Below are 56234 nucleotides of genomic sequence, written 5' to 3'. Positions count from 1 at the left end.
CTCAGAGCGTCGCCTTGTCGATCACGATGGTCAGGATCAGGCCCAGCAGGCCGAAGGCGATGCCGTAACCGGCGGCGTATTGCGCGATGTCGGCGCGGTTGCCGTTGCGTTTCCTGGCGGTGCGGCCCCCGAGGACCGCACCCAGCAGGGCCGAGACGATGACGATCATAGGCGGCCGAGACTCCGTTTCAGCGGGTTGAGCGACGAGACTTCGCGCAGCTTTGCGCGCACCGCCCAGTCGGGACCGAACCCGTACCGCGCCCAACCCAGACTGTCCAGACGCACTTCGCGGCCTTCGGAGACGCGGCCCGAGAGCTCCAGCGCCTCGGCGCGCAGCAGCATCAGCGTCGCCAGCAGCGCGGCGTTCTCGTAGCGCGCGGCGGTGTCGATGTGCCGCCCCAGCAGCAGCAGCGCTTCGTCGGGTTGGTTGCGGCTGATCGCGAAGGCGGCCAGCTGCGAGGCGGCATAGGCGCGGTGAAGCTCTGACTGCGGTCCGGTCGCGAAGTAGCTGTCGGCGCGGGCGAAGTGGTCTTGCGCGCGGGCGGGGTCGGTGCCCTGCAGCACCCGGCCGAGGGCGTAGTGCGAGAAGCCGCGGCGGTGGTCGGTCCAGCCCATGGCGCTGGCGACCTTGAGCGCCTCCTGGGCGGCGGCGCGGCGTTCGGACGCGCTGAAACCCGGCCCGAGCGCGGTCTGGATGGCTTCGATCCAGACTCGTGGCGTGCGTGCCAGGCGCTGGGCGGGCAGGCCCTGTCCGGCGGGATTGACCCGTGCGAGGACGCCGGGCAGGCGGTCGGCCACCTGCGCCCGGGTCATGCCCGACCGCAGCGCCGGGTCGTAATAGGCGCGCAGGATCATCATGTCATAGCCGGTCAGCACTGTGTGCACGTTGTCGTCGTTGAAGACCGAATCCGGCAGCCGGTAGAGGTCGTTGAGCGGCCCCAGCGCCTGCGCCAGTTCCTCGTGCAGGCAGTCGCGCACCTCCTGCGGGCTGGAATCGCTGGGCAGGAAGATGGCGATGGTGTCGCGGCTGCGCATCCGGGTCCAGTTGACCTTTTGCGTGCGGCGGGCGCTGCGGTATTCCGCCAGCGACCGCACGTTGGGCACGACGAAACAGGCGGCCTGCGGCAGGTCGCGGCGGATCTCGCTGCGCGCGACCGCCTCGATGGTGATCTGGGCGTCCGAGGAGGGGCTGAAGTCGATGTCGATGCCGGCCTCGGTGCGCAACCGATGCAGCAGACGCCGCAGGTCCGATCCGAGGGTCTGCGGCGGCGCGCCGGTGACGCGCAGGCGGATCGGCCCTTCGAACCGGGTGAAGACCGGCAGTTCGCGGCCCGACTCGAGCGTGAAGGCGAGGTCGAGGAAATCGCGCGCCACGTCGGCATTCGAGGCCGCCGGACGGTCGGGGCGCGGGACCGCGAAATGTTTCATCGGCGGCAGGGAGCTGTCGACCACCGCGGCACGGCTGGGCATGTCGCCCTGCGCCACCGGCATACAGGCGCCGAGCAGAAGGTAGAGCGGAAGCAGGAAACGACGCATCAGGACCTCTGATACTTGATGAAGGGGGTCAAAACACCGATGCGGTCGTAAAGCCGCCGCGCGGTGTCGTTGAAGTCCTGAGTGAGCCAGTAGACCGTCGGTGCCCCCGCCGCATCGGCGGCGGCATAGACGCCCTCGATCAGCGCCCGGCCGACGCCGGTGCCGCGGGCCTCGGGCACGGCGTAGAGGTCCTGCAGGTAGCAGACCTCTTCGACTTTCCAGGCGTGGCGGTGAAAGAGGTAGTGGGTCAGCCCCAGCAGTTCTCCATCGCGTTCCGCCACCAGCGCGTTGAAATCGCGCGTGTTGCGGCCCAGAAGCCGGGCGAATGTCGTCTCGTAGACCCGGTCGTTGACGGTGGTGCCGTAGAAGGCGAGATACGCCGTCCACAGGGCGCGCCATGCCGCCTGGTCGGTGCCGCGCAGGGCGCGGACCTTGAGAGATTCCGGTTGGGACACGGGGTAAAGCCTGCCTGCTCTTGTTCTCGGACAATTCAGGTGTCCGATGATTTTTTGTCCACTGTGAGGATACTATAGGGCGAAACCAAGGTTTCTGACTATCGCGCAGCCGGTTCCCCGACAAGTTTTCGGCCTGACAGGGGCTAAAAGCCTGAAGGCGTGGAATAACAATAGGTTGCGCGATGCAGTTGAGCAACAACTGCGCTTTGGGCCGGGCGCGGGCAACGCTGCGGAGCGGCACGCGGGCCGGCGCCGGCCGTGCGCAGCGCATGATCGCCCTGGCGGGCGATACGAGAGACCAGTCTCTCGTGCTCTCTGAGGGTTATTGAGAACCGAAGAAGGGGGCGCGGGGCCGGGCGCGATTCCACCGGACCTGCGTCGCTGACACGACACTGTTTGTGCGTCGGTCGCGCCAGTGGCGCGCCAGGCCAAACCTGCGGTGCAGGCTCGAGGATATCCGCTATGAGCGCCCCTGACGACGCGCCATGAAGGCCAGCCGTTCGAACAGGTGCACGTCCTGTTCGTTCTTCAGCAGCGCGCCGTGCAGTTTCGGCAGGGCATTGGCGCCGTCGCGCTTGAGGTCTTCGGCCGTCAGATCCTCGGCCAGCAGCAGCTTGAGCCAGTCCAGAACCTCGGAGGTCGAGGGCTTTTTCTTCAGTCCCGGCTGCTCGCGCAGCTCGTAGAACTGCGTGAGTGCGGTTGTCAGCAGCGCATCCTTGATGCCGGGATGGTGCACGGCGACGATGCGGCGCAGGGTCTCGGGGTCGGGAAAGCGGATGTAGTGGAAGAAACAGCGGCGCAGAAACGCGTCGGGCAATTCCTTTTCGTTGTTCGACGTGATGATGACGATGGGCCGGTGGCGGGCCCTGATCGTCTCTCCGGTCTCGTAGACGTGGAATTCCATCCGGTCGAGTTCCTGCAACAGGTCGTTGGGAAACTCGATATCGGCCTTGTCGACCTCGTCGATCAGCAGCACGACGCGCTCTTCGGAGTCGAAGGCCTGCCAGAGCTTGCCGCGGCGGATGTAGTTGCCGACGTCATTGACCCGCTCGTCGCCGAGCTGGCTGTCGCGCAGCCGGCTGACGGCATCGTATTCGTAAAGACCCTGCTGGGCGCGGGTGGTGGACTTGATGTTCCATTCGATCATCCGCAGGCCCAGAGACTGCGCCACCTGGCGCGCCAACTCGGTTTTTCCGGTGCCGGGCTCGCCCTTGACGAGCAGCGGACGTTCGAGTGTCACCGCCGCATTGACCGCCATGGTCAGGTCATCGGTCGCCACGTAATCCTTGGTGCCTTCGAATTTCATGCGCCTGGTCCTCGTCTTTTTCGTGGTTGGGCCTGTGCCCGGCAACTCCCCAAAAACGCCATAAAAAGACGCTATTGTGTAGTGACAAGATACAGACCTTCGGATAGATGCTGCGCGCAGGGGTGCCAGATATCTGAAGGAAATACCATGGGGATATCGGCGTGAAAGAGGGAACCAAGATGAAGGCAGAGTCTTTTCTTCCCGACGATTATCGTCCGGCTGAAGATGAACCGTTCATGAACGAGCGTCAGACGGAATATTTCCGCCGCAAGCTGCTCACCTGGAAGCAGGATCTGATGGCCGACACGCGCGATACGCTCGAGGGTCTTCAGGACAGCACGCGCAACATTCCCGACGTGAATGACCGTGCGTCCGAGGAAACCGACCGCGCGCTTGAACTGCGGACACGGGACCGTCAGCGCAAGCTGGTGAGCAAGATCGACGCCGCTTTGCGCCGCATCGACGAGGGCGAATACGGCTATTGCGAAGTGACCGGCGAGCCGATCAGCCTCAAGCGGCTGGACGCGCGGCCGATCGCCACCATGAGCCTCGAGGCGCAGGAGCGTCACGAGCGCCGCGAGAAGGTGCATCGCGACGATTGAGCCGCGACCACCGACCGGTGCGCCGGTCGGTTCGTCGCAAGGGCGCAGCGCCACGGCGCCGCCCTTTCAGCGCCGGGGTTCTGCCCCGGCGTTTTCACGTTCGCCATCACGAGTGACCGCCCGGAGGGCAGCCGATGACATCCAGCACGCAGACCCCGGTCCTGATCGTCGGCGGCGGCATCGGCGGGCTGACGGCGGCGCTCTGCCTGCGCGCGCGCGGCCACGAGGTGACGGTGCTGGAACGCGCCGAGGCGTTGCGCGAGGTCGGCGCCGGTTTGCAGATCAGTCCAAACGGGTTGCGCGTGCTCGACGCGTTGGGGCTGGGCGACCGGTTGCGCGCCGTCGGTCTGCGCGGGCAGGCGGTGGTGCTGCGCGATTTCCGCGCCGGAGCGCAGGTGCTGCGGCTCGACCTGTCGGGGCAGCCGGACGCATCGGCCTATCATTTCCTGCACCGCGCCGACCTTATCGACCTGCTGGCCGATGCGGCGCAGGCACGCGGTGTATCGCTGCGGCTGGGGCAGGCGGTCGCGGAGGTGATCCCCGGCACCCCGGCGCGGATGACCCTGCGCGGCGGCGAGGCGCTCGATGCGCGCCTGATCCTTGGCGCGGACGGCGTGAAGTCGACGGTGCGCCCGGTGCTGAACGGCGCCCGCGATCCTGACTTCACCGGGCAGGTGGCCTGGCGGGCGGTGGTGCCGAACGCGGTCGATCATCCGCCCGAGGCTTGGGTGCACATGGGGCCGGGGCGGCACCTGGTGAGTTATCCGTTGCGAGGCGGCCGCTCGGTCAACCTCGTCGCGGTCGAGGAGCGCAGCGCGTGGGCTGCAGAAGGCTGGAACCATGTGGACGATCCAGCCAATCTGCGCGCGGCTTTCGGTCGGTTCGGCGGCGCGGCGCGGGCGCTGATCGAAGCGGTGGAGGCGCCGGGGCTCTGGGGGCTCTTCCGGCATCCGGTGGCAGCGCGCTGGCACGGGCCGGGCGTGGCGATTCTGGGCGATGCGGCGCATCCGACGTTGCCGTTCCTGGCGCAGGGGGCGAACCTCGCGCTCGAGGACGCTTGGGCGCTGGCGGCGGCCTATGACCCCGGCGCGGCGGACCAGGGGCTGGGGCGCTACCAGTCCTGGCGTCGCGACCGGGCCGCGCGGGTCATCGCGGCGGCCAACGGAAATGCCTGGAAATACCACCTGCGCAATCCGGTGATACGGCGAGCGGCCCACCTGGGTCTGCGCGTCGCTGGCGGGCTGGCACCGGGACGGATGCTGGCGCAGTTCGACTGGCTCTATGGCTACGACGTCACCCGGCTGGGGTGATCCGCCCGAAGTAACTCGAATGTGCGCGTGCCGCGCGCCGGTATCCGGAGCGGGCTTCAGCGCGAGCCAGCATGATCGGGCGGCGGACCCGGTGGCGGCGCGGGTGCCGGCACCAAGGGAGGGTTCGACAGCCCCTTGCGGCCGCGTTACCTAGAGCACAGGAGGATCTGCCATGCAGCTTTTCGACGATATCCCCGAAACCGCCCTGCGCTGGCATCGCGAGGGCAAGGGCGCCGTGCTGGCCACCGTGGTGCAGACCTGGGGCTCGGCGCCGCGGCGCGTCGGCTCGCAGTTGGCGATCTCGGGCGCGGCCGAGATCCAGGGCTCGGTCTCGGGCGGATGTGTCGAGGGGGCGGTGATCGTCGAGGCGCTGGAGGCACTCGAAGAGGGCAAGGCGCGCGAGCTGGAATTCGGCGTCTCGGACGAGGATGCCTTTGCCGTGGGACTGGCCTGCGGCGGCACCATCCGGGTGCTGGTCGAACCGGTGGGCGATGTCCTGCCCGAGGACTTGCTGGCCGAACTGGTCGCGGCGCGGGCGGCGCGGCAGCCGGTGGCCTACGTGGTCGATCTGGATCGGGAGGCGCGGACCCTGCACCGCGACGGGTTCGAGACGCGGTTCCGCATGGACCGGTCGGGCTTCGAGGAGGACAGCCGCACCTTCGTCGCGATCCACAACCCGCCGCTGCGGATGATCGTCGTGGGCGCGGTGCACATCGCGCAAGCCCTCGTGCCGATGGCGCGGATCGCAGGCTACGATCCGGTGGTCATCGACCCGCGCGAAACCTTCGGGTCCGCCGCGCGGTTTCCGGGTGAACGGGTGGTGAACGACTGGCCGGACGAGGCGGTGGCCGCCGAGGGGCTCGACACCCGCACGGCGCTGGTGCTGCTGACCCATGATCCGAAGCTCGACGATCCGGCGCTGGAGCTGGCCCTGCGGTCGGACTGTTTCTACATCGGCGCGCTGGGCTCGACGCGCACGCACGCGAAGCGGGCGGAGCGGCTGGGACAGGCGGGGTTCAGCGCCGACGACATCGCGCGGGTCCACGGGCCGGTGGGGCTCGATATCGGCGCGGCGGGGCCGTCCGAGATCGCCGTGTCGATCCTGGCCGAAGTGACCCGCGTGCTGAGGCACGGGGCATGAACTTCGGCGCGGTTCCGCTCGATGCCGCAGAGGGCGCGGTGCTGGCGCATTCCGTGGCGCTGATTAAGGGGCGCCTGAAGAAGGGCCGGGTGCTGAGCGCCGAGGACGTGGCAAAGCTGCACGACAGCGGCTTGTCGGAGGTTGTCGTGGCCCGGCTGGGGCCGGGCGACATCGGCGAAGACGAGGCGGCTTCGCGGTTGGCGGCGGCCATGGTGCCGGACCCCGCGGCGGCGCACCTGCGGATCGGCAAGGCGGCGACGGGCCGCGTGAATCTTTTTGCCGAAGCACTGGGTGTGGCCGGGATCGACGCGGAAAAGATCCACGCGATCAACGCCATCCACCCGATGATCACCGTGGCCACCGTGCCGCCCTGGCAGCGCATGGGACTGCGCGGCATGGTGGCGACGGTCAAGATCATCTCTTACGCCGTGCCCGAAGAGGCGCTGGCGCGGGCCTGCGCCATGGGCCGGGACGCGCTGCGGCTGGCGCCGGTGCAGATCCGCCGCGCGGCGCTGATCCAGACCGTCATCGGCGCCGAGGATGGCGAGAAGGGCCAGCGCGCCATCGCCGAGCGCATGGACCGGCTGGGCGTCGACCTCGCGCCGAAATGCCTGGTGCGGCACGAGGTTGCGGACCTGGCCGCGGCCATCGGCCAGGCGCGGGCAGAGGCGGTGTTCATCCTCACCGGATCGGCGACCTCGGACATCGACGACGTGGCGCCCGAGGCGTTGCGCGCCGCGGGCGGTGTCGTGCATCACTTCGGCATGCCGGTCGATCCGGGCAACCTGTTGTTCTACGGCGATCTGCGGGGCGTTCCGGTCGTGGGCCTGCCGGGTTGCGCGCGCTCTCCGGCGCTGAACGGCGCGGACTGGGTGATGGAGCGGCTGCTTTGTGGCGTGCCGGTGACGCCCATGGACATCGCGCGGATGGGGGTCGGGGGGCTTCTGAAGGAGATCCCGTCGCGGGGCCGCCCGCGCGAGGGGTAGGATCGGCCTGCGGCCGATACGAGAGACGCTGTCTCTCGTGCTCTCTGAGGTTATTGGAATCGGAGAATGGGAGGGCGGTGCGCCCGGGTTGGCGGTGTTGGTGCCTCGGAGGATGCGGATCGGCACATCGGCGGAGGCCGGTCGCTGTCGCCGGGCCCCGGGGCGGCGCGGTTGGGCGGTCCATGGTCCCATCCGGGTGGCAGGCATGAAAAAGGGGCGCCGGGGCGCCCCTCGGGTCATCGCATCGGGATCGCGGATCAGCGGCTGACGGGGCCGATCATCATGATCATCTGGCGGCCTTCCATCTTGGGCATGTTCTCGATCTTGCCCACCTCCTTGACGTCCTCGGCCACACGCTCGAGCAATTCGCGGCCCAGGTTCTGGTGCGCCATCTCGCGGCCCCGGAAGCGCAGGGTGATCTTCACCTTGTCGCCGTTCTCGAGAAACTTGAAGACCGAGCGCATCTTGACGTCGTAGTCATGGGTGTCGGTGTTGGGCCGGAACTTGATTTCCTTGACCTCGATGATCTTCTGCTTCTTGCGGGCTTCGGCTTCGCGCTTCTGCTGTTCGTACTTGAACTTGCCGAAATCCATGATCTTGCACACCGGCGGGGTGGCGTTGGGCGAAATTTCCACAAGATCGAGGCCGGCTTCCTCGGCCAGCTGCATCCCGCGCTCGGGTGTCACCACGCCGACGTTCTCGCCCTCGGCGCCGATCAGGCGGATCTCGGGGGCGCGGATACGGTCGTTGACGCGGGGGCCGGTTTCACGGGTGGGCGGCGCGTTATGGGGTCTGCGGGCTATGGGAGCAATCCTTTTTGCTTTGATGTCAGGGCGGCAAGGTAAACTCGGGCCTTTCGCACTTCAAGCGGCAAATGGCCGGTTTTGCGCCGGTGTCGCCCGCTTTCCCCTTGCGGCACCTGCATGCAGCGGCCACATCCCGGGTGAGGCTCCTGGCGTCGCGCGCTGGAGTTAGGACACCGACCTGAGGGAGACACGAAATGAAGAAAGTGATCGTGATCGCCGTCGTGATTGCCGTCGCCGTCGGAGGCTACGTCTGGTCCGTCGGAGAGCGGACCGACGAGGCGCAGCCGATCCCCCGGAGCGACGCCGGGGATGCCGCGGAGACATCCGCGGCGGAGGCTGACGCTGCCGATGCGGCAGCCGCGGATGCGGAAGAGGCCGAAACCGGGATGCGCGATACCGCTGCCGAGGCCGAAGCGGCGGTGGAGACCGCCGCTGAAGCCGCGAATGCGGCTGTCGAGGATGCGGTCGCGGCGGCGACGCAAGCGGCGCAGGACGCCGCGGATGAGGTGGCCGTGGCCGCCGACCAGGCTGCCCGGGACGGCGCAGAAGCCGCTGACGAGGTGCGCGACGGCGGCGCGGCACTGGCCGAGGACGCCGAGAATGCGGTGCGGGACGGCGTCGATGCCGCTGCCGCTGCCCTTGACGAGGCCAGAGAGGCGGCGGCCGAGACTGCCGAGGACGCGGCGACCGCGGCCGATGAGGCGGCGCAGGACGCCGCGGACGACGCCGGCGATGCGGCCGCCGACACCGCGGACGCGGTACGGGACAGCGCGACAGAGGCCGGCACCATGGCCGCCGAGACTGTGGAGGAGACGGCAACCGCCGCGAGCGATATCGCGGACAGCGCCGCCGACGCGGCAGGCGACCGGGCCGCTGCGCTGGCCGCGTCGGCGGAGATGACCGTGTCGGAGCTTCGCGAGCTGCTGACCGTTGACAGTTTCGACTTCGACCGGGCGATCAATGTCGTGGACGCCTCGGACCTCAATGTCGGGGTCCGGACGGCGACCAAGACGGCGCTCGAGGGCGCGCGGGACAATCCGCCCCTGCTCGAAGGAGTTCTGAGCCAGCTTCGCGACCGGCTCGGGCTTTCGGAGCAATAAGCGCCGCGCGGGAAGGAAAAACGCCGCGTCCCGTTTCCCGGGGCGCGGCGTTCTTGCATTCGTCGGTGCGGTGGATCAGTCTAGGAAGGCCTTTTCCACCACGTATTGCGCCGGCGCGGAATTGGCGCCTTCCTCGAGTCCGTAGCTTTCCAGCAACTGCTTGATCTCGAGGTTGAAGGCGAGGTTGCCGCAGACCATGGCGCGGTCGTGCTCGGGGGTGATCGGCTCCACGCCGAGGTCGCGGTAAACCTCGCCCGAGCGCATGAGATCGGTGATCCGCCCCATCTTGGCGCTGGGTTCGCGGGTCGTGGTCGGGTAGTAGCGCAGCCGCGCCAGCTTGTCGGCGCCGATGAGTTCGCCCAGCATCTCGTCCTTGCGGATGCTGTCGATCAGCTCGGCGCCGTAGGTCAGCTCTCCGACCTCGCGGCAGGTGTGGGTGATGATGACCTCGTCGTAATCCTCGTAGGTCTGCGGGTCGCGCAGCAGGGAGGCGAAAGGCGCAAAGCCGGTTCCGGTGGCGAAGAGCCAGAGCCGCTTGCCCGGCAGCAGCGCGTCGTGCACCAGCGTGCCCACGGGTTTCGGGCGCAGGATGATCTCGTCGCCGGGCTGGATGTGCTGCAGCCGCGAGGTGAGCGGGCCGTCCGGCACCTTGATCGAGTAGAATTCAAGCTCGTCGTCCCAGGACGGCGAGGCGATGGAATAGGCGCGCAGCAGCGGCTTCTGCTTGCCGGTCTTGGGGTCCGGGTCGCCCATCAGGCCGATCATCACGAATTCGCCCGACCGGAACCGCAGCGATGCGGGCCGCGTGCAGCGGAAGGAGAACAGCCGGTCGGTCCAGTGTTTCACCTCGGTCACGGTCTGCGCATCGGGCAGGGCGGGAACTTTGATGGCTTTGGCGTCTTGCACGGGGCGTTGCTCGGTCATGTGGTGTCATCGCGGGCGCGGCCCGCGGCCTCTGTCTTAGGGAATTCGGAAGGATGTGGAAAGGCCCGGATCAGCCGCGCAGCCGCGACTGATAGTCATGGGCCTGCCAGTCGGCGCGGAACATCCACTGGTCCTGCGGTTGGCGGGCGGCCAGATCGTCGGAAATTTCCACCTCGTCGAAACCGGCGCGCCGGGCCATGGCATACTGATCCGCGATCACGTGACCGCGGGCGCGCAGGCGGCCCCGGTAGCCGCGCAGGCGCAGGAGCCGGGCCAGGGTGAAGCCGCGGCCATCTGCGGAGCTGGGGAAGTCGATGCGCACCAGATCGGCGTTCGTCCCGGCCTCCAGCGCCTCGGGCGCGGTGTCGGAGGCGAGATCGAGGATCTCGCCGGTGAAATCGTCGGGGCCGAAGCCGCTGTCGGTCACGATCACGCTCATGCGGTCTCTCCTTTTTTCTGTCGCGCGGCCTGTCCATCCAGAAAGTGGATGCCGCATTCGTTCTTGTCCTGACCGCGCCAGCGGCCCGCCCGCGGGTCTTCTCCCGGCGCGACCTTGCTGGTGCAGGGGGCGCAGCCGATGGAGGGAAAGCCCTGCGCCACCAGCGGGTGCCGGGGCAGGCGGTTTTCCTCCATGTAGGCGCGCACGTCCTCGGGTGCCCAATGCGCCATCGGGTTGACCTTGATCCGGCCCGTCGCCTCTTCGAGTTCGAAGAAGTCGAGGCTGGCGCGGGTGCCTGACTGGTAGCGCTTGCGCCCGGTGATCCAGCCGTCGAAGCCCTGCAGGGCGCGTTCCAGCGGCACGGTCTTGCGCAAGGTGCAGCAGGCGTCCGGGTCGGAGAACTTCAGCGCGCCGTAGGGGTCCTTTTCGGCCAACAGGTCCTGGGGCGCCTGCAGGATGCGGACGTCGCGCAGCCCCAGACGCTCGGCCACCTCGGCCTGGTAGACAAGGGTTTCGGCAAAAAGCATCCGGGTGTCGATGAAGAGCACCGGCGTGCGGTTGTCGACCATGGCGACGAGGTGCAGCAGCGCCACGGATTCGGCGCCGAAGCTCGACACCATGGCGATGCGGCCGGCTTCCGGGTCGCGCAGGGCGCCGCGCAGCACCGCCGTCGCCCCGTGGTTGCGGTAGCGGGCGTTGAGCGCTGCGACGCGGGCGCGCAGTGCGGTGAGGTCCGGCGCACGCGGTCCGCCCGGCTGAGCGTCCTCGTGGGCCAGGATGCGTTCAGGCCGCATCGCGTTTTTCCTCTTTTTCCGGGTAGAGCGCGGCCTTGAAGGGCGCCATGCCGGTGCGGCGGAAGGTCTCGATGAAGGTCTCTTCGGCACTGGTGCGGATGTCGAGATAGGTGTCGACGATGGTTTCCACCGCGCCCACGATCTCTTCGGCCGGAAAGCCCGGACCGGTGCGCTGACCCAGCGCGGCGTTCTCGGTGTGATCGCCGCCCAGCGTGATCTGGTAGTTCTCCACGCCCGCGCGGTCGAGACCGAGGATGCCGATGTGGCCCACGTGGTGATGGCCGCAGGCGTTGATGCAGCCCGAGATCTTGATCTTGAGATCGCCGATCTCGTGTTCGCGCTTGAGGTCGTCGAAGCGCGTGGCGATCTGCTGGGCGATAGGGATCGAGCGGGCGGTCGCCAGGGCGCAGTAGTCCATGCCGGGGCAGGCGATGATGTCCGAGATCAGGCCGATATTGGCGGTGGCAAGACCATGCTGCTGCAGGACCGCGTGGATCTGCGGCAGGTCGGATTTGTGCACATGCGGCAGGACGATGTTCTGCTCGTGGCTGACGCGCAGCTCGCCGTGGGCGTATTGCTCGGCGAGGTCCGCCATGACGCGCATCTGCTCGGCCGAGGCATCGCCCGGCGTCGCGCCGTGGGCCTTGAGACTGATCTGCACGATGGCATACCCGTCGGCGCGATGCGCGGTCAGGTTGGTGTCGGCCCAGGAGCGGAAGACTGGATCGGCGTCGTAGGCCGTATCGTACGCCTCGGTGCCGGACTGCTTGAAGGCGGGGGCGGCGAACTGCGCCTCGATGGCGCGCAGCATCTCCTGGTCGACGCCCGAGAAGGCCGTGCGCGTCTCGGCGAACCGGTCGTCCACCAGCCGGCGGATTTCGTCGATGCCGTTCTCGTGCACGGTGATCTTGATCCGGGCCTTGAACTTGTTGTCGCGGCGCCCGAGCAGGTTCCAGACCGACACGATGGCCTCGAGATAGGGCAGCAGGTCGGCCTTGGGCAGAAACTCCGTCAGGGTCTTGCCGATCATCGGGGTGCGGCCCAGACCGCCGCCGACGATCACCTCGTAGCCTTGTTCCCCGTTCCGTTCGAGCACCCGCAGCCCGATGTCATGGGCGCGGATCACCGCGCGGTCGGCTTGCGAGCCGGTCACGGCGATCTTGAACTTGCGCGGCAGGAACTGGAATTCCGGATGGTCGGTGGACCACTGGCGGATGAGCTCGGCCACCGGGCGCGGATCCGCGACCTCGTCGGCGGCGGCGCCCGAGAAGTGGTCGGCGGTGACGTTGCGGATGGTGTTGCCGGAGGTCTGGATGGCGTGCATCTGCACCTCGGCCAGCGCGTCGAGCATGTCCGGCACGTCGCGCAGCTGCGGCCAGTTGAACTGGATGTTCTGACGCGTGGTGAAATGGCCGTAACCCTTGTCCCAGCGTTCGGCGATGTAGGCGAGCTGCCGCATCTGGGCTGCCGACAGCGTACCGTAGGGCACGGCCACGCGCAGCATGTAGGCGTGCAGCTGCAGGTAGAGCCCGTTCATCAGGCGCAGCGGCTTGAACTCGTCCTCGGTGAGCGATCCGTCGATGCGGCGCTCGACCTGGGCGCGGAACTGGCGGTTGCGCTCGGCCACGAAGGCGGCGTCGAAATCGGAATAGCTGTACATCGTCCGGTCCTTTCTGTGGGCGCCCGGTCCGGCCTGCGGCGGCGGGACCGGGCGCGATCGTTCGTCGGAAGGTCGGGGATCAGAGATCCGCCTGCTTGCCGTGGCAGTGGTTCGACGGGCCGGTGCGGCGGAACTCCTCGCGGAAATGCACCGGCTCGGGGCCGTTGGGGCCAGGCTTCACGTCGGCGAGATAGGCGCCCACCGCCTCTGCGGGCCGCGAGGAGGCGTCGAGCAGGCGGACCTGCGCATCGGCCTCGTCGGTGATGACCGCGGCGCGGGCCAGGTCGCGGGTCCAGTTGCCGTTGTCGTCGAGATAGACCACGTCGCCTTCGAGCAGCGCGTTGGCGGTCACGACCTTGGGGGTGAAGTCACGGGGCATCAGGCAAACTCCTGTTCCGAAAGGGTGTCGAGTGCTGTCTGCGCGGCGCGCGGAGCCAGGCCGTAAAGCAGCAGGGCGGGGCCGGTCAGCGCCGCTTCGGTCAGTGTGGCAGGCAGTTGCGACAGGCGTGTGGCAACCACGCGCTGATCGGGGCGCGAGGCGTTCTCGATCACCGTCACCGGCGTCGCCGGATCGGCGCCGTGCATCATCAGGCGGCCCTGAATGAAGCGGCTGGCCTTCTTGCCCATGTAGATCGCCGCGACCTCGCCGGGGCGGGCCAGCGTCTTCCAGTCGTGATCGGCAAAGCCCTTCATGTCGTGTCCGGTGAGAAATCGCACCGATCCGTTGCGGTCCCTCCGTGTCAGGCTCTGGCCGATGGTGGCGACGGCGGCGGATGCCGAGGTGATGCCGGGCACGATGTGCCATGTGACGCCGGCGTCCGTGCAGGCGTCGATTTCCTCGTCGAGCCGGCCGAAGACGGTGCAGTCGCCGGATTTGAGCCGCACGACCTGCGCGCCGGCCTGCGCGTGTTCGACGATCAGCGCGTTGATGTCGCCCTGGGACATGGAGGGGCCGAAGCCTTCCTTGCCGGCGTCGATCATCAGCGCCTCGCGGCGGGCGAGTTCGAGGATCTCGGGGCTGATGAGCCGGTCGTGGATCACCACGTCGGCGGTGTCGAGCGCCTTGCGCGCCTTGAGCGTCAGCAGTTCCGGATCGCCGGGGCCCGCGCCGACAAAGGCCACATGGCCGGGCTTTTCGGAGGTGTCGAGGTGCCGCGTCAGAAGCGCGTCCAGCGTTTCGCGCACCTTGTCCTCGCCCTCGGTCAGGGCGCGGGGGCCGGCGTCGAAGTAATACTCTGCCCAGAAGTCGCGGCGCTTGCGGCCCATGGGCAGGGCATCGGCGACCTTGCGGAAGGCCTTGCCGATCCGCGCGAGCGTTCCAAGGCCGGTCGGCAGGCGTTCCTCGAGATCGGCCTTGATCCGGCGCGCCAGCACGGGGGCCGCACCTTCGGTGCCGATGGCGACGGTCACCGGATCGCGGTCGACGATGGCGGGGGTGATGAACTGGCTGTCGCCCAGGTTGTCGACGATGTTGGTCAGCGCCCCGTCGGCCCGCGCGAGCTGCGTCGTGCGGGCATCTTCGGCGGCGTCCTCGTCGGCGGCGTAGAACAGCACGGCGCAGGTGGCGTCGCCGGGTTCCATCGGACGGCGGATGACCTGCACCTTTCCGGCGGCTTCCCAGGCGTCGATCTCGGGGGCCGGGTCCGGGCTGATCACGGTCAGATGCGCTTCGGTCTTGAGCAGCAGCCGCAGCTTGGCCAGCGCCGCCTCGCCACCGCCCGACAGCACCACGCGCCGTCCGGCGAGGGCGACGAAGATGGGGAAATGTTGCATGTGGCGGCCTCCGGCGCTGTTGTCGCTTGGGGTAAGATATAGAATTCTGTCCCGGTTTTTGGCTAGGGGATTGAAAAAACAAGGACACTTGTTCTAAATGGCGGCGAGGTGCGGACGATGGGTTCCGCCGGAACGGGAAAGGCGGAATAATGGTGCGGATAGACGAGGTGGACCGGAAAATCCTTGCGGAGCTGCAACAGGATGCCAGCCGGTCGCTGGACGATATCGCCAAGGCCGTGGGGTCGTCGAAGACGCCGGTCTGGAACCGCATCCGCAAATTGCGCGAGGCCGGGGTGATCGGCGCGCAGACGGTGGCGCTGGATGCCGAGGCGCTGGGATTCGAGGCCTGTTTCTTCGTCCTGATCCGCACCAGCGAACACGAGGCGGCCTGGCAGCGCGCCTTTCTCAAGGCTTTGCAGGAACGCCCGGAGGTGCAGGAGGCGCACCGGCTTGCGGGCGACATCGACTATATCCTCAAGGTCCGGGTCAAGAACGCGCGCGCCTACGACGCCTTCTACCAGGCGCTGATTTCGGAGGTGCGGGTGCACAACGTGACGGCGCTGCTGTCGATGGAGGAGATCAAGTCGACGACCGCGCTGCCGCTCTGACGCGGGGCGCCGAAATTCTCGGGAATTTCGGACCGGAAAACACGTGTTTTCCGGTGCCCGCTTCAGCCGTCCAGCGGGTGATAGCAGGCCACCTCGCGCCCGTCGGCCCGCGCCTGCAGAGGCGGCGGGGCGCTGGCACAGAGGGCCGTGGCCCGGGGGCAACGGGCGCGGAAGGCGCAGCCCGAGGGTGGGTTCAGCGGGTCCGGCAGCTCCGTCTCGCCGCCTTCGGGGGCCGTGAGCGCGCGGCCAACCACCGGGGCGCTGTCGGCCAGAAGCTTCGTATACGGATGCATCGGCGCGCGGAAGATGTCCTCGGCCCGGCCCAGTTCCACTACAGAGCCGAAGTAGAGCACCGCGATGCGGTCGCTCACCGCCTCGACCACCGACAGATCGTGCGTGATGAACAGGTAGGTCAGGCCGAAGTCGCGCTTGAGGTCGGCCAGAAGGTTCAGCACCTGCGCCTGCACCGACACGTCGAGCGCCGACACCGGCTCGTCGAGGATCAGGATGCGCGCCGCTGCCGCCAGCGCCCGGGCGATGCCGATGCGCTGCGCCTGTCCGCCGGAAAACTCGTGCGGATAGCGGTCGAGGAATTCCTCGCGCAGGTTCACGCTGGCGAAAATCTCGGAGATGCGCGCGGCGCGGTCGGCCCGGCCCATGCCATGCAGACGCTTCAGCGGCGCCTCCATGATCTGGCGAATGGTTTTGCGCGGGTTGAGCGAACTGATCGGGTCTTGGAACACGTACTGGATGCGTTTGCCGAAGACCGCCGGATCGGCGGTGTCGAGCGCCGCGCCCTCGATCTCGATCGTGCCGGTGGTGGGTGGCAGCAGCCCCACCAGCATTCGTGCCAGGGTGGATTTGCCGCAGCCCGATTCCCCGACAATGCCCAGCGTCTCTCCGGCGGCGACGGTGAGGTCGGTGGGATGCACCGCGCGCACGCCGGCCCTGGGAGCCGAGAAGAACCCGCCGCCGATGTCGAAGGTCTTGGAGAGATTCACGAGTTTCAGCGCGGCGGTCATTCGGCGGCCTGCCTTTCGTTGACGGGGAAATGGCAGCGCACCGCGCGGTTACCGGTGTGTTCGAGCGCGACGGTTCCGGCCCGGCACAGCCCCTGCACCCGGTCGCAGCGGTCGGCGAAGGCGCAGCCGTGGGGCAGCTTGTCGACCACCGGCGGCAGGCCGGGAATGGCCTCGAGCCGCCGTTTGCCGCCGCCCAGTTCCGGCACGCAGTCGATGAGCCGTGCCGTATAGGGGTGCATCGGCGCGTCGAGCACGGCGCGGGTCGGGCCGGCTTCGACAATCTTGCCCGCGTACATCACCGCGACACGGTCGCAGAGCTGGCCGACGACGCCGAAATCGTGGGTGATGAAAACGATGGCCAGCCCCCGCGACCTGCGCAGGTCGTCCAGCAGCGCCAGGATCTGCGCCTGCACGGTGACGTCGAGCGCGGTGGTGGGCTCGTCGGCGATGATGATCTGGGGTTCGTTGGCCAGCGCCATGGCGATGCCGACGCGCTGGCGCATGCCGCCCGACATCTCGTGCGGGTAGTTGCCGATACGGCTGGCGGCATTGGGGATGCGCACCGCCTTGAGCAGCTCGACCGCGCGGGCGCGGCCCGCCTTGACCGAGATCGGTCGGTGTGCCCGGATCGCCTCGATCAGCTGGTCGCCGACGGTATAAAGCGGGTGCAGAGTCGCCTGCGGGTCCTGGAAGATGTAGGACACCGCCCGCCCGCGCAGGTCGCGCAACTGCCGGTAGGGCATTCCGATGAGGTCGTCTCCGTGCAGCCGCGCGGCGCCGCCGGTGATGACACCGGGGGGCGAGGCGACGAGCCCCATGATCGACAGCGCGGTTACGGATTTGCCGGAGCCCGACTCGCCGATGATGCCAAGGCATTCGCCGGGTTTCACCGACAGGCTGACCCCGCCGACGGCGCGGTAGACGCGGTCCTTGATGTGGAACTGGGTCTGCAAGCCGGCGATGTCCAGAACGGCGGCCGCGTCCTGCGCGGGTGGAACCGGGCTGCGGCGGTCGACGCGGGTGGCGGCCATGGGTCGGCTCAGCGCACCGGATTTGAGCCGCGGATCGAGCGCATCGCGCACCCCGTCGCCCAGCAGGTTGATCGCCATGACGATCACCAGGATCATCAGACCCGGCACCACGGAGGTGTGCGGATTGGTGATGAGCGCAGAGCGCGCCTCGCCCAGCATCGAGCCCAGGTCCGCCTGCGGCGGCTGCGACCCGAGGCCGAGGAAGGACAGGCCGGCGGTCTCGAGGATCATCCAGCCGATGGTGGTCGACATGGCGATGACGATCACCGGCACCACGTTGGGCAGCACCTCGGTCAGGATGATGCGGGCATTTGACAGGCCCGAAAGCCGCGCCGCATCGACGAATTCCTTGTTGGCGATGCCCACGGTGATGCCGCGGATGTTGCGGGCGAAGAAGGGCACGTTCACGGCGGCGACGGCAATCAGCGCGTTGATCAGCCCCGGCCCCAGGGCCGCGACTATCGCCAGGGCCAGCAGGATGTAGGGAAAGGCCATGAGCATGTCGACGGCACGCATGATGATATTGTCGACGCGCCCGCCGTAGAACCCCGCGATCATGCCGATGGCCGCACCGATGGTGGCGGCGGCGACGGCGGCGGCGAAGCCCACCGCGAGGCTCAGCCGCGTGCCCCAGAGCAGGCGGCTCAGCAGGTCGCGGCCCAGGTGGTCGGTGCCGAGCCACGCGCCGGGCGATAGCGGCGGCACGAAGCGGTTTCCAGTGTCGGTCACGTCCGGATCGGCCAGAGGCAAGAGCGGCGTGATCAGCGCCAGCACCACGACCACGGTCATCACCACCAGCCCGGCCAGCGCCAGCCGGTTGCGCGCCAGCAGGGTCAGGAAGGCCGTCATGTCTTGATCCTCGGGTCGAGCAGGCTTTGCGCCACGTCCACCGCGATGTTGAAGAGCACGTAGCAAGCAGCGACGAAGACCACGCCGCCCTGCACCAGCAGGATATCGCGGGTCAGGATCGCATCGACCAGCATCCGGCCCACGCCCGGCCACTGGAACACGATCTCGATATAGACCGCCCCCGACAGCACGAATCCCGCCTGGATGCCCAGCACCGGGATGATCGACACCATCGCCGCGCGCAGGGCATGGCGCCAGATCACCCCGCGTTCGTGCACCCCCTTGGCCCGCGCTGTGCGGATGTAGTCCTGCCGCAGCACCTCGAGCATGGCGGAGCGCGACAGCCGCGCGACGACGCCGGTGGCGACCACGGCGAGCGCGATGGCGGGCAGGGTGAGGTGCGACAGCAGCGCGCCAAGGTCGCGGTCGCCGTAGATCGGCCACATGCCCGAGACCGGGAACCAGCGCAGGTTTACCGAAAACCACAGGATCATCATCATGCCGAGGAAAAAGGACGGGATCGAGATGCCCAGCAGCACCACGAAGGTGATTGCCTTGTCCGCAAAGCCGTACTGGTTCGCCGCCGAGATCACGCCGGCGATGATGCCGAAGACCGAACAGAGGACAAAGGCGGTGCCGGCGAGGATCAGCGTCGCCTGGAACCGCTCCAGCACCTCGTCGAGGACGGGACGGTTGAGCGCGAAGCTTTGCCCGAAATCGCCCGTGAGCATGTTGCCGAGCCATATGAAATAGCGCTGCCAGAGCGGCGCATCGAGCCCGAGGTCGCGGTTGAGCTTGGCGACGTTCTCGGGCGTGGCATAGCTGCCGAGGATCGCCGTGGCCGGATCGCCGGGGATCATCGCCATGATGAGAAAGACGATCAGCGTGATGCCGAAGAGCACGGGAATGGCCGAGATCAGGCGTTTGACGATGTAGCGTCCCAAGGTCTGCCTCCTGGCGGCGATTTCCTGCAGGAAATCGGAACGGAATTTTCGAAAATTCCGGGCGCGGGGGGAGGCGCCGCGCCCGGAAGACGGCCTGCCGGGGGCGGCAGGCGTCTTGGCCTCAGTTCTTCACCACGTCGTCCAGCAGCAGGAAGAACGACGGCTGCAGGGTAAAATTCTCGACCCGGTCGCTGGTCACCGCGTTCTGCTTCCAGTTGGCGACGAAGACCCAGGGCGCGTCCTCCTGCACGATCTCCTGCATCTCCTTGTAAAGCTCCGCACGGGTGTCCTGATCCGTCGCCACGCGCGCCTCTTCGAGCAGGCGGTCGACCTCGGGGTTGGAGTAGTAGCCCGAGTTGAACCCGCCCGCGTCGGGCCAGGCGTCGGTACGCAGGGCGAGGTAGGGCAGGGTGTCCGGATCGTTGGTCATCCAGGCCATCTCGGCCATGTCGGCCTTGCCCTCGAGGCCCGGGTTCACGTTGCCCAGAAAGGTGTTCCATTCGTAGGTCTCGATGCTGACGTCGAACCCCACGGCTTCGAGGTCGGCCTGGATCGCGGTGCCCATGGCGATGGGGTCGAGCATGCCGGACCCGCCTTCGGTGACGTAGAAGGTGACCTCGGGCGCTTCCATCCCGGCCTCGGCCAGCAGGTCGCGGGCCTTGTCGGGATCGTAGGGGTAGGGCTCCAGGCTTTCGTTGTAGGCCCAGGCAAAGGCCGGGGGCGTGGGGCCCGCGGCGACCTCGGCCGTGCCTTCCAGTACGTTCTCGACCAGCGCCGTCTTGTTCACCGCGTAGTTCGCTGCCTGGCGCACGGCCTTTTCCGCGAACGGGCCTTCCTTGGCGTTGAGGATCAGGAACCAGACGTGCGGGCCGGCCTGTTCGTGCAGGGTGTAGCCGTCGCCTTGGAATTCCGACAGCGACACCGGGGGCACCTCGACCATCAGGTCGATGCCGCCCGCCAGCATCTCGGCGGTGCGGGTGTTGGCGTCGGTGATCGGGCGGAAGACCACCGCCTGCAGGTCCGGCGCGCCGTCCCAGTAGTCGGGGTTGGCCTCGACCACCACCGCTTCGTTGCTGCGCCATTCGGCGAAGGTGAAGGCGCCGGTGCCCGACGGGTTGCGGCCGAAATCCGCGCCGTGCTGTTCCACCGCCGCGGGCGACACGATCAGGCCGGTGGGATAGGCGAGGTTCGACAGGAACGGCGCGTAGGGCGCGTTGAGCGTGAACTTGACCGTCTGCGGGTCCACGACCGTCACCTCCTCGACCGCCGAGAAGAAGAAGGCGAGCGGGAAGGGTCCGGTGTCGTGATAGGGGTGATCCTCGTTCAGCATCCGGTCGAAGTTGAACTTCACCGCTTCGGCGTCGAAGGCACTGCCGTCGTGAAAGGTCACGCCCTCGCGCAGGGTAAACGTGTATTCGGTGCCGTCCTCGGAGATCTGCCACTCGGTGGCGAGCGCCGGTTCGACCTCGAGCGTGCCGTCCTTGTAGCGCACCAGGCCGTCATACAAGTTCATCAGGATGCGGAAATCGTTGACCGCCGTCACCGCCGCCGGGTCCAGCGCCTTGGGCTCGGCGATCTGCCCGACGATCAGCACGCCTGGCGGCGTCTGCGCGGTGGCGGGGGCGGGGGCAAGCGCGGTCAGGCCGGTGGTAGCGGCCAGCGCCGCGATCAGCGCCGCGCGGCGGGTCCATTGCTTAAGAGCCATCGGGATTTACCTCTCCTGTTGATCCTGTCATTAATTATCATGATAAATACGCTGCGCGCGATTTGTCATGATAAATTCCAGCCGAAAGCGGAAAAGGCCCCTGCATGACCATCTCGATCCTCGCATATGATCCCGAAACAGGCACTTACGGCGGGGCCGCGGCCACCGGCAGCCTGTGCGTCGGCGGCTGGGTGCTGCGCGGCGATGCCGAATCGGGGCTGTCGGCGTCGCAGGGCACGGCGCCCAGCACGCTGTGGGGGCGGGCCGTGCTGGGGCGGATGCGCGGCGGCGCCAGCGCGTCCGAGGCCGTCGTTCACGTGACCGGGCCCGACAGCGGCAAGGAATTCCGCCAGCTGAGCGCGCTCGACATGCACGGCGGCATCGGCCATTTCACCGGCGCGCAAAGCGTGCCCGCGGCCTCGGCGCGCACCGCGACAGGCATCGTGGTTGCGGGCAACATGCTGTTGTCGGAGGCGGTTCTCGAGGCGTGCATGCAGGGCTATCTCGCCGCGACCGGACCCTTGGCGGAGCGGCTGCTGGCGGCGCTCGATGCGGCGGCTGTCGCGGGCGGCGACACGCGCGGGCTGGCCTCTGCGGCGCTTCTTTGCGTGGGGCGGGGGCAGGCGCCGCTGAGCCTGCGCATCGACTACGCGGACGCGCCGCTATTGGCCTTGCGCGCGCTTTACGACCGATCGCAGGCGCAGCCCTATGTCGGGTGGACACGCGAGGTGCCAACACTGGACGATCCGCACCGGGCACCCGACAGTGCCGAGGACGTGCCCGAGATCATCGCCCGCGCCCAGCCCTGAGCGGGCCGCTTCAGACCGCCGGGCAGACCACCACCCGGGTACCCCAGTCCTTGCACAATGCCGCCAGGCGCGGCGGCAGGGGTGCGTCGGTGAAGACCGTGTCCACGTCCGACAGCGACGCGATCCGCACCGGCGCCGAGCGCAGGAATTTCGAATTGTCCGCCACAAGAAAGACCTTGCGCGACCGGTCGATGATCGCCTGGCTGACGCCGACCTCTTCTATGTCGAAATCCAGCATCTCACCGCCTTCGTCCAGCGCCGAGCAGCCGACCACGGCGATGTCGAAACGGAACTGCTGGATCGTGTCGGTGGCCAGATTCCCGATCAGTCCGCCGTCCGAGCGGCGCAGCGTACCGCCGGTCACGACCGTGCGGCAGGCGGGGTTAGTGTTGAGGATATAGGCCACGTTCATGTTGTTGGTGACCACCAGCAGGTTCTCGTGGCCACGCAGCGCCTGCGCCACGGCCTCGGTGCTGGTGCCGATGTTCAGGAACAGCGACGCATCCTCGGGGATCTCGGCCACGCAGGCGCGGGCGATGGCGGCCTTGGCGGCGGCATTGAGCGACCGGCGCTCCTCGTAGTCGATGTTGCTGGTGCCCGACGGCAGCACGGCGCCACCGTGCACACGTTCCAGCCGTCCGGCATCGGCCAGCTCGGTCAGATCGCGGCGGATGGTCTGAAGGGTGACGCCGAAACGGTCGGCCAGCGACTCGACGGTGACCTTGCCTTCTTTCCGGGCAATTTCGAGTATTTCCGGCAAGCGAAACGTCTGGGACATGGCTCCTCCCCGGGCCACAAGACGGTATGTGTTTTCGTTTTAGCGCGAAAATGCGCGCTTTGGCGAGAGGGCAGACACATTTTCGGTTTCCTGTGTCGATTCCGCACAAATCCTGCGCAAGCACGCCCGAAGTGTTGCCTATCGAGCCGGCACATCACAGTGAAGCGTTCCCTAACCCTCTGACTCATTTAAGAAAAAATAAAAGGAAAAAAATCGAAAATTTTTGACTTTCCTTTTCGCGCGGAACGCAACAGTATATCGGCGAACATCGTCCACGGGAGGGGGCCATGTCTACGACCCGGACCGACCACACGACCGACACCGTCGACCTGTTCATCATCGGCGGGGGCATCAACGGTGCCGGCATCGCGCGTGACGCCGCGGGCCGCGGCCTGAGCGTTACGCTGGCAGAGATGAACGACCTGGCCTCGGCCACGTCTTCCGCTTCGACCAAGCTTTTCCACGGCGGGCTGCGCTATCTCGAGTATTTCGAGATCAATCTTGTCCGCAAGGCGCTGGTCGAACGCGAGGTACTGCTCAAGGCGATGCCGCACATCTCCTGGCCGCTGCGTTTCGTCCTGCCCTATCACAAGGACATGCGGTTCGAAAATTCGACGCCGACGTCGAAGCTTCTGAACACCGTCATGCCCTGGATGAAGGGGCGCCGCCCGGCCTGGCTGATCCGGCTAGGGCTTTTCATGTATGACAACCTGGGCGGGCGCGAGATCTTGCCGGGCACCAAGACGGTCGATCTGCGCAAGGGGCCCGAGGGGGCGCCGATCAAGAACAAGTTCACCCAGGCCTACGAATATTCCGATTGCTGGATCGAGGATTCGCGCCTCACCGTGCTGAATGCCCGCGATGCGGCGATCCGCGGCGCCACGATCCGCACCCGCACCAAGGTCGTGTCGGCGGCGCGCGTCGATGATCACTGGGAGATCGTGACCGAAGACGTCGACACGGGCGCGCAGGCGACACACAAGGCCAGGATGCTGGTCAACGCGGGCGGGCCTTGGGTCGGCGACATCATCCAGACCAAGATCCGCATCAATTCGCGCGAAGGCGTGCGGCTGGTGCGCGGCAGCCATATCGTGACGAAAAAGCTCTACGATCACGACAAGTGCTATTTCTTCCAGGGCGAAGACGGCCGGATCATATTCGCGATCCCCTACGAGACAGACTTCACCCTGATCGGCACCACCGATGCCGAACACAGCGACCCCGACAAGCGCCCCGTCTGCACCCCGGAAGAGCGCGATTACCTTTGCGCCTTCGCCTCGCAGTATTTCGAAAAGCCGGTGACGACCGAAGACGTGGTCTGGTCCTATTCCGGTGTGCGCCCGCTCTACGATGACGGCGCCAGCAGCGCCACGGCGGCGACGCGGGATTATACGCTCAAGGTCGAGGATGATGGCGGCGCGCCGGTGCTCAACGTCTTCGGCGGCAAGATCACCACCTACCGCAAGCTGGCCGAAGGAGCGCTGGACAAGATCGTGCCGTTCTTTCCGGGCACATCGGACCATTGGACCGCTGGCGTGCCACTGCCCGGCGGCGACTTCAAGGTCCGCGACTTCGACGGGCTGGTCGAGAAGCTGGGCAAGGACTACGGCTTCCTCTCGCAATTCTGGGCGCGCCGCCTGGTGCGCGCCTACGGGACAGAGGCCTGGGACGTTCTGGGCGACGCCAGGACCGAAGCCGACCTGGGCGACGCCTTCGGGGCAACCTTGACGGCGCGGGAAATAAACTGGCTGATGGACCGTGAATTCGCCTGCACCGCGGCGGACGTGGTCTGGCGCCGCAACAAACTGGGTCTGCGTCTAAGCACGGACGAGATCGCGAAACTGGATAACTGGATGTCGGACAAACGGCACCAAACCCGCAAGGAAGCCGCCGAATAAGCGGCGCCGACCCGGGCAAAGGGAGGGGAACGATGACACTCGAGCTTCGAGGTGTGTCCAAAGTGGTGGGCGGGCAGACGCATATCCACCCGACCGATCTGACGCTGGACAAGGGCACGATGAACGTGCTGCTGGGGCCGACGACCGCGGGCAAGACGTCCCTGATGCGGCTGATGGCCGGGCTGGATGTCCCCAACACCGGCAAGATCTTCTGGCAGGGCGAGGACGTGACCGGGATGCGGGTGCAGGACCGCAAGGTCGCCATGGTCTACCAGCAGTTCATCAACTATCCCTCGATGACCGTCTACGACAACATCGCCTCGCCCATGCGCATCATGGGCAAGTCGCGCGACGAGATCGACGCGGCCGTGCGCAAGTCCGCCGACCTGATGAAGCTGACGCCGATGCTGGAGCGCAAGCCGCTGGAACTGTCCGGCGGTCAGCAGCAGCGCTGCGCGCTGGCGCGGGCGCTGGTCAAGGATGCGGGGCTGGTGCTGCTGGACGAGCCGCTGGCCAACCTCGATTACAAGCTGCGCGAGGAGCTGCGGATCGAGATCCCCAAGATCTTCGAAGAGGCGGGCAGCATCTTTGTCTACGCCACCACCGAACCCGAAGAGGCGCTGCTTCTGGGCGGCAACACCGCGACGCTCTGGCAGGGCCGGGTGACGCAGTTCGGCCCGACGCCGCAGGTCTACCGCCAGCCGGTCGACGCCACCACGGCGCGGGTGTTTTCCGACCCGCCGATGAATTTCCTGCAGATGACCAAGCGCGGCGATGCGCTGCATTTCGGCGATGGGCAGAACGCCCCGGCGGCGGGCAAGCTGGCCCAGCTTCAGGACGGCACCTATACCGCAGGGTTCCGCCCCAACCATCTGGAAATCAACAAGCATTCCGGCGAAGCGATGGCCTTTTCGGCAGAGCTGGTGGTGACCGAGCTGACCGGCTCCGAAACCTTCGTGCACCTGAACCACGACGGCGCGCGCTGGGTGGGGCTGTTCCACGGGGTTCACAAGCTGACGATCGGCGAAGCGTTGACCGTCTACCTGGACCCGAAGCATGTCTACATTTTCGACGAGGATGGCAGCCTGGTGGCGCCGGCCTCCTACGCGCTCGCGGCTTGAGGGGGAACCATGGCCAAGATCACGCTCGACAACCTCGCGCATTCCTACATGCCGAACCCCGGCTCCGAGGATGACTATGCCCTCAAGGAGCTGAACCACGACTGGGTGGACGGCGAAGCCTATGCGCTGCTTGGGTCCTCGGGGTGCGGAAAATCCACGCTTCTCAATATCATATCGGGTCTTCTTCACCCATCTCAGGGACGCATCCTGTTCGACGGCAAGGATGTCACGCAAACCACGACGACGCAGCGCAACATCGCGCAGGTGTTCCAGTTCCCGGTGGTCTACGACACCATGACCGTGCGCCAGAACCTCGCCTTTCCGCTCAAGAACCGCGGCGAGGATCCGAAATACATCGCCGAGCGCGTGCAGCAGATCGGCCAGATGATCGGCATGGAGGCGACGCTGGACCGCAAGTGCCGCGGTCTTACGGCGGATGCCAAGCAGAAAATCAGCCTTGGCCGCGGGATGGTCCGCGAGGACGTCAACGCGCTCTTGTTCGACGAGCCGCTGACCGTGATTGACCCGCACATGAAGTGGGAATTGCGCACGCAGCTCAAGAAACTGCACCACGATTTCGGCCACACGATGATCTACGTGACCCACGACCAGACCGAGGCGCTGACCTTCGCCGACAAGGTGGTGGTGATGTACGACGGCCGCGTCGTGCAGATCGGCACCCCCGAAGAGCTGTTCGAGACGCCGGCGCATACCTTCGTGGGCTATTTCATCGGCTCGCCCGGCATGAACGTGCTGCCCGCGCAGGTCGACGGCACCACCGCCCATGTCGAGGGCCAAGCGGTGCCGCTGGGCGCGGGCTACGCGGTCTCTGGCAAGAAGGTCGAGATCGGCGTGCGGCCCGAATTCTGCACGCTCACCCGCGACGAGGGTCTGCCGGTCAAGATCAACCGGATCGAGGACGTGGGCCGTCACAAGATCGTCCGCGCGCGTTTCGAAGGCCATGATGTCAACATCATCGCCGAGGAAGGGCAGGAGGTCAGCGCCGACATGACCCGCGTCACCTTCGACCCCGCCCATGTGAACGTCTATGCCGACGACTGGCGCGTGGCGCCGCACGGGGCACGCAAGGGGGAGGCCGCGTGATGATGGGTCTCAGCACAGGCCGGGCAGCGGCCGACCTGGAGGTCGCAAGCGCACCCCTTGGCCATCCTACCGACTTTGAAGCATCGCCGCCTGTCGTTCTGCGCGCGGCATCGCCAAAGCGACCTCCGGGGGGAGGTCGGTCGCTGTCCGGCCGGGGCCGGGCGGGACGGTCGCAAATGCCAAGACAAACGGATCAGAGGGAGGCCGCGTAATGGACAAGACCGTCAATCAAAAGGCCTGGTTCCTGGTTCTGCCGGTGCTGCTGCTGGTGGCCTTCTCCGCCGTCATACCGCTGATGACCGTGGTGAACTACTCGGTGCAGGACACCTTCGGGAACAACCAGTTCTTCTGGGCCGGCCTTGCCTGGTTCGAAGACCTGCTCGAATCCGAACGCATGTGGGACGCATTGCAGCGGCAGATGATCTTTTCCGCGATCATCCTCGCGATCGAAGTGCCGCTGGGCATCTTCGTGGCGCTCAACATGCCCAAGAAAGGCTTCTGGGCCAGCTTCTGCCTTGTCGTCATGTCGCTGCCGCTGCTGATCCCGTGGAACGTGGTCGGCACGATCTGGCAGATCTTCGGCCGCGTCGACATCGGCCTGCTGGGCTATACGCTGGATGCGCTAGGGATCAGCTATAATTACACTCAGGATTTCTTTGCCGCCTGGACCACGCTCATCGTCATGGACGTCTGGCACTGGACCTCGCTGGTGGCGCTGCTGGCCTATGCCGGGCTGCAATCCATCCCAGACGCCTATTACCAGGCCGCCAAGATCGACCAGGCCAGCCGCTGGGCCGTGTTCCGCTTCATCGAGCTGCCGAAGATGATGGGCGTGCTGATGATCGCGATCCTGCTGCGCTTCATGGACAGTTTCATGATCTATACCGAGCCCTTCGTCGTCACCGGCGGCGGACCGGGCAACGCCACCACCTTCCTGTCCATCGACCTCGTCAAGATGGCTTTGGGACAGTTCGACCTTGGCCCCGCCGCCGCCTTCAGCCTGATGTACTTCCTCGTGATCCTGCTGATCTCCTGGGTGTTCTACACGGTGATGGTCAACCTCGACAAACGGGAGAGCTGAGATGACCGACGCAACCACCACCGCGATCCCCGGCAACCTGACCGCCGAAGGCACCAAGAAGCGCTTCAAGGTCAAGGGCTCGGTCATCGTGATGACGCTCTACCTGCTGTTCCTGATGCTGCCGATCTACTGGCTGCTGAACATGAGCCTGAAGACGAACACCGAGATCCTCGGCGCCTTCTCGCTCTGGCCGCGCAACCTGACGCTCGAAAACTACGCAACCATTCTGACCGATGCGAGCTGGTACATGGGCTATGTGAATTCGCTCATCTATGTGCTGATCAACACGGTGATCTCGATCTCGGTCGCGCTGCCCGCCGCCTATGCCTTCTCGCGCTACAGCTTCATGGGCGACAAGCACCTGTTCTTCTGGCTGCTGACCAACCGGATGGCGCCGCCGGCGGTCTTCGCGCTGCCGTTCTTCCAGCTTTATTCGTCGGTGGGCCTCTTCGACACGCATATCGCCGTGGCGCTGGCGCATTGCCTCTTCAACGTGCCGTTGGCGGTCTGGATCCTCGAAGGCTTCATGCGTGGCGTGCCGAAAGAGATCGACGAGACCGCCTACCTCGACGGCTACAGCTTCGGGCGGTTCTTCGTGAAGATCTTCATGCCGCTGGTGGCCTCCGGCATCGGCGTGGCGGCGTTCTTCTGCTTCATGTTCTCCTGGGTCGAGCTGCTGCTGTCGCGCACGCTGACCTCGGTCGACGCAAAGCCCATCGCCGCCACCATGACCCGTACCGTGGGTGCCGCCGGCGTCGACTGGGGCGTGCTGGCCGCCGCGGGGGTGCTGACCATCGTGCCGGGCGCCTTGGTGATCTATTTCGTGCGCAACTACATCGCGAAGGGCTTTGCCCTGGGGAGGGTGTGATGGAACTTTTCCGAAACCAAAGCCGGGCGGCGACCGACCTGGAGGGCGCTGGTGCGTCCTACGGCCCGCGTCATCACCCCAAAGCAGCGCCGTCGACCATTCTGCGCGCCAAATCGCCAAAGCGACCTCCGGGGGGAGGTCGGTCGCTGCCCGGCTTTGGCCGGGCGGGAGGGCTGCGCGGGGCGTTCACAGCGTTTGCCTTTGCGTTGGCACCGGTGCTTTTCGCTGGGGTCGCCGCCACGGACGCCCACGCCCAGGCCGCCGAGCCTTGGGAAGCCGCCTGCATCATGCGGCACCTCGATCCCAACGGCGACGGCTTCCTGTCGATCCGCAGCGGGCCGGGGTCGAACTATTCGGAGATCCTGCGCGTACGCAACGGCGACTCGATGCCCATCGACACCCGCAAGTGCCGCGGCAAATGGTGCTACGCCGAGAGCATCAACAAGGACGGACGGCGCCTGCAGCAGACCGGCTGGTTCCACACCGGATGGTGCGAGATGATCCCGTGACCGATCGCGGGTTCGCAACGAATAGACCGGCACCTCAGGGCGCCGCCAGCAAGAGGGGAACACACTGATGGCATGGATGGCATGGACATGGCCCACGGCGGCCTTCTTCGCGGTGATCGCGCTGCTGCTCGTCACCTTCACGGTGCTGGCGATCAAATTTCCCGAGACGCCCCGCACGGGCATCCTTCGGATCGAAACGACAAGGGGCGACCGCCTCTTCATCACCCTTCTGGGCTCGGCCTTCATCAATCTGGCCTGGCTCGGGATCGTCGGCGCGAACCAACCTTTCGCGCTGCTCGTCTGCCTGGTCTACGCCGTGGCGGTGTTCCGCTACGTCTAGATCACGGCGCATCCGGGGCGCGAGGAGATCTCGGATACTGCAAAACGGTTCAATAACGGGAGGAACCTAATGAACCTCAACCTCAAATCCACAACCGCGGCGCTGCTGGTCCTGGCCGGCCCCGCCTTCGCTGACATGGAGGCCGCGCAGTCGTTCCTTGACAGCGAAATCGGCGATGTCTCGACCCTGACCCGGGAAGAGCAGGAAGCCGAGATGCAGTGGTTCATCGATGCCGCGGAGCCTTTCCAGGGCATGGAGATCAACGTGGTGTCGGAAACGATCACCACCCATGAATACGAAAGCCAGGTGCTGGCGCCCGCGTTCACCGCGATCACCGGCATCACCGTCAACCACGACCTCATCGGCGAAGGCGACGTGGTCGAGCGTCTGCAGGTGCAGATGCAGTCGGGACAGAACGTCTATGACGCCTTCGTCAACGATTCCGACCTGATCGGCACGCACTGGCGCTATGGCCAGGCGGTCAACCTGACGGAGTGGATGTCGGGCGAAGGCTCGGACGTGACCTCGCCGACGCTGGACCTCGAGGATTTCATCGGCACCGAGTTCACCACCGGCCCCGATGGCAACCTCTACCAGCTGCCCGACCAGCAGTTCGCGAACCTCTACTGGTTCCGCTATGACTGGTTCAACGACGAGAAGAACAAGGCCGATTTCCAGGAAGCCTACGGCTACGAACTGGGCGTTCCGGTGAACTGGTCCGCCTACGAGGACATCGCCGAGTTCTTCACCGGCCGCGACCTGTCGCACCTGGGTGTCGAGGGCGAAGTCTATGGCAACATGGACTACGGCAAGAAGGACCCGTCGCTTGGCTGGCGCTACACGGACGCGTGGATGTCCATGGCTGGCATGGGCGACGTCGGTGAACCCAACGGCCTGCCGGTCGACGAGTGGGGCATCCGCGTCAACGAGAACAGCCAGCCCGTCGGCGCATGTGTCGATCGTGGCGGTGCCACGAACTCGCCCGCAGCCGTCTACGCGGTCGACAAGGCGATCGAGTGGCTGCAGAAGTACTCGCCGCCGTCGGCAGCCGGCATGACCTTCTCCGAGGCCGGCCCGATCCCGGGTCAGGGCAACATCGCGCAGCAGATGTTCTGGTACACCGCCTTTACCGCGGCGACCGTGACGCCTGATCTGCCGGTGATGAACGAGGACGGCACGCCCAAGTGGCGCATGGCCCCCAGCCCGCACGGCGCCTACTGGGAAGAGGGCATGAAGGTCGGCTATCAGGACGTGGGCTCCTGGACGATCCTCGACTCCACCCCGATGGACCGCGCCAAGGCCGCCTGGCTCTATGCGCAGTTCGTGACCTCCAAGACCGTCGACGTGAAGAAATCGGACGTGGGCCTGACCTTCATCCGTGAATCGACGATCCAGTCCGAGCACTTCACCGAGCGCGCGCCGCGCCTCGGCGGCCTGGTCGAGTTCTACCGCTCGCCCGCACGGACGCAGTGGTCGCCGACCGGCACCAACGTTCCGGACTATCCGAAGCTGGCGCAGCTGTGGTGGCAGAACATCGGCGATGCCATGTCCGGTGCCAAGACCACGCAGGCCGCTCTGGACCAGCTTTGCGAAGACATGGAGAGCGTGATGGAGCGTCTCGAGCGTGCCGGCGTGCAGGGTGACCTGGGTCCGGTCCTCAACGAAGAGCAGGATGCGCAGTACTGGCTCGACCAGCCGGGTGCGCCGAAGCCGGCTCTGGAGAACGAGGAAGAAGAGCCTCAGACCGTCTCCTACGACGAGCTGATCGCCTCCTGGAACTGATCTGACGACAGCGGCCGGAGCCTCCCTCTTGGGGCTCCGGCCTTTTCATGTTTAGCTGACGCCACGGCGCGTTTTCTGCCAAAGGGACCGGACCCGCGCGATCCCTTTTGCAGAAGACGGACAGCAAAGGGACGAGGCCATGCGCTATATTCTCGCCATCGATCAGGGCACCACATCTAGCCGTGCGATCCTCTTTGACGAGGCGATGAAGGTTACGGCCATCGCGCAGGAAGAGTTCGAACAGCACTATCCCGACAGCGGCTGGGTCGAACACGAGGTGTCGGACCTGTGGTCCACCACCGCCGGCACCTGCCGCCAGGTGATCGAACGCGCCAGCATCCGGGCCGAGGACATCGCCGGCATCGGCATCACCAACCAGCGCGAAACCACCGTGGTCTGGGATGCCGAGACCGGGCAGGCCGTGCATCGCGCCATCGTCTGGCAGGACCGCCGCACCGCGTCCATCTGCGCCGATCTGCGCGAGCAGGGCCATGAAGAGATGTTCACCGACCGCACCGGCCTGCTGCTCGACCCGTATTTTTCTGGGACCAAACTCAAGTGGATCCTCGATCACGTCGAAGGGGCGCGCGAGAAGGCGAAGGCCGGAAAGCTGCTGTTCGGCACGGTGGACAGCTACCTGATCTGGAAGCTCACGGGCGGGGCCGAGCATGTGACCGATGCCACCAACGCCGCGCGCACGCTGCTTTACGACATCCGCAAGGGCCGCTGGTCCAAGACGATCTGCGATCTTTTCGACATCCCGATGGAGATGCTGCCAGAGGTCAAGGACACCGCCGCCGATTTCGGCATGACCCGGCCCGACCTCTTCGGCCGCGAGATCCCGATCCTGGGCGTCGCGGGCGACCAGCAGGCGGCGACTCTGGGCCAGGCGTGCTTCCAGCCCGGAATGTTGAAATCCACCTATGGCACGGGCTGTTTCGCGCTGCTCAACACGGGCGACACGCCGGTGCGCAGCAAGAACCGCTTGCTCACCACCATAGCCTATCAGTTCGACGGCAAACCGACCTATGCGCTCGAAGGCTCGATCTTCATCGCGGGTGCCGTGGTGCAATGGCTGCGCGACGGGCTCAAGATCATCCGCGAGGCCAAGGAGACGCAGCCGCTCGCGGAAACCGCCGATGCCAACCAGAACGTCGTTCTGGTCCCGGCCTTCACCGGCCTCGGCGCGCCCTACTGGAACGCCGAATGCCGCGGCGCGATCTTCGGGCTCACGCGCAATTCCGGTCCCGCCGAGTTCGCCAGGGCGGCGCTGCAATCGGTGGGGTTCCAGACCCGCGACCTGCTCGAGGCGATGCATGCAGACTGGACGCCCGACGGCGGCGACCAGGTGCTGCGCGTCGATGGCGGCATGTCCGCGAGCGATTATGCCATGCAGTTCCTGTCGGACATCATCGGCGCGCCGGTGGACCGCCCGAAGGTGCTGGAAACCACGGCGCTGGGTGTGGCCTGGCTCGCCGGACAGCGGGCGGGCATCTACCCGGATATGGAAGAGTTCGCCCGCGGCTGGGCGCTCGACCGGAATTTCGAGCCCGACATGGCCGAGGACAAACGCGCCGAACGGTACGCCGCCTGGCAGAGGGCGGTGCAGGCGACGATGGCGTTTTGACGCTGGGTTTTTCACTGCAGACCCCGCGCCGCGTCGTCTTTGGCCGCGACGCGCGCGACAGTCTGGCGGCAGAGGTCCGCGCCTTGGGGGCACGTGTACTTCTTGTGCGCGGCGGGTCGGCACGATGGGCCGATACGCTTGTCGCCGCGCTGGAAGGACTGGGCGCCGAGGTCGCGGTGCTTTACGGCGCCGGAGAACCGGACCTGCCGCTGCTGGAGGACCGCCTGCGCGAGGCGCGCGCCTTTGCGCCCGACGTGGTGGTGGGTCTCGGCGGCGGCGCGGTGATCGACCTCGCCAAGGCGCTTGCGGCGCTGGCTCCGGGGCAGGGCGCGGTGCTGGATCACCTTGAAGGCGTGGGCGCAGGCAAACCGCTGTCCGCCGCCCCGCTGCCCTTCGTCGCCGTGCCAACCACCGCCGGTACCGGGGCCGAGGCGACCAAGAACGCGGTCATCGGCGTGCCGGACGCGGGCCGCAAGGTCAGCCTGCGCGATGCCCGGATGCTCGCGGACCTTGCGCTGGTAGACCCGTCCCTGACCGATGGCTGCCCGCGCGATGTGACGCTGGCCTCCGGCCTCGACGCGGTGACGCAGGTGATCGAGCCGTATCTTTCGTGCAAAGCCAACGCCCTGACAGACCTCTTGTGCCGCGACGCGATCCCGCGCGGGCTGCGCGCGCTCCGGGCGCTCATGCAGGAAGAGGATACGGGCGCACGGGACGACATGGCGCTTTGCAGCCTTTACGGCGGCATCGCGCTGGCCAACGCGGGTCTGGGCGCGGTGCATGGCTTTGCCGGCGTACTCGGTGGGCGCACCGGGGCGGCACACGGGGCCATCTGCGGTCGGATGCTGGTGCCGGTGCTGCGCGCGAACCACGCGGCGGGCGCCGTGCCGCTGCGCATTGCCGAGGTGCAGGGCTGGATCGCGCAGGCCTTCGGCTGCACGCCCGATGCGGCCTTCGACAGTCTGGAGCATTGGATCGACGCGGCGGGCCTGCCGCGCCTTGCGGAGATGGGACAGGGGCTGGGTAACCCTTCGCAAGTCGTCGCCGAAGCGCGGGGCGCGTCGTCGATGAAGGGCAACCCGGTCACGCTGAGCGACGCGGCCCTGCACGGCGTGCTTGACGCGGCAAACTAAGAGCGCGCGCGGCCACCTTGGCGCGTTCTACGGAGCACGGCCCGCGTCACTCGGTATCCGCATCCCCCAGCCGCACGTTGCTCTTGCTGGCCGTCACGTCCGCAGCGCCGAAGCCCATCTCTTCCAGCGCAATGTTGGCGCCGAATGCGATCACGCCGACCGCGACAAATCCCAAAAGCATGGCTTTCATGGTCTACTCCTTTGGCGCCGTCTCGCGGCGCAGATAGGCGATCAGGTCGGCGCGGTCCTCTGCGCCGGTGATGCGTTGCATGGGCATCTTGGTCCCCGGGATATAGTGCTCGGGTCCGATGTCGAAAAGCGCGTCGATGGTCGCGTCGGACCATATCAGGTCCGAGCCGTCAAGCGCGTCGGAATAGCTGTAATCGCTGACCGTGCCCGCCTGCCGCCCGAAAAGATCGTAGAGCGTCGGACCGGCGCGGCGGGCGCTGCCGGGGGTCAGGGTGTGGCAGATGGAGCATTTGCGTTTGAACTGCCGCTCGCCATTGGGCATCTCGGCGGGATCGGCGAGGAACGACCGGTCGGCGGTCTGCATCTTGCCGTGATCGTCCATCGTGGCGACGGGCCAGGAATGCACCCGGTTGTCGAGACCGCCGGCATGGACGTTGCCGCCATCGGGCGAAAACGCCAGCGCCCAGATCGGTCCCTGCGTGGTGGCGCGGAAATCCTTCACGATGTCCCAGCCGTCGGACGCCACGACCATGATATAACCTTCGCCGTCGCCCACCGCGAGCAGGGCGCCATCGGGCGATGCCTCTATCGCAAGGATCGGCTGGCGTTCCAGCGACAGGTCGGCCAGGGCGTCGCCGGTGGCGGAATCGACGATACGCGTCACGCCGTCGACCGCACCATAGGCCAGCCACCCGGCGGCGTCGTTCAGGACCAGTTCGTTGATGCCAAACCCATGCGAGACCAGCCGCAGCGTCTCGGTCCCGCTGGCACTGTCCCAGATGCGGATCGTCCCGTCTGCCGAGGCCGAATAGAGCCGGGCGCCATCGGCGGAAAAGGCCACGTCGTTCACCGGCCCGTCATGGCCGGTTAGAAACCGACCCGCGCCGCCGTCCAGCGGCCAGAGGCCGATGGTCCCGTCCCAACTGGCAGAGGCGACCAGGCCGGCGGGTTCGGACACGGCAAGCGCAATCACCTTGCCCTGGTGCCCCTCCAGCCGTTCCGACGTACCGCTGGCCACGTCCCAGCGCCGCAGGTCGAAATCGTCGCTGCCGGAATAAAGCACGCCGCCCGGCGCGAAGGCCACGGCGTTCACCGCCGCCTCGTGACCGTCGAGCCAGCGCGGCGCGCGGTCCTCCCACAGCCCCACGGCGTTGTCGAAACTGGCAGTGGCGATTTCACCGCCGGGATCCGCGGCGATGCCCATGACCGGCCCGCCGTGCCCGTCGAGGGTGAAATACTCCTGCGCCGCGGCGGGCGCGGCGCAGGTCAGCAGCGCAAGCAGCAGGCGGCGCATGGCCTATTCAGCGGGGGTGGCCCCCTTGGGGGCGGCCCGCTCCTTGGCCTTCACATCCTCGACCCAGAGGTTGTGGTGCTCCTTTGCCCACTGCTCCTCGACCTGGCCCGAGCCCATGGCGTCATAGGCGCCTTCCATGCCGATGGTGCCGATGTAGATATGGCCGATGATGACCGCCATCAGCACGAAGCTGACGATGGCATGCCAGAGCTGAGCAAGCTGCATTTCCTCATGCGGCGCGAGGTCGGTGGAGAGCGGCGCGTAACCGGCAAGCTCGGGCAGACCCAGCGCGTTGATCTTCTCGAAGGTGGCCGCAAACATCGGCATCTCGAACGGGAAGAGCAGCGACAGCCCGGTGAGCGAGATTGAGGTGCCCAGCACGATCACCGACCAGAAGACGATCTTCTGCCCGGCGTTGAACTTCTTGGCATCGGGATGGCCGCCGCCGAAGAGGCCGCCGCCCTTGAGGATCCACTTGATGTCGGTGCGATCGGGCAGGTTGTGCCAGACCCACATGACGAAGATCATCACCAGCGCCAGCATGAAGGCCCAGCTGACGTTGTTGTGGACCCATTTCGATCCGATCGCGAGGGTCGAGAAGGTCTCGTGCCCGAAGGCCGGGATCAGGAACTTGCGACCGGCCAGGCTGATCAGCCCCGTGATCCCCAGCAGGATGAAGGATCCGGCCAGCATCCAGTGCCCCATGCGTTCGATGAACTTGAACCGTTCGATGGTGCGGCCGGTCTTTTCGCCGTCGATCCGGACCCGGCCACGGATCAGGTAGAACAGCGCCAGCAGCGCGATCATGCCCAAGAGCAGGTAGCCGCCATAGGTCAGCAGCGGGCCTTCGCGGAACTGCAGCCACCACATGCCGCTGTCCTGCATGAGCGTGCGCGCCGCCGGGCCGCGGGCCTGGGTGGTGATGTCGGCCTCGTCGAAGCGCAGCGCGCGCCAGAGGTCCGGGTCCGACGCTCCGCCCAGCGTACCGAGCGGGTCGGTGGTCGAGGCGGCGGCGTCGGGATCGCCCACGAGATCGGCGCGGCCGCTGTTGTCCACCGACAGACCCTCTTGCCGGCGCATGATGTCCTCGAGCGTTGGGGCAGGGGTCGCGGCGGGGGTGTCGGCGGGCGGCTCGGCATCCTGGGCCGTGGCGGCGAGGGGCGTGAGGCTCAGCAGGCACAGGACCAGGCAGAGGTGCAGGAATTTCATCGCGGGCTCCCAGAAGTCTCCGGTGGTGGATGGGCGCTGCGCTGTCGCAGCCATGTCGGAACACTTGAGACTTGCCGGGCCGACCGCGCGGCGCGCGCGTTTTCCTGCGGAGAACCGGATCGGCAAATCTGAAATATTCCGCCGGGGACGCGCCCCGGACGAAAAAGGGCCAGCGCAGCGGATCGCCGCGCTGGCCCCCCTGGTCAGGACGGATCAGCCGCCCTTCTGATCATAGGCCGTGCCCCAGCCCCAGGCGCCGGAGCCGAAGCCGCGGGCCACGACGCGCTCGCGGTAGATCGACGACACCACGTCGCCGTCGCCCGCCAGCAGGGCCTTGGTGGCGCACATTTCGGCGCAGATCGGCAGCTTGCCTTCGGCGATCCGGTTGCGGCCGTACTTCTGGAACTCGGCCTGCGAGGTGTTCTCTTCGGGGCCGCCCTTGCAGAAGGTACACTTGTCCATCTTGCCGCGGCTGCCGAAGTTGCCGGCCTGCGGGTACTGCGGCGCGCCGAAGGGGCAGGCGTAGAAGCAGTAGCCGCAGCCGATGCACAGGTCCTTGGAGTGCAGGACAACGCCCTCTTCGTCCTGGTAGAAGCAATCCACCGGGCAGACGGCCATGCACGGCGCGTCCGAACAGTGCATGCAGGCCACCGAGATCGACCGTTCACCGGGTTTGCCGTCGTTGATCGTCACCACCTTGCGGCGGTTGATCCCCCAGGGCACCTCGTGTTCGTTCTTGCAGGCCGTGACGCAGGCGTTGCATTCGATGCAGCGTTCGGCGTCGACGAGAAATTTAGCTCGTGCCATGTCTCATATACTCCTTATACCGCTTCGATCCTGCAGAGAGTCGCCTTGGTCTCCTGCATCTGGGTCACGCTGTCATAGCCGTAGGTCTGCGCGGTGTTCGTCGATTCGCCCAACACATACGGGTCGGCACCTTCGGGGTAATAGGACCGCCGGTCCTCGCCCTGCCAGTGGCCGCCGAAGTGGAAGGGCATGAAGGCCACGCCGCTGGCGACCCGTTCGGTCACCATCGCCATCACCTTGACCTTGCCGCCTTCGGGACCGTGCACCCAGACCTGGCTCCCGTCGCGGACGCCGAGGTTGTTGGCGTCGCGCGGGTTGATCTCGATGAACATGTCCTGCTGCAGCTCGGCCAGCCAGGGGTTCGACCGGGTTTCGTCGCCGCCGCCCTCGTATTCGACCAGTCGGCCGGAGGTGAGGATGATCGGGAAGTCGCCCGAGAAGTCCGTGGACTGGATCGACGAATACATCGTCGGCACGCGCCAGAACTTCTTGTCCTCGTAGGTCGGGTAGTCGGCCACGAGGTCGTAGCGGTTGGTGTAGAGCGGTTCGCGGTGCTTCGGCACCGGGTCCGGGAAAGTCCAGACCACCGCCCGCGCCTTGGCGTTGCCGTAGGGGGCGCAGCCATGGGCGATGGCCACGCGCTGGATCCCGCCCGAGAGGTCGGTCTTCCAGTTCACGCCGCCCACCGCGGTGTTGTAGTCGCTCTCGATCGGGCCGGTCTGCGACTGCTCGCCCACCGACTCCTCGCCGTCGCCGGCGGAGGTCGGCCGCTCGCCTTCCCAGCCCGCGACACGCTCGATGGCGCTGCGCTCTTCGTCGGTCAGGTCCGAATCCCAGCCCAGATCGACCAGCATCTGCATGGTGAACTCGGGATATCCGTCCTGGATTTCCGATCCCACCGGGTAGACGCCCTCGGCCAGCAGGTTGTCGCCGTCGCGCTCGACGCCGAAGCGGGCGCGGAAGCCCATGCCGCCGTCCTTCACCGGGACCGAGATGTCATAGAGATTGGGCGAGCCTGGATGGTTCATCTCGGGGGTCCCCCAGCTCGGCCACGGCAGGCCGTAATAGTCGCCGTCTGCCGGACCGCCGTTCGCGCGCAGCGTGGTGCGGTCGAAGGTGTGCTGGTTCTCCATGTGCATCCGCATCCGCTCCGGCGACTGGCCGGTGTAGCCGATGGTCCACATGCCGCGGTTGAACTCGCGGGTGATGTCCTCGATCAGGGGCTCGTCGCCATTGATCTCGATGTTGCGGAACATCTTGTCGGTAAAGCCGAACTTATCCGCGAAGAGCTTGATGATCTCGTGATCGGTCTTGCTTTCGAACAGCGGCTCGACGACTTTCTCGCGCCATTGCAGCGACCGGTTGGAGGCGGTCACCGACCCGTAGGTTTCGAACTGTGTCGCCGCGGGCAGCAGGTACACGCCATCGGTGCGGTCCTGCATGATCGCCGACACGGTCGGGTAGGGGTCGATCACGACCATCAGGTCGAGCTTTTCCATCGCCGTCTTCATTTCCGGCAGACGGGTCTGCGAGTTGGGTGCATGGCCCCAGAGCACCATCGCCCGGGTGTTGTCGGGCTGATCGAGGTTTTCGGCATCTTCGAGAACACCGTCGATCCAGCGCGACACCGGGATGCCGGTCTCGTTCATCATCAGACGGTCGGCCCCGTCGGGACCGGCGCCGGCCATGACCGAGAAACGGCCCTTGAGCCAGTCGAGATCCTCTTCCCAGACGCGCGCCCAATGGGCCCAGCTGCCGTCCGACAGGCCGTAGTAGCCGGGCAGAGTGTCCGCGAGAACGCCAAGGTCCGTGGCGCCCTGCACGTTGTCATGGCCGCGGAAGATGTTGGTGCCGCCGCCGGCGGTGCCCATGTTGCCGAGCGCCAGCTGCAGCACGCAGTAGGCGCGGGTGTTGTTGTTGCCGTTGGTGTGCTGGGTGCCGCCCATGCACCAGATCACGGTGCCGGGACGGTTGTTGGCCAGCGTCCGCGCAACGCGCTCGAGCTGGCTGCCCGGCGTGCCGGTGACGCGCTCGACCTCTTCGGGGGTCCAGCGGGCGACTTCTTCCTTGATCTGGTCCATGCCCCAGACGCGGGTGCGGATGAACTCTTTGTCCTCCCAGCCGTTCTCGAAGATATGCCAGAGGATGCCCCAGACCAGTGCCACGTCGGTGCCCGGGCGGAAGCGGACGTATTCGTCCGCATGGGCCGCGGTGCGGGTAAAGCGCGGGTCGCAGACGATCACGGGCGCGTTGTTCTGCTCTTTCGCCTTCAGGATGTGGAGCAGCGACACCGGATGCGCCTCGGCGGGGTTGCCGCCGATGAGGAAGATCGCCTTGGAATTGTGGATGTCGTTGTAGCTGTTGGTCATGGCGCCGTAGCCCCATGTGTTCGCAACGCCCGCAACGGTGGTCGAGTGGCAGATCCGCGCCTGGTGGTCGACGTTGTTGGTGCCCCAGTAGGCGGCGAACTTGCGGAAGAGATACGCCTGTTCGTTGTTATGCTTGGCAGACCCCAGCCAGTAGACCGAATCCGGGCCGCTTTCGTCCCGGATCGCCATCATCTGGTCGCCGATCTCGTTGATCGCCTGTTCCCAGCTGATCTTGACCCACTCGCCGCCCTCTTTCTTCATCGGGTACTTGAGACGGCGTTCGCCATGAGCATGCTCGCGGACCGCGGCGCCCTTGGCGCAGTGGGCGCCCAGGTTGAACGGGCTGTCCCAGCCGGGTTCCTGCCCGATCCAGACGCCGTCCGACACCTCGGCGACGACGGTGCAGCCCACAGAACAGTGGGTGCAGACCGATTTCACGTTCTTCACGGCGCTGGTGACGGCCGCCTGAGCGTTGGCCTGGGTCACCGACCCGGCGGTGGCGGCGATGGCGGCAAGACCGCCGATGGCAAGTCCCGATCCGCGCAGGAACGCGCGCCGGTCGACGGTCGATCCGGCAACCTCGGCCAAAAGGCCTGTCCGCTGCGCCCGTCGTGCGACCCCGTTTGTCTTTTTCCTAAGCATGTATCCCTCCCGTGCTGCCCGGTTCCGTCCCGGGACTGGCTAGGTCAGCCTGCCGCGTGCCTGCGGCGTGGCAATTGAAAAAAGCGTTCGGTCAGAACCGGGCGCTGTCGAAATAGGCGCGCGTATGCGCGGTGTCCTGCATCTTGTCCTTGCGGATCGGGGCAGGGCTGGCCTCGGCCTCGGTGCCGCTGACCGCAACGGCGGCCACGGCCGCGGGGGCTGCGGTCCCGGCCAGTTTCAGAAAATCGCGGCGGCTCTTGGCCGTCTCGTCCTTGCTGGGCATCTTTTGTGCCTCCCTGTTGTCAGGCCGGTGCGGCCCTTGGTTCGGGCGGGATCCCCCCCGCCGATCGGTTCCGGATCACTCCGGGGCTAGTCTGAACGCCTCGCGCTCGATCTCCATGAAGGCGCGGCCGACAGAGCCGAGCGCTGCATAGAGAACGGCGGATTTCGCCTTTTCCAGGTCGGCGAAGAAATGGCCGGCCCAGGGTGCGATGTGGCGGTTGAAGAATTCCTTCTGGTCCCCAAGGCTCGCCGGGTCGGCGAAGCGTCCGACGATCAGCCCGGCCATCACCTCCATCAGCGTGGCGATGTTGTCCTCGGGCTCGAAGACGTTGGGCGCGCGGGTGATCCGCCGCTTGGCGAGGTCGCCGCGCAGCACCGCCAGCGGCTTTTCGTTGAGAAAGCCGGTCAGGTAGTAGCTGGCGTATGGCAGGAGTTCGCCGCGGGCGAGGCCGATGAACAGCGCGTTGAATTCGCGGGTCGCTGTCTTGGGCTGCGTCGTGCGCGCACAATCCGCCAGCCGCGCAATCGCTTGGCCCAGATCGCTGTCGTCGCCAGATAGGCCCGCGGTCTGCGCCAGCAACATCTCGTCCGGCGGCGCCGACAGCATCAGCCCGAGGTAGTTGTAAAGATCGGCGCGAAGCCGGTCTTCCGCTGACACATCCGATAATTTGGCGGCCAAGCTGCTCATCCCGACTCCGTCTCAAAACGGAAGCGCATGCGCCGCGGGATTGCGGCCATGTCTTCAGTTGGTTCAGTTTTCTCACCAATTTCCGCCGGGGACATTGCGACCTTGGTCGTAGATGCAGGTGCAGCATCCTCCACCGGCATCGTTTCCAGGGGCGTTTCGGCCGCCTCGGCGGGCGGTGTTGCGGATGCGCCAACGGTCTCGTGCCGTTCGTCCTCCATCGCGGCGCGGCGCGCTTCTTCGGCCAACGCCTCGACGTGCCGCGTCAACCCGCGGCCCACCTGGTAGGCGGTGCGCACGCCCGGCGCATCCGTCGCGGCATTGGTGAAATCTCCGTCGTAATCGTTCAGCCCGTCGACACAGGCCAGCACCGGGTTGCTGCGCCACAGGCTGCGCAGCGCGCGGCGGCGCAGGCGCTCGGGCACCTCGCGCTTGAGAAACCCCTTGATGTCGTCGCCGAGCGAAATGCTGTCCGGATCGGGCAGGTTGAACTCCGCCAGGATCTCCGCATCCGGGCGCTCGGAGATCTCGGCCTGCCTGCGTTGAACATCGGCCTCTGCGCGCGCCTGTTCGGCCTCGGCGGCACGGCGGGCGGCGGCAGCCTCCTCGGCCTCTACTCCGGCGCGGCGGCGCGCCCAGAATGACTGGTCCCGGCTCATGGCGGACCCGCCTTGCGCGCACCCGGCGCGCGATAGACGTCGGTGGGCTGCGCAATGCGCGGATCGCCGATGCCGTCCTGCTGTTTTGCGTCCATATGCTTGCGTCGCTTGCGCTTCACGAACTGTTCCTCGACGTAATGCGCGTCGGTAAAGCTCTGCACCCAAGCCGCCAACCCGGCGGGCATGGCGACCTTCTCCACGATCTCCTCGCCGCTTTCCGCAAAAAGTTGCGCTTCGTGCGGCGACGCCGTCACCAGGTGCACCGCATAGGGCCAGGCGCCCGAGGCTTCGCGCAAAACGACGTAGACGCAAGGAGCCGGTTCCGACAGGGCGATCTTGTAGGCCTCCGCCTCGCCCCGGTAGAGCGTCAGCGGCACCGTCGCGGCATGGAATTCCGCCGCTTCGCCATCTTCGCGCAGCAGCGTCCAATCCGCGGCTCCGGCGCCGGGCAGCACCGCCACCGGTTTCCACGACCATTTCGCCCAGCGGGTCACGCCGGGCAGTCGCCGGATCACGACACCCAGGGCCATCGAGATCGATTTTTCAGCCGGTACAGGCACGGTTGCTCCCAAAACTGTGCACAACCAGTATGGCCAGTCTCTTGTTCAAGGCAAGGGGGTACGGTATTCCATCGTCTACACTTTTTCGAAAACACCCGTTCCGCTGGCGTGCGTCTGCATGCGGCGACACGGCGACCCGAGAGGCCCCCATGGCAAAGACCCTGCTGCTCTGCGACTGCCTGAAAAGCCAGACGCTCGATCCCGACGTCATCGCGGCGGGCAGCGGGCTGGGCTGTTCGCGCGTGCACACGGCGCTGTGCCAGCACCAGGGCGAGGCCGCGGCGCAGGCGCTGGCCGCAGGCGACGTGATCGTCGCCTGCCAGCAGGAGCGTGCCTTTTTCGAGGATCTCGCCACCGAGATCGGCGCCGAGATGCCGGGCTTCGTCGACCTCCGCGACCGCGCAGGGTGGAGCGACGAAGGCGCCGATGCCGCCCCCAAGATGGCGGCGCTGGCCGCCGAATCGGCGCTGCGCTTTGCCGCCCCCCGGTCGATCGACGTCGTTTCCGAAGGCACCTGCCTGCTGATCGGGGCAGGCGAGCAGGTGTTCGACACCGCCGCCCGGCTTTGCGACACGCTGGCGGTGACGGTCCTGCAGACCGACGACCAGGATCTGCCCGCCGACCGCCGCTTCGACGTGATCCGCGGCACCCTGCGGCAGGCGAAAGGCGCGCTCGGCGGCTTCACCCTGCGCTTCGACGGTTTCCGGCAGGTGCTCCCGGGCGGCCGCGGCCCGCTGCGGTTCAGCGAACCCCGCGACGGGGCGGCGTCGGACTGCGACATCATCCTCGACATCTCCGGCGACCAGCCACTCTTTTCCGCCCATGAAAAACGCGAAGGCTACCTGCGCGCCGATCCGCGCCAGCCGGTCGCCGTGGCGCAGGCCGCCGCGGACGCGATGCAGCTGGTGGGCACCTTCGAGAAACCGCTCTACGTGCGGCTCGAGCCGTCGCTCTGCGCGCATTCCCGCGCCGAACAGACCGGCTGCACCCGCTGCCTCGACATCTGCCCAACGGGCGCCATCACGCCCGATGGCGAACATGTGAGCGTCGATCCGATGATCTGCGCCGGCTGCGGCGCCTGTTCGGCGCTCTGCCCCTCGGGTGCGATCAGCTACGACGCGCCCCCGGTGGCCGATGTCTTCCGCCGCATCGATACGCTGGCGCGCGGCTACCGCACAGCGGGCGGTCAGGCGCCGCGGCTGCTGGTCGTCGATGCCGAGCACGGGTCCGAGATGATCCGCCTCGCCGCGCGTTTCGGCCGCGGCCTGCCGGCGGATGTCATCCCCTTCGAAGTCGCGGCGCTTGCGGGCTTTGGACATGCCGAGATGCTGGCGGCGCTCTCGAGCGGCTTTGCCACGGTCGACGTGCTGCTCGCGCCGCGTACCGAACGCCCGACGCCGGAATTCGAAGTGTCGCTCGCCAATGCCATCGCCGGGCGGGCTGCGGTGACGCTGCTCGACATGGCCGATCCGGACGCGCTCTCCGACCACCTCTACGCCGCCGAGGCCGGCACCCCGGTCGCCACCCCCGCGCTGTCCATCGGAACCCGCCGCCAGGTCACCCGCGTCGCCGCCACCGCCCTGCGACCCGATGCGCCGGTGATCGACCTGCCGGAACACGCGCCCTACGGCGCGGTGCTTGTTGACACCGACGCCTGCACGCTCTGCCTCTCCTGCGTGTCGCTCTGCCCCTCGGGGGCGCTCGCCGACAACGAGGACAAGCCGCAGCTTCTGTTCCAGGAAGACGCCTGCCTGCAATGCGGCCTCTGCGCCAACATCTGCCCCGAGGACGCCATCACCCTCGAGCCGCGCCTGAACCTGCAGCCGGAGGCGATGCGCCAGGAGGTGCTGAACGAGGAAGAGCCCTTTGCCTGCATCGAGTGCGGCAAGCTCTTCGGGGTGAAAAGCACCATCGAAGCGGTGACCGAAAAACTCGCGAACCACTCGATGTACGCCAACCCGAATGCGCTGCGGATGATCCAGATGTGCGACACCTGCCGGATCAACGCGCAGTACCATTCCGAGAACAACCCCTTCGCCGCCGGCAGCCCGCGCCGCCCGCGCACCACCGACGACTACCTGAGCGAAAGCCCGTCGAAACGCCGCGACCACTGATCCCGCCGAGCTCCCGGGCGCGGTCCTCAGCCAAACCCGCGCCCCTTCATCTTGCCGATAAACTCCGGAGAGCACGAGAGGCAGCGCCTCTCGTATCGCCCGGGGAACCCGGCGATCCACCGCCGCGCCGCAGCTCCGAACCCTGCGCGGCCGATCCGGTCCGGACCCAGGCCGGGGCGCACAGCCGGCAGGACCAACCGCATGCCCGGGCGTCCGAACACCTGCCCGCCGCAGCCAACGCGACCGGCCGATTCCAGCCCGCCCCGCAGACCGGGAGACAGTGCAAGAGCCCGCGCGCGTCCCCACTTTGCTTCTCTGGTTCACAAATACCTCAGAGAGCACGAGAGACAGCGTCTCTCGTAGCGTCCGAAGGACGATTCACGCTCTTACGAAACCGTCACTCGTCCAGAGACCCGTGCACCGCGAACTGCATGATGTCCGCCTCCTGCGCCTCGATTACGCGAAAGCTTTCGCGCACCCCGGCCTCGGTCAGCTCCCGTGCCACGGTCAGCAGCGTGTTGGGCGCGTGATCGGCGCAGAGATCGATCATCTGGTCGATTTCTTCCGCGGCCACGCCGCGCGCCGCCTCGATCGACGGCGCGCCGTAGCGGTCGACGAAATGCTGTGCCAGGCCGTCGACCAGGCGCGCGCGCTCCATCGTCTCGATCTGTGTCACCGCGACGAAACTCACCCGCCCGAAGGTCTCGATCCCCAGCCAGCCGTTGGCAAAGGCCTGCCGCGCCTTTCCGACGAGGTCGCCGTCGGACCAGTTGGAAAATTCGAACCCGCCCGAGAGGCACCATTCGCCGGTGCGCGCCGGTTGCGCAAAGACGTTCAGGTCGGATTCGTCGAAATGGATCGCGCGGGCGAGTTTCATGCGGGCGTCTCCGTCAGTTGCGCGGTGAGCGGGATCAGCCTGGTGCCGTTTTCGGTCTTCAGCAAGAGCCCGAGGTCCTCGTCGATGCCCAGATACGCGCCGGTGGTCCCACCAAATGCCACAGGACCGTCGGTGCCGGTCAGCAGGCCGGACCATTCCCGGTGCAAAGGTGCCGTGCCCTCGGCCTCCCAGCGGTGCAGCCAGGCGAGGGTGTGGCGGGCCCAGGACTCCAGCAGATCCTGCGGGAAGAGGTCGCCGCAGCCTTCGGAATAAAGCGCCGTGCGGTCCGGATCGGCGCCGGCCTCGTCGCTTTCGGGAACGAAGCGCAGGGAAAATCCGATCACGAGCCAGTCGGGCACGGCGGCGGGATCAGCGTCGGAGGCGCAGGCGGAAAACCCGCCGCAGTGCCCGCCGTTGACGCGCAGCGTGCCGTCCCATTCCATCTGCACCGGCAGTTCCGCCGGTCCCAGGGCCCCGAGGGCGTTCTGCAATCCCACCTGCGCCAGCGGCAACATCGCCATGGCGCGGCAAAGCGGTACTTCGGGCGCCAGCACGATGGCCGCGCGCAGCACTTCGGGGCCGGGATCGTAGAGGATCAGTCCCGCGTCGCAGCCCTCCGCCGCCGCCCGGCAGGCCGCTGCAAAGGGGTCGGCCCCCGCGGTCATCCGTCCGCTCAGGAGCGGCGGAAACTGCGGGGCTGCGCTCATGCCTGGCCCTCGGCGATCATCCTGCGGGCGATGTCCCGGAAAGCAGTGGCCTGCGGGCTGTCGGGTTTCGACACGACGATGGGTGCGCCGCCGTCCGAGGCCATGCGGATGTCGAGGTGCAGCGGCACCTCGGCCAGCAGCGGCACGCCCAGCTTCGCGGCCTCCGCTGCGACGCCGCCATGGCCGAAGATGTGTTCTTCATGGCCGCAGTTCGAACAGATGTGCGTCGACATGTTCTCGATCAGGCCGAGGATCGGCACCTTCATCTGGTTGAACATGTCGATGCCCTTGCGCGCATCCAGCAGCGCCACGTCCTGCGGGGTCGAGACCACGATGGCGCCGTCGACCTGTGCCTTCTGGGCCAGTGTCATCTGCACGTCGCCGGTGCCCGGCGGCAGGTCGACCAGCAGCACGTCGAGCGCGCCCCACTGCACCTGCATCAGCATCTGTTGCAGCGCGCCCATCAGCATCGGTCCGCGCCAGACCACCGCCTGGCCCTCGTTGGTCATGAGACCGATGGACATCATGGTGACGCCGAAATTGCGCATCGGCAGGATGGTCTTGCCGTCGGGACTGGCGGGGCGGCCTGTCACACCCAGCATCCGCGGCTGCGAGGGCCCGTAGACATCCGCATCCAGCAGACCTACCCGGCGGCCTTCGGCGGCCAGCGCGCAGGCGAGGTTCGACGATACGGTGGATTTGCCGACACCGCCCTTGCCGGAGGCGATGGCGATGATCCGGTCGACGCCGGGCACCTTCTCGGGGCCGCCCTGCAGCGGCTTCGGCGGGTGCGAATGGCCCGAGCCCTTGAGGTCGGGCGGCGGTTTCGGCGCCGAATGCGCGGTCATCACCGCCGAGACCGACGTGGCCCCCAGCGCCTTGACCGCCGCCTCGGCGGCGTCGCGCACAGGGCCATAGGCCTGGGCCTTGTCGGGGGCCACCTCGAGCACGAAGCGCACCGCGCCGTCCTCGACGGTAAGCGCGCGGACGATCCCGGCCGAGACGATGTCGTCGCCCCCCACCGGGTCGCGCAGGTCCTTGAGCGCGGTCAGGACCGCGTCGCGTGTCAGTGTCACGTCTGCCCTATCCCTTGATCGTGCCGGTGACGGTGTGGGTCAGGTCCAGCCCGTCCACCGTCAGCACCACCTTGGCTTCGAAGGTCTTGCCTTCGGTTCCGTCCGTTTCGCGCATGGCCTCTTCGATGGCCTGCTGGGACGTGACGCCGACCTGTTTCAGAAATTTCCGCATCGACATGTTGAAATCGTCGCTCATCTGTCCCTCCCCTAGAACTGGCATGAAGCGTTGACGGGTTTAGGATAGGCCCACTAGGCTTGCAAGCCACAGCTTCGGGAGGAGAGAGGCGAAATGTGGCGGATCGCTCTGACACTGGCCCCGATATCGGCACTGGCTCTGGCACTGCCGACGCTGGCAGCCGCGCAGGAAGCCGACAAGCGCCTGCGCCTCGCGGTGCCGCCGGAGCTGGTCGAAAGCGGCGTGATCGACTACCTGGTGCCGCGCTTCTCGCTCAAGACCGCGACGCGGATCACGGTTGTGGGGCCGGGGGCGGAGGCGGACGCGCGCCTCGGCAGCGACGGTCGTGTGGCCTTTGAAGGGCTGGGGCAGGTATGGCACCTCTCGGTCGGCGCCGATCCCGATGCGGAGGCCTTTGCCGACTGGCTGTTTTCCGAGGTGGGCCGCAATACCCTCGACAGCTTTGCCCCGGACGGCGAGACGGTGTTCACGTCGGAGGTCAGGAAGACCGTGGCCGTGGCCAAGGTCAGCTATGACGGTGACGCGGGTGAGGGGGCCGAACTGGCGCTCACCCACTGCGGCCGCTGCCATGTGGTCGGAGAGATCAACCGGCGCAAGTCCATCGGCTCGACCCCGTCTTTCGCGGTGTTGCGGACACTGAGCGACTGGGACAGCCGGTTCCAGGCCTTCTATTCGCTGAACCCGCATCCGGCCTTTACCCAGATCGCGGAGGTGACGCCGGAGTTCGACATCACCCGCCCGTCGCCGATTGCCCCGGTCGAGATGACGCTGGACGACCTCGAGGACATCATGGCCTATGTGGCGAAGATCGCCCCGGCCGATCTGGGGGCGCCGATCCAGTCGCGGTGAGTTTCGAACGGAAGGTTGCCCGCGCCCCGGGGCAGGGGCTCAGAGCCGCTGGACATCAGTCATTTTACTCTGATGAAGCGCCGACTCACGTTGGATAGATTTTCCGCCAGAATTTCCGTTGCGATAGTGGCCGAAGTCACTCGCACGGAATCAACCCGAAGGCGCCGTGCCAGCGCCGACCCGCCCCCCGGGGCGGCGCTTTGGTTGGTCTTGGTACGAAGCCGGGGCTTCGTTCGGATCTGGCTGCTGTAAAGTGCCGGGCTGCGGGGTCAAGAGCGCCACCCCGCGAGCCGGCGCTGACACTCTGACCCTAAATGCCCCCCTGTGCTTCGCCCTTTCGCGCATCGCACTGTCCTCGGAACGTAGCGAAGATGCCAGGACGGTCTGAAACGCCCCCGGTCGCGCATAGGCAAGGCACACTGGCGACCAAGGCGGCAAAATCACTCCGCGCTCTCCGGCCGGACACTCACAGCAACGCGCGCAGCGGCTCCAGCAGGCCCTTGTTGCGCAGGGTGCGGACCGGGTAGCTCTCGTCATTGATGAAGCGGTCGAGCGTGAAGCCCGGTTCGATCTTGGTCAGCTTCTCGGCCGTGGCCATCGCCTTCTCGTGCTGGCCCTGCACCGTGTAGAGCGCCAGCAGATGCCGGTGCGCCGGACGGAAGGACGGGGCGGCGCGGGCGGCGGCCTCTCCGGCCTCGAGCGCCATGTCGGGCTTGTTGCAGGCGATAGCGACGATGCAGTGGTAAAGGTCCCACCACTGCCGGAACGGCGAAAACCGCGCGATGGTCCGCGCCTTCTGGGACAGATCGAACGCGGCCGCCGGATCCCCCGCCAGCATCTTGGCCGCCGACAGCGCCTGCCAGGTGAACGCGTTGCAGGGACTGCGCGCCACCGCCTGTTCGGCAAGGTCCGACGCCCCGGCGGAATCGCTCAGCGCCATCACCCGGGCATGGCCCACCAGCGACTGCGCCAGCGGGTTGTCCGACGACAGCTCCATGGCGCGGTGGCTGAACTCGGTGATCTCTTCGAGAATCTGGCGGCTGTCCGCGCCGGTCAGCTCGATGAGCTGGATCGTCCGCACCAATCCGCGCCAGGCGAGGTAGACGCCATTGGGATCGGCATCGAAGGCTTGCCGGAGCAGCCCGTCCGCCTCGGCCAGCGACGGCCCTTCAAAGCTGAACATCCGGTAGAGCGCCAGCCGCGACAGTGCGGTGGCCCGCGCCTCGGGGCGGCCGTTCTCGATCACCAGCGGCAGCTTGCCCAGTACCCGGTCGGCAGCTTCGAAGACCACCGTGGCCACGTCGTTGGTCGAGCGCAGCACATCTTCGGCGCGGTCGAGCGGCAGCAGCTTGGAGAACAGGATACGGCCCGACGGGCTGTGCGTGACCTTGATGAAGACCGTGGGCTTGCCGTCGGTTTCGGCCAGGTCGCAGGACACGTCCATGTCGGCCCGCGCCTGATCGGGGTCGGGTGCCGTGTCTGGGTCGGCGCGGCGCCAGGCGCGGACCTGTTCGGTGATGTTCTCGCCGATCTGGTTGGCCAGCACGTCGCCGATCAGCGTATTGGCTCCGGCGCCATGGGTCTGCGCGTGGCAATAGAGGATGACGCCGTCGCTTTCGGAGGGCCGGCTCTGGTCGAACTTCGCCTTGAGCCGGCTGCGTTCGTCGCGCAGCCAGTCGTCGAACTCCGGATCGCGCACGTCCAGCCCTTCGAGCAGCTCGCGGCTGGTGTCGAGGGCGAAATCGGCACCCAGAACATCCACCTGCACCCGCTGCGGATCGAGCCCGATGCCGGACCGGTCGCTGGTCAGCAGGTCGCCGCAGTCGCCAAGGCCGCGGCGCAGCTTGCTCAGCGCCTGGCGCAGGTTGGCGCTTGCCTGTTCGGGGCCGAAGGTGCTCCAGAGCTTGTCCTCCAGCCAGCGGCGCGGGCGCGTCATCTTGGGGCTGAGCGCGAGGATCGCCAGCAGCGCCTGGTTCTTGGCGCCCACCGGGGTCAGGTCCGTTCCGTCCGGCCCCGCCACATTCAGCGGGCCGTTGACGTCGATCCGAATGCACGGCTTGACAGAAGACATTCCAAAAGCCTTTGAAATCAGAGGTCTGAACGGACAGGATAGAAACCGACAGTCGCAAGTTAACACTCGGCTGCCGCTGGGGCAATTAAGCGTTAATATTGCGTGAAAAGCCAGTGGCGCCGGAGATGCACTTTGACGCAAGGTCAGCCACAGGCCCATAGTTGGGCAAAGTTATTTCAACAGGGGGACCATATGTCCATTTTCGGAAGTCAGGGCAGCCAGGGAAGTCAGGGCAGCCAAGGGAGTCAGGGCTCTCAGGGCAGCCAGGGGTCGCAGGGCAGCCAGGGATCGCAAGGCAGCCAGGGGTCGCAAGGGTCGCAGGGCAGCCAGGGCGGCACCGCCGGAAGCGCGGCATCTCCCTACGTCAGCCTGTCGCTGATCCTCGCACGTGACGGCACGCAGCAATATTGGGACGGCAGCGCCACGCGCACACCGCAGCAGACCGGGCGCGACGCCTGGGCCACGTTCAAGTCGATGGCGGCGGGGCCGCGCATCGCGGTGCTGGACCGGACGCTAGACAGCATCTTCAACGTCACGCTCGACACCGCGGCGCATCCGAGCGCCCAGGGCCGGGTCTCGGTGGGCAGAGAGACGCTGGTGACGCTGACCAAACCCGAAGACGCGTTCCTGGCCCAACACCAGCTGCATTACCTGCGCGCCGCCGCCGATCTGCGCGGCGACCGGCTGGCCGAGATCTCGGTCGAGACCACCGACATCCTGTCCTTATTCGGCTCTGTCGGCTACCTGAGCGCCGATGCGACCAAGTGGACGCTGTGGCTGGCCAACGCGATGATCCGGCTCTGCACCTCTCTGGAGATGCCGCTGAAGATGGGGTTCGACGTGGCCCGGCCCATCGCCATGGCCTACGAAGTGCAGCCGATGATCCAGACGCCCGGCCACGGTGCCTGGCCCAGCGGACATGCCACCGAAAGCTTTGCCGTTGCGACGCTGCTGACGCGGCTGATGTACCAGGACACGTTCGATCCGAAGAAAGCCGTTCAGGACCAGAACGCGCTGATGCGCCACGCCGCGCGCATCGCGGCCAACCGCACCGTCGCAGGCGTGCATTTCCCGACCGACAGCATGGCCGGCGCGACCCTTGGCATCAGCATCGGCGAGGCGCTGGTGCGGCTGCTGGACGGTGAGACGGAAACGACGGGGCGCAGCTTCGACGGTTCGGGCTACACCGGCGATTTTAACCTGACCCTGCTGGGGGAGGCACTGGACAGTGGTGGCGCGATCACCGGACAATCGGTGGCGCTCGACCCCCAATGCGTGCCGCCATGGCTCACCGAGCTCTGGAGCAAGGCCAAGGCCGAATGGTAGGCCTTACGCGTTTGTGACAGGCGGCGCGCTGGACGGACCCGCACCGGCGCGCCATTTATGGCGCATGACAGACCGTCGTACATTCCTGACCACCGCCGGGGCTTTTCTTGCCGCCCCTCACGTCGCCCGTGCGCAGAATGACGACCTGCGCACCGCCATTGCCGAATTGCCGCAGCTGCACTCGCTGTCGATCCGTCAAGGTGACGAGGTCGTCTTTGCCGAAGCGCCGCGCGGACCGGGTCTCGACCGGCTCGCGAATATCAAGTCCTGCTCCAAAAGCATCGTGGCGCTGCTGCTGGGCGCCGCCATCGACCGCGAAGAGATCGCATCGGTCGACGCGCGGCTGGGTGACGTGGCGCCGTCGCTGCTTGGGCCGAGTGCCACCGAGGGCGCGGGCGACATCACGCTCGAGGACCTCGTGACGCTGCGCGCCGGGCTGGAGCGGACCTCGGGGCCGAACTATGGCGCCTGGGTCAGCTCGGCCAACTGGGTCGCCGATGCGCTTGGTCGCCCGATGGTCGCCGAACCCGGAGAACGGATGCTCTATTCCACCGGCTCCACCCATGTCCTGGGTGCGGCCCTGGCCGAGGCGACGGGGCAGAGCCTCCTGGCGCAGGCGCGGCAGCGCCTGGGCGATCCGCTGGGCATGGAAATCCCGGCCTGGACCCGCGATCCGCAGGGCTACTACCTTGGCGGCAACGAAATGGCGATGACGCCCCGGGCTATGCTCGACGTGGCGACCATGCTGCGCGACGGCGGACGGTTCCGCGGTGAGCAGGTGATCTCGGAAGACTGGATCGACGCCTCGCTGGGGCCGCGCGGCCGGTCGCCCTGGTCGGGTATGTCCTACGGCTATGGCTGGTTCCTGACGCGGTCGGGCTACGCGCTGGGCCGCGGTTATGGCGGTCAGGTGATCGCCGCGCACCGGGAGAGGGGGCTGGCGGTGGCCATTACCTCGGACCCGACCCAACCGGCGCGGTCCGAAGGGTATTTCGGTGCGCTCATGCGGCTTCTGGACGGGCCCGTGCTGGCCGTCGCCTAAAGCGTCCGGGGACGTGCGCCGCCCATTCCGGTGACGATGGCCGAACCGAGCTGCGCCGCCTCTCCGGGCGGCACCGGCAACAGGTCCAGCCGCCCCGGATCGAGGTCGTCCATCTGCGTGCCGTTGCCTGCCGCGGTGTTCGCGACGATCCGCGCCGCGCTCAATCCCAATGCCCGGGTCAGGCGCCCGGCGGCGGCGCTGGTGCCGTCGAGCGCGAAGACCGACCCCGAGATCGTTCCGCTGGCCAGCACGCCCCAATGAATGCGGCTGTCGTCGGCGCGGGTGGCCGCTGTCGGTTGGGGCACCGACCAGTCGGCTCCGACTGAGGTATAGTCGGGCGCGCGGTAGGTTGCGGTCGCCGGATCCCATTCCGCCGCACCGACGCTGAAGATCTGCCGCCGGGTGACCGAGGCGAGGGCGTTGAAGGTGCCGTCGCGGGTGATCGGGCAGCCGGGGGCGAGGCCCCAGTAGTTCTGCAATTCAGGGTCCCAGGCATAGGCATCGGGACTGTCGAAATAGCTTTGCCGTCCCTGCGGTCGGTAGCTGGGCAGGCTGTCGCCGCGCTGGATCTGCAGGTGCACGGTCACGTCCTGCGACGTCCGGCTGCGCACCGCCATCCGCCAGCCGCCCGCGGGCGCCAGAGCATCCCCGGCCAGCAGCGCGTTGGTGGGCGCCAGCGCCACCTGCCAGAACGGCTGCTGTTCCGTCTTCCCGTCCAGCCGGTGTGCGGGGTTGAGGTACAGTCGCGCCACGGCCTCGCCCGCCCCGTTGACAAGCGATCGGACCTGTCCCGGCTGCATCGCGGCAAAGCCCGATGCTGTGCCGTCCGGCGTGGTGACCGACACTTCGAGGTCAGTCGGGCAGACACCTGTTTCGGGGCGGATCTCCACGTAGCTGGGCGACAGGTCGTCGGGCTGCGCGCGCCAGACGATTTCGGCGGGACCGGTGCCGCCCTTGCCTCCGGGGGCGGTCAGCGTCGCCACCTGCCGGCTCAGGCGGTTGTTGCCGAAGGACCAGACCACGCGCACCGGCTGGCCGGTCCTGGCCTGCCAGGCGCAGGCTTCGCGGGCAATCTGGTAATCGGTGAAGCGGGTGCCGTCCTTCGGCCCCGCAAGCATGCCCAGAGAGATGTTGATGATCACCGGCGCCTCCGGGTCGATCCGCGCCGCCTGCGCCAGAATCCAGCGCACGCCCTGCACCATGTAGGATTCGAAATGCGTTCCGGATGTGTCCGCGATGGCCTGCGGCGGCAGCTGCACGCCCAGCAGAGGCCAGCCCGTGACCGGATCGTCGGCATCGTCGGGATCGGCGCCCGCGGCGAGGTCCAGCACCAGCGTGCCGTGGCTCTGGCTGAAATCCGTGGTGCGGTGGCCTTCGCGCGGAAACAGCTGCGCGTTGAGCGCGCCGTAGACCTGCGACTCGTCCAGAGCGGGCAGGGCAGAGAGCCAGCGGTTGATCTGTCGCCGCGTCAGCACCGTGCCCACATAGGCGCGGCGCGAATCGGCGCCCGGTCTGGTCTGCTCCAACGACTGCAGCCAGACCGCCTGGAACCGTGTGCGGTAGCCGCCATTGCGGCGCTTGCGGCGGAAGCGGGCGTTGAGAAAACCGAGACCGTCGTCGAGGATCGCGATGATCGGCGTAGCTTCGGGGCGCGCCGCGTCCTCTTCGGCCTCTTCCGCGTCGGCTGCACCGGCGGTGTTCTCCGTCGCCATCTCTTCGGCATTGCAGGGCAGGTCGGGATCAAGGTCCACCGCGACGCCAATGTCGATGATCTCGAAGAGGTCCTGCACCGGCGCGGGGTCTGCCCCGAGCCTGCGGTAGAGCGCGTATTCGTCCGGCAGCGCGACCGGAGCCTGGCCGTCAAGCCGGCGGTATTCCTCGGGATCCATCAGGTAGTCCGAGACCGGATCGTTCACCAGCGCGCGCAGGGCGGTGCGCGCGTCGGCCAGGCTCAGGCCGTCGGTCCTGAGCCGGACAAAGATCGGCTCTGCCCAGGCATGGCCGTCGGGATCGGGCGGCAGCAGCGCCTGACGCCGGTCCTGCATCAGACCGGTCCAGTCGAGGTAGCCATCCCAGAAATCCAATGCGTCCGGCGCCGTCCAGATCAGGGTCATCGCGCGCTCCCTATGTCCTTGTGAATATGCGCATCAGAAAACGCCGCCGCTGCCGCAGGGTCAAGCGGACCCGCGGCGATTGCGGAATATTCACGGCCCGGGCGGCGCATCTTGCAGTTTACCCAAGGGAAATTATGCGCGTCTCACGGAGGTTTTGCGCTGCGATCACTCTGCATTCACGGCGACGTTGCAGGATGAGGGCAAGAGATTTGTGCCGATCGTGAGTATCGAACCCGTTTTCCGACACACCGGACGCAACTGTCCGATCTGATCCGGGGGGACCAGAGCATGACATTCGAAACGCTGACCAACTCCACCACCCTGACCGTCATCGACGGCGGCGCCCGCGCGCCACGCCGCGCCGTCCCGGCCGCCGGTCTGCCGCGCCCTGTCACCCACCCGGCGCCGCGGCCCGAAGAGCTGGCCCGCGACATGGCGCAGGTCTATGCGCTGTCATTGCTGCGCGACCTGCCTCTGGCAGATCTTTTGAACCCCGAGACCGTCATCCTGCGCGATGGCGGCTCCCCGGTTACCCTGCGGATGCTGCTTGCCCAGCTCTCTGCCTTTTCCCGGCCTCATCCCCATACCGGCCGCGCAGAGAGCGAGGCAGGCCTGAACCTGTCCTCCGCGTCCTCGCAGGGTCATGCTGGTCACCGCCGATTCTCCCGCGGCGGTGGCCAGTGGACGCTTTTCGAACTGCTGTTCGGGGCCGGTATGGCCCTGGGGCCGCGCGCGCCGCTGTCGGCCTTCCTTGCCGCCGAAGGACCGCAGCCCGATGCCGTGCCCGAAACCGCGCTGCCGGTTCCGGCGCCCACCGCCCCGATGTCCGCCTGGATCGCCTGGGCCGAGGCCGAAACCGGCGCGGCGTTGCACCTGCCGGGACGTGGCCCGCGGGCCGCACGGCCCGAAGACCTGTCCGCGCTCTCCGCACGGGTGCATCTCGACGACCCGCGCCGGGCGGTTCTGGCGGCGGCGATCCTGCTGTTGTCGCAGGGCGTGCCACTCGACGCGGGGCTGGTGGCGGGAGGGGCGGGCTGGTCCGGCCCGCGCCTCATGTCCACGCTGTCCCGCGTTGCGGGCCGTGCGGCACGGGCCGCGCGCGCCGGGGCGGCAACACCGCGCCCG

General features: G+C 67.1%; 52 protein-coding genes and 1 pseudogene. 22 read left to right on the top strand and 31 right to left on the bottom strand.

What is annotated here, in order from left to right; all coding sequences use genetic code 11:
• Position 1: 1 nt before the first annotated feature.
• From DU478_RS16120 to DU478_RS16105, 4 genes are all read right to left on the bottom strand, one after another.
• A complete protein-coding gene (locus tag DU478_RS16120) occupies positions 2–169 on the bottom strand; it encodes an apolipoprotein acyltransferase (RefSeq protein WP_114512002.1) in 168 nt (55 codons plus the stop codon).
• Positions 166–1536, bottom strand: a complete 1371-nt coding sequence (locus tag DU478_RS16115) for a DUF2927 domain-containing protein (protein WP_114512001.1) — start codon at positions 1534–1536, stop codon at positions 166–168. Before DU478_RS16115 ends, DU478_RS16120 begins: the two co-directional genes overlap by 4 nt.
• Positions 1536–1991, bottom strand: a complete 456-nt coding sequence (locus DU478_RS16110; RefSeq protein ID WP_114512000.1) for a GNAT family N-acetyltransferase — start codon at positions 1989–1991, stop codon at positions 1536–1538. The genes DU478_RS16115 and DU478_RS16110 overlap by 1 nt, the downstream gene beginning before the upstream one ends.
• A gap of 460 nt (positions 1992–2451) precedes the next feature.
• Positions 2452–3297, bottom strand: a complete 846-nt coding sequence (locus DU478_RS16105; protein WP_114511999.1) for an AAA family ATPase — start codon at positions 3295–3297, stop codon at positions 2452–2454.
• 179 nt (positions 3298–3476) lie between these two features.
• Between DU478_RS16105 and dksA the strand changes: the two genes are divergently transcribed.
• The 4 genes from dksA (at position 3477) to DU478_RS16085 (ending at position 7336) form a co-directional block, all read left to right on the top strand.
• Positions 3477–3899 carry an RNA polymerase-binding protein DksA gene (dksA, locus tag DU478_RS16100; protein ID WP_114511998.1) on the top strand — a complete coding sequence of 141 codons (423 nt, stop codon included), beginning with the start codon at positions 3477–3479 and terminating at the stop codon, positions 3897–3899.
• 134 nt (positions 3900–4033) lie between these two features.
• Positions 4034–5209: an FAD-dependent oxidoreductase gene (locus DU478_RS16095; RefSeq protein WP_114511997.1), complete on the top strand. Its 1176-nt coding sequence runs from the start codon at positions 4034–4036 to the stop codon at positions 5207–5209.
• Positions 5210–5381: 172 nt separating this feature from the next.
• Entirely contained in the window at positions 5382–6350 is a 969-nt protein-coding gene (locus DU478_RS16090) for an XdhC family protein (RefSeq protein WP_114511996.1), read from the top strand.
• Positions 6347–7336: a molybdopterin-binding protein gene (locus DU478_RS16085; RefSeq protein ID WP_114511995.1), complete on the top strand. Its 990-nt coding sequence runs from the start codon at positions 6347–6349 to the stop codon at positions 7334–7336. The genes DU478_RS16090 and DU478_RS16085 overlap by 4 nt, the downstream gene beginning before the upstream one ends.
• Before the next feature lie 257 nt (positions 7337–7593).
• Here DU478_RS16085 and infC read toward each other — a convergent pair whose 3' ends face one another.
• The gene (gene infC / locus DU478_RS16080; RefSeq protein WP_114511994.1) at positions 7594–8139 is read right to left on the bottom strand and encodes a translation initiation factor IF-3; all 546 of its coding nucleotides are present in this window, start codon (positions 8137–8139) and stop codon (positions 7594–7596) included.
• A 197-nt stretch (positions 8140–8336) separates the two neighbouring features.
• On the opposite strand from infC, the gene DU478_RS16075 reads away from it, so the two are divergent.
• Positions 8337–9242, top strand: coding sequence for a hypothetical protein (locus tag DU478_RS16075; protein ID WP_114511993.1), 906 nt, complete (start codon positions 8337–8339; stop codon positions 9240–9242).
• 75 nt (positions 9243–9317) lie between these two features.
• On the opposite strand, the gene DU478_RS16070 is transcribed toward DU478_RS16075, so the two are convergent.
• From DU478_RS16070 to cysG, 6 genes are all read right to left on the bottom strand, one after another.
• Positions 9318–10166 (bottom strand): ferredoxin--NADP reductase, encoded by an 849-nt coding sequence (locus DU478_RS16070; RefSeq protein WP_114511992.1) that lies wholly within the window; start codon positions 10164–10166, stop codon positions 9318–9320.
• A gap of 70 nt (positions 10167–10236) precedes the next feature.
• Entirely contained in the window at positions 10237–10605 is a 369-nt protein-coding gene (locus tag DU478_RS16065) for a DUF934 domain-containing protein (protein ID WP_114511991.1), read from the bottom strand.
• Positions 10602–11399, bottom strand: coding sequence for a phosphoadenylyl-sulfate reductase (locus DU478_RS16060; RefSeq protein WP_114511990.1), 798 nt, complete (start codon positions 11397–11399; stop codon positions 10602–10604). Before DU478_RS16060 ends, DU478_RS16065 begins: the two co-directional genes overlap by 4 nt.
• Entirely contained in the window at positions 11389–13059 is a 1671-nt protein-coding gene (locus DU478_RS16055; protein WP_114511989.1) for a nitrite/sulfite reductase, read from the bottom strand. Before DU478_RS16055 ends, DU478_RS16060 begins: the two co-directional genes overlap by 11 nt.
• Before the next feature lie 79 nt (positions 13060–13138).
• Positions 13139–13438 (bottom strand): DUF2849 domain-containing protein, encoded by a 300-nt coding sequence (locus DU478_RS16050; RefSeq protein ID WP_114511988.1) that lies wholly within the window; start codon positions 13436–13438, stop codon positions 13139–13141.
• Positions 13438–14832 (bottom strand): siroheme synthase CysG, encoded by a 1395-nt coding sequence (gene cysG, locus DU478_RS16045; protein ID WP_114511987.1) that lies wholly within the window; start codon positions 14830–14832, stop codon positions 13438–13440. The genes DU478_RS16050 and cysG overlap by 1 nt, the downstream gene beginning before the upstream one ends.
• A gap of 146 nt (positions 14833–14978) precedes the next feature.
• On the opposite strand from cysG, the gene DU478_RS16040 reads away from it, so the two are divergent.
• On the top strand, positions 14979–15440 hold the full coding sequence (locus DU478_RS16040; protein ID WP_114511986.1) for an Lrp/AsnC family transcriptional regulator: 462 nt from the start codon (positions 14979–14981) through the stop codon (positions 15438–15440).
• Between the two features lie 62 nt (positions 15441–15502).
• Here DU478_RS16040 and DU478_RS16035 read toward each other — a convergent pair whose 3' ends face one another.
• The 4 genes from DU478_RS16035 to DU478_RS16020 all read right to left on the bottom strand — a co-directional run bounded on the left by DU478_RS16035 (position 15503) and on the right by DU478_RS16020 (position 20991).
• Positions 15503–16462, bottom strand: a complete 960-nt coding sequence (locus DU478_RS16035; RefSeq protein ID WP_114511985.1) for an oligopeptide/dipeptide ABC transporter ATP-binding protein — start codon at positions 16460–16462, stop codon at positions 15503–15505.
• On the bottom strand, positions 16459–18342 hold the full coding sequence (locus DU478_RS16030) for a dipeptide/oligopeptide/nickel ABC transporter permease/ATP-binding protein (protein ID WP_114511984.1): 1884 nt from the start codon (positions 18340–18342) through the stop codon (positions 16459–16461). The genes DU478_RS16035 and DU478_RS16030 overlap by 4 nt, the downstream gene beginning before the upstream one ends.
• Positions 18339–19286 carry an ABC transporter permease gene (locus DU478_RS16025; RefSeq protein WP_114511983.1) on the bottom strand — a complete coding sequence of 316 codons (948 nt, stop codon included), beginning with the start codon at positions 19284–19286 and terminating at the stop codon, positions 18339–18341. Before DU478_RS16025 ends, DU478_RS16030 begins: the two co-directional genes overlap by 4 nt.
• Positions 19287–19407: 121 nt before the next feature.
• Positions 19408–20991 (bottom strand): ABC transporter substrate-binding protein, encoded by a 1584-nt coding sequence (locus tag DU478_RS16020; protein ID WP_114511982.1) that lies wholly within the window; start codon positions 20989–20991, stop codon positions 19408–19410.
• 104 nt (positions 20992–21095) lie between these two features.
• Between DU478_RS16020 and DU478_RS16015 the strand changes: the two genes are divergently transcribed.
• Complete coding sequence (locus DU478_RS16015; RefSeq protein ID WP_114511981.1) at positions 21096–21800, top strand: DUF1028 domain-containing protein; 705 nt, start codon at positions 21096–21098, stop codon at positions 21798–21800.
• Between the two features lie 10 nt (positions 21801–21810).
• Here the strand turns inward: DU478_RS16015 and DU478_RS16010 are convergent, their stop codons facing one another.
• Positions 21811–22578, bottom strand: a complete 768-nt coding sequence (locus DU478_RS16010) for a DeoR/GlpR family DNA-binding transcription regulator (protein WP_114511980.1) — start codon at positions 22576–22578, stop codon at positions 21811–21813.
• Positions 22579–22865: 287 nt separating this feature from the next.
• On the opposite strand from DU478_RS16010, the gene glpD reads away from it, so the two are divergent.
• The 10 genes from glpD (at position 22866) to DU478_RS15960 (ending at position 34041) form a co-directional block, all read left to right on the top strand.
• Entirely contained in the window at positions 22866–24476 is a 1611-nt protein-coding gene (gene glpD / locus DU478_RS16005; protein ID WP_114511979.1) for a glycerol-3-phosphate dehydrogenase, read from the top strand.
• Positions 24477–24508: 32 nt separating this feature from the next.
• Positions 24509–25597, top strand: coding sequence for an ABC transporter ATP-binding protein (locus tag DU478_RS16000; RefSeq protein ID WP_114511978.1), 1089 nt, complete (start codon positions 24509–24511; stop codon positions 25595–25597).
• A gap of 9 nt (positions 25598–25606) precedes the next feature.
• A complete protein-coding gene (locus tag DU478_RS15995; protein WP_114511977.1) occupies positions 25607–26701 on the top strand; it encodes an ABC transporter ATP-binding protein in 1095 nt (364 codons plus the stop codon).
• Between the two features lie 211 nt (positions 26702–26912).
• Positions 26913–27782 carry a carbohydrate ABC transporter permease gene (locus DU478_RS15990; protein WP_114511976.1) on the top strand — a complete coding sequence of 290 codons (870 nt, stop codon included), beginning with the start codon at positions 26913–26915 and terminating at the stop codon, positions 27780–27782.
• Position 27783: 1 nt separating this feature from the next.
• A complete protein-coding gene (locus DU478_RS15985; RefSeq protein ID WP_114511975.1) occupies positions 27784–28650 on the top strand; it encodes a carbohydrate ABC transporter permease in 867 nt (288 codons plus the stop codon).
• Positions 28650–29159, top strand: a complete 510-nt coding sequence (locus DU478_RS23350) for an SH3 domain-containing protein (RefSeq protein WP_233501359.1) — start codon at positions 28650–28652, stop codon at positions 29157–29159. The genes DU478_RS15985 and DU478_RS23350 overlap by 1 nt, the downstream gene beginning before the upstream one ends.
• Before the next feature lie 67 nt (positions 29160–29226).
• On the top strand, positions 29227–29499 hold the full coding sequence (locus tag DU478_RS15975) for a DUF2160 domain-containing protein (protein ID WP_114511974.1): 273 nt from the start codon (positions 29227–29229) through the stop codon (positions 29497–29499).
• A gap of 69 nt (positions 29500–29568) precedes the next feature.
• Positions 29569–31281, top strand: coding sequence for an ABC transporter substrate-binding protein (locus DU478_RS15970; protein ID WP_114511973.1), 1713 nt, complete (start codon positions 29569–29571; stop codon positions 31279–31281).
• Between the two features lie 139 nt (positions 31282–31420).
• Complete coding sequence (gene glpK, locus DU478_RS15965; RefSeq protein WP_114511972.1) at positions 31421–32908, top strand: glycerol kinase GlpK; 1488 nt, start codon at positions 31421–31423, stop codon at positions 32906–32908.
• Complete coding sequence (locus DU478_RS15960; protein WP_233501357.1) at positions 32905–34041, top strand: iron-containing alcohol dehydrogenase; 1137 nt, start codon at positions 32905–32907, stop codon at positions 34039–34041. The genes glpK and DU478_RS15960 overlap by 4 nt, the downstream gene beginning before the upstream one ends.
• A gap of 46 nt (positions 34042–34087) precedes the next feature.
• Here DU478_RS15960 and DU478_RS23160 read toward each other — a convergent pair whose 3' ends face one another.
• The 9 genes from DU478_RS23160 to DU478_RS15920 form a co-directional block, all read right to left on the bottom strand.
• Positions 34088–34231, bottom strand: a complete 144-nt coding sequence (locus tag DU478_RS23160) for a hypothetical protein (RefSeq protein WP_199488359.1) — start codon at positions 34229–34231, stop codon at positions 34088–34090.
• Between the two features lie 3 nt (positions 34232–34234).
• Complete coding sequence (locus tag DU478_RS15955) at positions 34235–35524, bottom strand: c-type cytochrome (protein WP_114511971.1); 1290 nt, start codon at positions 35522–35524, stop codon at positions 34235–34237.
• Positions 35525–35527: 3 nt separating this feature from the next.
• Positions 35528–36733 (bottom strand): formate dehydrogenase subunit gamma, encoded by a 1206-nt coding sequence (locus tag DU478_RS15950; RefSeq protein ID WP_114511970.1) that lies wholly within the window; start codon positions 36731–36733, stop codon positions 35528–35530.
• Between the two features lie 213 nt (positions 36734–36946).
• Positions 36947–37540: a formate dehydrogenase FDH3 subunit beta gene (gene fdh3B / locus DU478_RS15945; RefSeq protein WP_114511969.1), complete on the bottom strand. Its 594-nt coding sequence runs from the start codon at positions 37538–37540 to the stop codon at positions 36947–36949.
• Positions 37541–37554: 14 nt separating this feature from the next.
• Positions 37555–40551, bottom strand: coding sequence for a formate dehydrogenase subunit alpha (locus tag DU478_RS15940; RefSeq protein ID WP_114511968.1), 2997 nt, complete (start codon positions 40549–40551; stop codon positions 37555–37557).
• Between the two features lie 91 nt (positions 40552–40642).
• Positions 40643–40834: a twin-arginine translocation signal domain-containing protein gene (locus DU478_RS15935; RefSeq protein ID WP_114511967.1), complete on the bottom strand. Its 192-nt coding sequence runs from the start codon at positions 40832–40834 to the stop codon at positions 40643–40645.
• A 75-nt stretch (positions 40835–40909) separates the two neighbouring features.
• Positions 40910–41521, bottom strand: coding sequence for a TorD/DmsD family molecular chaperone (locus DU478_RS15930; RefSeq protein ID WP_114511966.1), 612 nt, complete (start codon positions 41519–41521; stop codon positions 40910–40912).
• Positions 41518–42177, bottom strand: coding sequence for a DUF3306 domain-containing protein (locus DU478_RS15925; protein ID WP_114511965.1), 660 nt, complete (start codon positions 42175–42177; stop codon positions 41518–41520). Before DU478_RS15925 ends, DU478_RS15930 begins: the two co-directional genes overlap by 4 nt.
• Positions 42174–42737 (bottom strand): DUF3305 domain-containing protein, encoded by a 564-nt coding sequence (locus tag DU478_RS15920; protein ID WP_325048104.1) that lies wholly within the window; start codon positions 42735–42737, stop codon positions 42174–42176. The genes DU478_RS15925 and DU478_RS15920 overlap by 4 nt, the downstream gene beginning before the upstream one ends.
• A gap of 149 nt (positions 42738–42886) precedes the next feature.
• Here DU478_RS15920 and DU478_RS15915 point away from each other — a divergent pair, with 149 nt between their 5' ends.
• Positions 42887–44851, top strand: a complete 1965-nt coding sequence (locus DU478_RS15915; RefSeq protein WP_114511963.1) for a 4Fe-4S binding protein — start codon at positions 42887–42889, stop codon at positions 44849–44851.
• A 397-nt stretch (positions 44852–45248) separates the two neighbouring features.
• Here DU478_RS15915 and DU478_RS15910 read toward each other — a convergent pair whose 3' ends face one another.
• Genes DU478_RS15910 through DU478_RS15895 form a run of 4 tightly spaced genes read right to left on the bottom strand, consistent with a single transcriptional unit; the run spans position 45249 to position 47707 of the window.
• On the bottom strand, positions 45249–45728 hold the full coding sequence (locus DU478_RS15910; protein WP_114511962.1) for a DUF6505 family protein: 480 nt from the start codon (positions 45726–45728) through the stop codon (positions 45249–45251).
• On the bottom strand, positions 45725–46435 hold the full coding sequence (locus tag DU478_RS15905) for a biotin/lipoate--protein ligase family protein (protein WP_114511961.1): 711 nt from the start codon (positions 46433–46435) through the stop codon (positions 45725–45727). Before DU478_RS15905 ends, DU478_RS15910 begins: the two co-directional genes overlap by 4 nt.
• Positions 46432–47511: an Mrp/NBP35 family ATP-binding protein gene (locus DU478_RS15900; RefSeq protein WP_114511960.1), complete on the bottom strand. Its 1080-nt coding sequence runs from the start codon at positions 47509–47511 to the stop codon at positions 46432–46434. Before DU478_RS15900 ends, DU478_RS15905 begins: the two co-directional genes overlap by 4 nt.
• 7 nt (positions 47512–47518) lie before the next feature.
• On the bottom strand, positions 47519–47707 hold the full coding sequence (locus DU478_RS15895; RefSeq protein ID WP_114511959.1) for a DUF6494 family protein: 189 nt from the start codon (positions 47705–47707) through the stop codon (positions 47519–47521).
• 93 nt (positions 47708–47800) lie between these two features.
• Between DU478_RS15895 and DU478_RS15890 the strand changes: the two genes are divergently transcribed.
• Positions 47801–48556: a c-type cytochrome gene (locus DU478_RS15890; RefSeq protein ID WP_114511958.1), complete on the top strand. Its 756-nt coding sequence runs from the start codon at positions 47801–47803 to the stop codon at positions 48554–48556.
• A 466-nt stretch (positions 48557–49022) separates the two neighbouring features.
• Here DU478_RS15890 and DU478_RS15885 read toward each other — a convergent pair whose 3' ends face one another.
• Positions 49023–50627, bottom strand: coding sequence for a transcriptional regulator (locus DU478_RS15885; RefSeq protein WP_114511957.1), 1605 nt, complete (start codon positions 50625–50627; stop codon positions 49023–49025).
• Positions 50628–50819: 192 nt separating this feature from the next.
• Here DU478_RS15885 and DU478_RS15880 point away from each other — a divergent pair, with 192 nt between their 5' ends.
• Positions 50820–51953, top strand: coding sequence for a phosphatase PAP2 family protein (locus DU478_RS15880; protein ID WP_114511956.1), 1134 nt, complete (start codon positions 50820–50822; stop codon positions 51951–51953).
• Positions 51954–52017: 64 nt separating this feature from the next.
• Complete coding sequence (locus DU478_RS15875; protein WP_114511955.1) at positions 52018–52995, top strand: serine hydrolase domain-containing protein; 978 nt, start codon at positions 52018–52020, stop codon at positions 52993–52995.
• Here DU478_RS15875 and DU478_RS15870 read toward each other — a convergent pair.
• Positions 52992–55109 carry a hypothetical protein gene (locus tag DU478_RS15870; RefSeq protein ID WP_114511954.1) on the bottom strand — a complete coding sequence of 706 codons (2118 nt, stop codon included), beginning with the start codon at positions 55107–55109 and terminating at the stop codon, positions 52992–52994. The genes DU478_RS15875 and DU478_RS15870 overlap by 4 nt on opposite strands.
• Positions 55110–55397: 288 nt before the next feature.
• On the opposite strand from DU478_RS15870, the pseudogene DU478_RS15865 reads away from it, so the two are divergent.
• Positions 55398–56234 (top strand): annotated as a pseudogene (locus tag DU478_RS15865) (hypothetical protein); the annotation flags it as partial.

This window comes from Thalassococcus profundi (assembly GCF_003344785.1).
Taxonomy (GTDB): domain Bacteria; phylum Pseudomonadota; class Alphaproteobacteria; order Rhodobacterales; family Rhodobacteraceae; genus Puniceibacterium; species Puniceibacterium profundi.
The sequence above is the reverse complement of the archived record's forward strand: the minus strand, read 5'-3'. Positions and strand labels throughout refer to the sequence as shown.

Bases quoted from the DNA above. Each gene is read 5' to 3' on its own strand.
- DU478_RS16115 (WP_114512001.1), bottom strand. From the start codon at position 1,536: ATGCGTCGTTTCCTGCTTCCGCTCTACCTTCTGCTCGGCGCCTGTATG.
- glpK (WP_114511972.1), top strand. From the start codon at position 31,421: ATGCGCTATATTCTCGCCATCGATCAGGGCACCACATCTAGCCGTGCG.
- fdh3B (WP_114511969.1), bottom strand. From the start codon at position 37,540: ATGGCACGAGCTAAATTTCTCGTCGACGCCGAACGCTGCATCGAATGC.
- DU478_RS23160 (WP_199488359.1), bottom strand. From the start codon at position 34,231: ATGAAAGCCATGCTTTTGGGATTTGTCGCGGTCGGCGTGATCGCATTC.
- DU478_RS16030 (WP_114511984.1), bottom strand. From the start codon at position 18,342: ATGACGGCCTTCCTGACCCTGCTGGCGCGCAACCGGCTGGCGCTGGCC.
- DU478_RS15925 (WP_114511965.1), bottom strand. From the start codon at position 42,177: ATGAGCCGGGACCAGTCATTCTGGGCGCGCCGCCGCGCCGGAGTAGAG.
- DU478_RS15985 (WP_114511975.1), top strand. From the start codon at position 27,784: ATGACCGACGCAACCACCACCGCGATCCCCGGCAACCTGACCGCCGAA.
- DU478_RS16120 (WP_114512002.1), bottom strand. From the start codon at position 169: ATGATCGTCATCGTCTCGGCCCTGCTGGGTGCGGTCCTCGGGGGCCGC.
- DU478_RS16065 (WP_114511991.1), bottom strand. From the start codon at position 10,605: ATGAGCGTGATCGTGACCGACAGCGGCTTCGGCCCCGACGATTTCACC.
- DU478_RS16085 (WP_114511995.1), top strand. From the start codon at position 6,347: ATGAACTTCGGCGCGGTTCCGCTCGATGCCGCAGAGGGCGCGGTGCTG.
- dksA (WP_114511998.1), top strand. From the start codon at position 3,477: ATGAAGGCAGAGTCTTTTCTTCCCGACGATTATCGTCCGGCTGAAGAT.
- DU478_RS16010 (WP_114511980.1), bottom strand. From the start codon at position 22,578: ATGTCCCAGACGTTTCGCTTGCCGGAAATACTCGAAATTGCCCGGAAA.
- DU478_RS15905 (WP_114511961.1), bottom strand. From the start codon at position 46,435: ATGAGCGCAGCCCCGCAGTTTCCGCCGCTCCTGAGCGGACGGATGACC.
- DU478_RS15975 (WP_114511974.1), top strand. From the start codon at position 29,227: ATGGCATGGATGGCATGGACATGGCCCACGGCGGCCTTCTTCGCGGTG.
- DU478_RS16000 (WP_114511978.1), top strand. From the start codon at position 24,509: ATGACACTCGAGCTTCGAGGTGTGTCCAAAGTGGTGGGCGGGCAGACG.
- DU478_RS15990 (WP_114511976.1), top strand. From the start codon at position 26,913: ATGGACAAGACCGTCAATCAAAAGGCCTGGTTCCTGGTTCTGCCGGTG.
- DU478_RS15995 (WP_114511977.1), top strand. From the start codon at position 25,607: ATGGCCAAGATCACGCTCGACAACCTCGCGCATTCCTACATGCCGAAC.
- DU478_RS23350 (WP_233501359.1), top strand. From the start codon at position 28,650: ATGGAACTTTTCCGAAACCAAAGCCGGGCGGCGACCGACCTGGAGGGC.
- DU478_RS16075 (WP_114511993.1), top strand. From the start codon at position 8,337: ATGAAGAAAGTGATCGTGATCGCCGTCGTGATTGCCGTCGCCGTCGGA.
- DU478_RS16105 (WP_114511999.1), bottom strand. From the start codon at position 3,297: ATGAAATTCGAAGGCACCAAGGATTACGTGGCGACCGATGACCTGACC.
- DU478_RS15930 (WP_114511966.1), bottom strand. From the start codon at position 41,521: ATGAGCAGCTTGGCCGCCAAATTATCGGATGTGTCAGCGGAAGACCGG.
- DU478_RS15915 (WP_114511963.1), top strand. From the start codon at position 42,887: ATGGCAAAGACCCTGCTGCTCTGCGACTGCCTGAAAAGCCAGACGCTC.
- DU478_RS16015 (WP_114511981.1), top strand. From the start codon at position 21,096: ATGACCATCTCGATCCTCGCATATGATCCCGAAACAGGCACTTACGGC.
- glpD (WP_114511979.1), top strand. From the start codon at position 22,866: ATGTCTACGACCCGGACCGACCACACGACCGACACCGTCGACCTGTTC.
- DU478_RS15935 (WP_114511967.1), bottom strand. From the start codon at position 40,834: ATGCCCAGCAAGGACGAGACGGCCAAGAGCCGCCGCGATTTTCTGAAA.
- DU478_RS16055 (WP_114511989.1), bottom strand. From the start codon at position 13,059: ATGTACAGCTATTCCGATTTCGACGCCGCCTTCGTGGCCGAGCGCAAC.
- DU478_RS15910 (WP_114511962.1), bottom strand. From the start codon at position 45,728: ATGAAACTCGCCCGCGCGATCCATTTCGACGAATCCGACCTGAACGTC.
- DU478_RS15890 (WP_114511958.1), top strand. From the start codon at position 47,801: ATGTGGCGGATCGCTCTGACACTGGCCCCGATATCGGCACTGGCTCTG.
- DU478_RS16060 (WP_114511990.1), bottom strand. From the start codon at position 11,399: ATGCGGCCTGAACGCATCCTGGCCCACGAGGACGCTCAGCCGGGCGGA.
- DU478_RS15870 (WP_114511954.1), bottom strand. From the start codon at position 55,109: ATGACCCTGATCTGGACGGCGCCGGACGCATTGGATTTCTGGGATGGC.
- DU478_RS15880 (WP_114511956.1), top strand. From the start codon at position 50,820: ATGTCCATTTTCGGAAGTCAGGGCAGCCAGGGAAGTCAGGGCAGCCAA.
- DU478_RS16020 (WP_114511982.1), bottom strand. From the start codon at position 20,991: ATGGCTCTTAAGCAATGGACCCGCCGCGCGGCGCTGATCGCGGCGCTG.
- DU478_RS16090 (WP_114511996.1), top strand. From the start codon at position 5,382: ATGCAGCTTTTCGACGATATCCCCGAAACCGCCCTGCGCTGGCATCGC.
- DU478_RS15895 (WP_114511959.1), bottom strand. From the start codon at position 47,707: ATGAGCGACGATTTCAACATGTCGATGCGGAAATTTCTGAAACAGGTC.
- DU478_RS15875 (WP_114511955.1), top strand. From the start codon at position 52,018: ATGACAGACCGTCGTACATTCCTGACCACCGCCGGGGCTTTTCTTGCC.
- DU478_RS15885 (WP_114511957.1), bottom strand. From the start codon at position 50,627: ATGTCTTCTGTCAAGCCGTGCATTCGGATCGACGTCAACGGCCCGCTG.
- DU478_RS16050 (WP_114511988.1), bottom strand. From the start codon at position 13,438: ATGCCCCGTGACTTCACCCCCAAGGTCGTGACCGCCAACGCGCTGCTC.
- cysG (WP_114511987.1), bottom strand. From the start codon at position 14,832: ATGCAACATTTCCCCATCTTCGTCGCCCTCGCCGGACGGCGCGTGGTG.
- DU478_RS16070 (WP_114511992.1), bottom strand. From the start codon at position 10,166: ATGACCGAGCAACGCCCCGTGCAAGACGCCAAAGCCATCAAAGTTCCC.
- DU478_RS15955 (WP_114511971.1), bottom strand. From the start codon at position 35,524: ATGCGCCGCCTGCTGCTTGCGCTGCTGACCTGCGCCGCGCCCGCCGCG.
- DU478_RS15950 (WP_114511970.1), bottom strand. From the start codon at position 36,733: ATGAAATTCCTGCACCTCTGCCTGGTCCTGTGCCTGCTGAGCCTCACG.
- DU478_RS16035 (WP_114511985.1), bottom strand. From the start codon at position 16,462: ATGACCGCCGCGCTGAAACTCGTGAATCTCTCCAAGACCTTCGACATC.
- DU478_RS15940 (WP_114511968.1), bottom strand. From the start codon at position 40,551: ATGCTTAGGAAAAAGACAAACGGGGTCGCACGACGGGCGCAGCGGACA.
- DU478_RS16095 (WP_114511997.1), top strand. From the start codon at position 4,034: ATGACATCCAGCACGCAGACCCCGGTCCTGATCGTCGGCGGCGGCATC.
- DU478_RS15970 (WP_114511973.1), top strand. From the start codon at position 29,569: ATGAACCTCAACCTCAAATCCACAACCGCGGCGCTGCTGGTCCTGGCC.